The sequence below is a fragment of the Nocardioides sp. Root240 genome (assembly GCF_001428825.1).
In the GTDB taxonomy this organism is placed as follows: Bacteria; Actinomycetota; Actinomycetes; order Propionibacteriales; family Nocardioidaceae; genus Nocardioides.
In genome coordinates this window covers 253,181-310,851 of sequence record NZ_LMIT01000002.1, presented here as the reverse complement: position 1 = coordinate 310,851, position 57,671 = coordinate 253,181, and the positions used below count along the sequence as shown (strand labels likewise).

General features: G+C 69.7%; 49 protein-coding genes and 1 pseudogene (2 of these 50 running past the window's edge). 19 read left to right on the top strand and 31 right to left on the bottom strand.

What is annotated here, in order from left to right:
* The 3 genes from rimO to ASE20_RS04455 all read right to left on the bottom strand — a co-directional run.
* Window positions 1-1,169, bottom strand: the 5' portion of a protein-coding gene (rimO, locus tag ASE20_RS04465; protein ID WP_056893329.1) for a 30S ribosomal protein S12 methylthiotransferase RimO. 280 nt of this gene lie to the left of the window's left edge; 1,169 of the gene's 1,449 nt are visible here — the first part of the coding sequence; its start codon is at window positions 1,167-1,169; its stop codon lies beyond the left edge, outside the window.
* A gap of 85 nt (window positions 1,170-1,254) precedes the next feature.
* The gene (locus ASE20_RS04460; protein ID WP_225869225.1) at window positions 1,255-3,090 is read right to left on the bottom strand and encodes a helix-turn-helix domain-containing protein; all 1,836 of its coding nucleotides are present in this window, start codon (window positions 3,088-3,090) and stop codon (window positions 1,255-1,257) included.
* Between the two features lie 5 nt (window positions 3,091-3,095).
* Window positions 3,096-5,732 (bottom strand): DNA translocase FtsK, encoded by a 2,637-nt coding sequence (locus ASE20_RS04455; protein ID WP_082612149.1) that lies wholly within the window; start codon window positions 5,730-5,732, stop codon window positions 3,096-3,098.
* 220 nt (window positions 5,733-5,952) lie between these two features.
* On the opposite strand from ASE20_RS04455, the gene ASE20_RS04450 reads away from it, so the two are divergent.
* Complete coding sequence (locus ASE20_RS04450) at window positions 5,953-9,126, top strand: M4 family metallopeptidase (RefSeq protein ID WP_162261042.1); 3,174 nt, start codon at window positions 5,953-5,955, stop codon at window positions 9,124-9,126.
* Window positions 9,127-9,288: 162 nt separating this feature from the next.
* On the opposite strand, the gene ASE20_RS04445 is transcribed toward ASE20_RS04450, so the two are convergent.
* From ASE20_RS04445 to gcvT, 8 genes are all read right to left on the bottom strand, one after another.
* Window positions 9,289-10,974, bottom strand: coding sequence for a ribonuclease J (locus ASE20_RS04445; RefSeq protein ID WP_056893326.1), 1,686 nt, complete (start codon window positions 10,972-10,974; stop codon window positions 9,289-9,291).
* Complete coding sequence (gene dapA / locus ASE20_RS04440; protein ID WP_056893325.1) at window positions 10,974-11,861, bottom strand: 4-hydroxy-tetrahydrodipicolinate synthase; 888 nt, start codon at window positions 11,859-11,861, stop codon at window positions 10,974-10,976. Before dapA ends, ASE20_RS04445 begins: the two co-directional genes overlap by 1 nt.
* Before the next feature lie 16 nt (window positions 11,862-11,877).
* Entirely contained in the window at window positions 11,878-12,816 is a 939-nt protein-coding gene (locus tag ASE20_RS04435) for an LLM class F420-dependent oxidoreductase (protein WP_056893324.1), read from the bottom strand.
* A gap of 12 nt (window positions 12,817-12,828) precedes the next feature.
* Window positions 12,829-13,356 (bottom strand): dihydrofolate reductase, encoded by a 528-nt coding sequence (locus tag ASE20_RS04430; RefSeq protein WP_056893846.1) that lies wholly within the window; start codon window positions 13,354-13,356, stop codon window positions 12,829-12,831.
* Window positions 13,357-13,426: 70 nt separating this feature from the next.
* Entirely contained in the window at window positions 13,427-14,221 is a 795-nt protein-coding gene (locus ASE20_RS04425; protein WP_056893323.1) for a thymidylate synthase, read from the bottom strand.
* 27 nt (window positions 14,222-14,248) lie between these two features.
* Window positions 14,249-15,076: a PhzF family phenazine biosynthesis protein gene (locus ASE20_RS04420; protein WP_056893322.1), complete on the bottom strand. Its 828-nt coding sequence runs from the start codon at window positions 15,074-15,076 to the stop codon at window positions 14,249-14,251.
* A gap of 19 nt (window positions 15,077-15,095) precedes the next feature.
* Window positions 15,096-15,359: a hypothetical protein gene (locus ASE20_RS04415; RefSeq protein WP_200952716.1), complete on the bottom strand. Its 264-nt coding sequence runs from the start codon at window positions 15,357-15,359 to the stop codon at window positions 15,096-15,098.
* 72 nt (window positions 15,360-15,431) lie between these two features.
* Entirely contained in the window at window positions 15,432-16,565 is a 1,134-nt protein-coding gene (gene gcvT / locus ASE20_RS04410) for a glycine cleavage system aminomethyltransferase GcvT (protein ID WP_056893321.1), read from the bottom strand.
* A gap of 55 nt (window positions 16,566-16,620) precedes the next feature.
* Between gcvT and ASE20_RS04405 the strand changes: the two genes are divergently transcribed.
* The gene (locus tag ASE20_RS04405) at window positions 16,621-18,138 is read left to right on the top strand and encodes a leucyl aminopeptidase (RefSeq protein ID WP_056893320.1); all 1,518 of its coding nucleotides are present in this window, start codon (window positions 16,621-16,623) and stop codon (window positions 18,136-18,138) included.
* Here the strand turns inward: ASE20_RS04405 and ASE20_RS04400 are convergent.
* Window positions 18,095-18,442: a hypothetical protein gene (locus tag ASE20_RS04400; protein WP_056893319.1), complete on the bottom strand. Its 348-nt coding sequence runs from the start codon at window positions 18,440-18,442 to the stop codon at window positions 18,095-18,097. The two genes, ASE20_RS04405 and ASE20_RS04400, sit on opposite strands and share 44 nt — an antisense overlap.
* A gap of 111 nt (window positions 18,443-18,553) precedes the next feature.
* Between ASE20_RS04400 and sucB the strand changes: the two genes are divergently transcribed.
* Complete coding sequence (gene sucB, locus ASE20_RS04395) at window positions 18,554-20,335, top strand: 2-oxoglutarate dehydrogenase, E2 component, dihydrolipoamide succinyltransferase (protein ID WP_056893318.1); 1,782 nt, start codon at window positions 18,554-18,556, stop codon at window positions 20,333-20,335.
* Between the two features lie 79 nt (window positions 20,336-20,414).
* On the opposite strand, the gene ASE20_RS04390 is transcribed toward sucB, so the two are convergent.
* Window positions 20,415-21,389 (bottom strand): hypothetical protein, encoded by a 975-nt coding sequence (locus ASE20_RS04390; RefSeq protein ID WP_157538652.1) that lies wholly within the window; start codon window positions 21,387-21,389, stop codon window positions 20,415-20,417.
* Window positions 21,390-21,493: 104 nt separating this feature from the next.
* Here ASE20_RS04390 and ASE20_RS04385 point away from each other — a divergent pair, with 104 nt between their 5' ends.
* Window positions 21,494-22,393: a TIGR01777 family oxidoreductase gene (locus ASE20_RS04385; protein WP_056893316.1), complete on the top strand. Its 900-nt coding sequence runs from the start codon at window positions 21,494-21,496 to the stop codon at window positions 22,391-22,393.
* Here ASE20_RS04385 and ASE20_RS04380 read toward each other — a convergent pair.
* A complete protein-coding gene (locus ASE20_RS04380; protein ID WP_157538651.1) occupies window positions 22,368-22,952 on the bottom strand; it encodes a hypothetical protein in 585 nt (194 codons plus the stop codon). The two genes, ASE20_RS04385 and ASE20_RS04380, sit on opposite strands and share 26 nt — an antisense overlap.
* A 41-nt stretch (window positions 22,953-22,993) precedes the next feature.
* Here ASE20_RS04380 and lipB point away from each other — a divergent pair, with 41 nt between their 5' ends.
* The 7 genes from lipB to ASE20_RS24965 all read left to right on the top strand — a co-directional run bounded on the left by lipB (window position 22,994) and on the right by ASE20_RS24965 (window position 28,940).
* Window positions 22,994-23,773 carry a lipoyl(octanoyl) transferase LipB gene (lipB, locus tag ASE20_RS04375; protein WP_263969888.1) on the top strand — a complete coding sequence of 260 codons (780 nt, stop codon included), beginning with the start codon at window positions 22,994-22,996 and terminating at the stop codon, window positions 23,771-23,773.
* Window positions 23,774-23,829: 56 nt separating this feature from the next.
* On the top strand, window positions 23,830-24,756 hold the full coding sequence (locus ASE20_RS04370; RefSeq protein ID WP_056893314.1) for an ABC transporter ATP-binding protein: 927 nt from the start codon (window positions 23,830-23,832) through the stop codon (window positions 24,754-24,756).
* Window positions 24,753-25,763, top strand: a complete 1,011-nt coding sequence (locus tag ASE20_RS04365) for an ABC transporter permease (protein WP_056893313.1) — start codon at window positions 24,753-24,755, stop codon at window positions 25,761-25,763. Before ASE20_RS04370 ends, ASE20_RS04365 begins: the two co-directional genes overlap by 4 nt.
* A gap of 62 nt (window positions 25,764-25,825) precedes the next feature.
* Window positions 25,826-26,770 (top strand): lipoyl synthase, encoded by a 945-nt coding sequence (gene lipA / locus ASE20_RS04360; RefSeq protein ID WP_056893312.1) that lies wholly within the window; start codon window positions 25,826-25,828, stop codon window positions 26,768-26,770.
* A gap of 38 nt (window positions 26,771-26,808) precedes the next feature.
* On the top strand, window positions 26,809-27,522 hold the full coding sequence (locus tag ASE20_RS04355; protein WP_056893311.1) for a DUF4191 domain-containing protein: 714 nt from the start codon (window positions 26,809-26,811) through the stop codon (window positions 27,520-27,522).
* Window positions 27,523-27,639: 117 nt separating this feature from the next.
* Window positions 27,640-28,221, top strand: coding sequence for a DUF6318 family protein (locus tag ASE20_RS04350; protein WP_056893310.1), 582 nt, complete (start codon window positions 27,640-27,642; stop codon window positions 28,219-28,221).
* Window positions 28,222-28,454: 233 nt separating this feature from the next.
* A complete protein-coding gene (locus ASE20_RS24965; protein WP_162261041.1) occupies window positions 28,455-28,940 on the top strand; it encodes a PKD domain-containing protein in 486 nt (161 codons plus the stop codon).
* Window positions 28,941-28,946: 6 nt separating this feature from the next.
* Here the strand turns inward: ASE20_RS24965 and ASE20_RS04340 are convergent, their stop codons facing one another.
* On the bottom strand, window positions 28,947-29,378 hold the full coding sequence (locus ASE20_RS04340; RefSeq protein ID WP_056893308.1) for an RDD family protein: 432 nt from the start codon (window positions 29,376-29,378) through the stop codon (window positions 28,947-28,949).
* A 162-nt stretch (window positions 29,379-29,540) separates the two neighbouring features.
* Here ASE20_RS04340 and ASE20_RS04335 point away from each other — a divergent pair, with 162 nt between their 5' ends.
* Window positions 29,541-31,718 carry a glutamine synthetase III gene (locus tag ASE20_RS04335; protein WP_056893307.1) on the top strand — a complete coding sequence of 726 codons (2,178 nt, stop codon included), beginning with the start codon at window positions 29,541-29,543 and terminating at the stop codon, window positions 31,716-31,718.
* A gap of 214 nt (window positions 31,719-31,932) precedes the next feature.
* Window positions 31,933-33,354 carry a type I glutamate--ammonia ligase gene (gene glnA, locus ASE20_RS04330; protein WP_056893306.1) on the top strand — a complete coding sequence of 474 codons (1,422 nt, stop codon included), beginning with the start codon at window positions 31,933-31,935 and terminating at the stop codon, window positions 33,352-33,354.
* Window positions 33,355-33,575: 221 nt separating this feature from the next.
* Here glnA and ASE20_RS04325 read toward each other — a convergent pair whose 3' ends face one another.
* The 3 genes from ASE20_RS04325 to ASE20_RS04315 form a co-directional block, all read right to left on the bottom strand.
* Complete coding sequence (locus tag ASE20_RS04325; protein WP_056893305.1) at window positions 33,576-34,961, bottom strand: amidohydrolase family protein; 1,386 nt, start codon at window positions 34,959-34,961, stop codon at window positions 33,576-33,578.
* Between the two features lie 93 nt (window positions 34,962-35,054).
* Window positions 35,055-36,509, bottom strand: coding sequence for an NAD-dependent succinate-semialdehyde dehydrogenase (locus ASE20_RS04320; protein WP_056893843.1), 1,455 nt, complete (start codon window positions 36,507-36,509; stop codon window positions 35,055-35,057).
* A 71-nt stretch (window positions 36,510-36,580) separates the two neighbouring features.
* Window positions 36,581-38,029, bottom strand: a complete 1,449-nt coding sequence (locus ASE20_RS04315) for an amidase (protein WP_162261040.1) — start codon at window positions 38,027-38,029, stop codon at window positions 36,581-36,583.
* 191 nt (window positions 38,030-38,220) lie between these two features.
* Here ASE20_RS04315 and ASE20_RS04310 point away from each other — a divergent pair, with 191 nt between their 5' ends.
* The gene (locus ASE20_RS04310; RefSeq protein ID WP_056893303.1) at window positions 38,221-39,435 is read left to right on the top strand and encodes a PucR family transcriptional regulator; all 1,215 of its coding nucleotides are present in this window, start codon (window positions 38,221-38,223) and stop codon (window positions 39,433-39,435) included.
* A 10-nt stretch (window positions 39,436-39,445) separates the two neighbouring features.
* Here the strand turns inward: ASE20_RS04310 and ASE20_RS04305 are convergent, their stop codons facing one another.
* The 5 genes from ASE20_RS04305 to ASE20_RS04285 form a co-directional block, all read right to left on the bottom strand.
* A complete protein-coding gene (locus tag ASE20_RS04305; protein ID WP_056893302.1) occupies window positions 39,446-40,645 on the bottom strand; it encodes an aspartate aminotransferase family protein in 1,200 nt (399 codons plus the stop codon).
* A 56-nt stretch (window positions 40,646-40,701) separates the two neighbouring features.
* Window positions 40,702-41,703 carry an ABC transporter permease gene (locus ASE20_RS04300; protein WP_056893301.1) on the bottom strand — a complete coding sequence of 334 codons (1,002 nt, stop codon included), beginning with the start codon at window positions 41,701-41,703 and terminating at the stop codon, window positions 40,702-40,704.
* Window positions 41,700-43,277 (bottom strand): sugar ABC transporter ATP-binding protein, encoded by a 1,578-nt coding sequence (locus tag ASE20_RS04295; protein ID WP_082612141.1) that lies wholly within the window; start codon window positions 43,275-43,277, stop codon window positions 41,700-41,702. The genes ASE20_RS04300 and ASE20_RS04295 overlap by 4 nt, the downstream gene beginning before the upstream one ends.
* Window positions 43,278-43,289: 12 nt before the next feature.
* Window positions 43,290-44,255 carry a sugar ABC transporter substrate-binding protein gene (locus ASE20_RS04290; RefSeq protein WP_056893299.1) on the bottom strand — a complete coding sequence of 322 codons (966 nt, stop codon included), beginning with the start codon at window positions 44,253-44,255 and terminating at the stop codon, window positions 43,290-43,292.
* A 92-nt stretch (window positions 44,256-44,347) separates the two neighbouring features.
* The gene (locus ASE20_RS04285) at window positions 44,348-45,793 is read right to left on the bottom strand and encodes an amidase (protein WP_056893298.1); all 1,446 of its coding nucleotides are present in this window, start codon (window positions 45,791-45,793) and stop codon (window positions 44,348-44,350) included.
* A 230-nt stretch (window positions 45,794-46,023) separates the two neighbouring features.
* On the opposite strand from ASE20_RS04285, the gene ASE20_RS04280 reads away from it, so the two are divergent.
* Entirely contained in the window at window positions 46,024-46,653 is a 630-nt protein-coding gene (locus tag ASE20_RS04280) for a TetR/AcrR family transcriptional regulator (RefSeq protein WP_162261038.1), read from the top strand.
* Window positions 46,654-46,782: 129 nt separating this feature from the next.
* Here the strand turns inward: ASE20_RS04280 and ASE20_RS04275 are convergent, their stop codons facing one another.
* Window positions 46,783-47,751: an LLM class flavin-dependent oxidoreductase gene (locus ASE20_RS04275; RefSeq protein ID WP_200952715.1), complete on the bottom strand. Its 969-nt coding sequence runs from the start codon at window positions 47,749-47,751 to the stop codon at window positions 46,783-46,785.
* Between the two features lie 23 nt (window positions 47,752-47,774).
* Window positions 47,775-48,749, bottom strand: a complete 975-nt coding sequence (locus ASE20_RS04270) for a quinone oxidoreductase family protein (RefSeq protein WP_200952714.1) — start codon at window positions 48,747-48,749, stop codon at window positions 47,775-47,777.
* Between the two features lie 88 nt (window positions 48,750-48,837).
* On the opposite strand from ASE20_RS04270, the gene ASE20_RS04265 reads away from it, so the two are divergent.
* On the top strand, window positions 48,838-49,443 hold the full coding sequence (locus ASE20_RS04265) for a TetR/AcrR family transcriptional regulator (protein WP_056893296.1): 606 nt from the start codon (window positions 48,838-48,840) through the stop codon (window positions 49,441-49,443).
* A gap of 173 nt (window positions 49,444-49,616) precedes the next feature.
* Here the strand turns inward: ASE20_RS04265 and ASE20_RS04260 are convergent.
* Both ASE20_RS04260 and ASE20_RS04255 read right to left on the bottom strand, forming a co-directional pair.
* Window positions 49,617-49,892 (bottom strand): annotated as a pseudogene (locus ASE20_RS04260) (alpha/beta hydrolase fold domain-containing protein); the annotation flags it as partial.
* A 671-nt stretch (window positions 49,893-50,563) separates the two neighbouring features.
* Window positions 50,564-51,445, bottom strand: coding sequence for an SDR family oxidoreductase (locus tag ASE20_RS04255; RefSeq protein ID WP_056893294.1), 882 nt, complete (start codon window positions 51,443-51,445; stop codon window positions 50,564-50,566).
* An 87-nt stretch (window positions 51,446-51,532) separates the two neighbouring features.
* Here ASE20_RS04255 and ASE20_RS04250 point away from each other — a divergent pair, with 87 nt between their 5' ends.
* Window positions 51,533-52,102: a TetR/AcrR family transcriptional regulator gene (locus ASE20_RS04250; RefSeq protein WP_056893293.1), complete on the top strand. Its 570-nt coding sequence runs from the start codon at window positions 51,533-51,535 to the stop codon at window positions 52,100-52,102.
* 104 nt (window positions 52,103-52,206) lie between these two features.
* Here ASE20_RS04250 and ASE20_RS04245 read toward each other — a convergent pair whose 3' ends face one another.
* A complete protein-coding gene (locus tag ASE20_RS04245; protein WP_056893292.1) occupies window positions 52,207-52,869 on the bottom strand; it encodes a hypothetical protein in 663 nt (220 codons plus the stop codon).
* A 356-nt stretch (window positions 52,870-53,225) separates the two neighbouring features.
* Here ASE20_RS04245 and ASE20_RS04240 point away from each other — a divergent pair, with 356 nt between their 5' ends.
* Window positions 53,226-53,975: a ZIP family metal transporter gene (locus ASE20_RS04240; RefSeq protein ID WP_056893840.1), complete on the top strand. Its 750-nt coding sequence runs from the start codon at window positions 53,226-53,228 to the stop codon at window positions 53,973-53,975.
* Here ASE20_RS04240 and ASE20_RS04235 read toward each other — a convergent pair.
* Genes ASE20_RS04235 through ASE20_RS04225 form a run of 3 tightly spaced genes read right to left on the bottom strand, consistent with a single transcriptional unit; the run spans window position 53,915 to window position 57,291 of the window.
* On the bottom strand, window positions 53,915-55,411 hold the full coding sequence (locus ASE20_RS04235; protein WP_056893291.1) for a class I adenylate-forming enzyme family protein: 1,497 nt from the start codon (window positions 55,409-55,411) through the stop codon (window positions 53,915-53,917). The two genes, ASE20_RS04240 and ASE20_RS04235, sit on opposite strands and share 61 nt — an antisense overlap.
* 3 nt (window positions 55,412-55,414) lie before the next feature.
* On the bottom strand, window positions 55,415-56,323 hold the full coding sequence (locus ASE20_RS04230; RefSeq protein WP_056893290.1) for an alpha/beta hydrolase: 909 nt from the start codon (window positions 56,321-56,323) through the stop codon (window positions 55,415-55,417).
* The gene (locus ASE20_RS04225; protein WP_056893289.1) at window positions 56,320-57,291 is read right to left on the bottom strand and encodes an enoyl-CoA hydratase/isomerase family protein; all 972 of its coding nucleotides are present in this window, start codon (window positions 57,289-57,291) and stop codon (window positions 56,320-56,322) included. Before ASE20_RS04225 ends, ASE20_RS04230 begins: the two co-directional genes overlap by 4 nt.
* 102 nt (window positions 57,292-57,393) lie before the next feature.
* Between ASE20_RS04225 and ASE20_RS04220 the strand changes: the two genes are divergently transcribed.
* On the top strand, window positions 57,394-57,671 hold the beginning of the coding sequence (locus ASE20_RS04220) for a GMC oxidoreductase (RefSeq protein ID WP_056893288.1). Its footprint extends 1,324 nt past the window's final position; the window shows 278 of its 1,602 coding nt (coding positions 1-278); its start codon is at window positions 57,394-57,396; its stop codon lies beyond the right edge, outside the window.

The window sequence follows — 57,671 nt, the reverse complement described above, 5'->3', positions numbered from 1 at the left end:
GCGTTGATCTCGTCGTCGTCGAGCTTTCCGGGCAGCTTCTCGGCCTCGGTGCCGTCCTCGTCGGAGTAGCCGAACACGCCGGTCACGTCCATCCGGGCGGCCTCGAGGAAGTCGCACAGCGTCTGGAACTCCTCCTCGGTCTCGCCGGGGAAGCCGACGATCACGTTGGAGCGGACGCCTGCGTCGGGCGCGAGCGCGCGCACCTGGTCGAGCAGCCCGAGGAAGCTGTCCGGGTCGCCGAAGCGGCGCATCCGGCGCAGCACGGTGGCGCTGGCGTGCTGGAACGACAGGTCGAAGTACGGCGCCACGCCGGGCGTCGTCGCGATGGCACGCACCAGGCCCGGACGGGTCTCCGCGGGCTGCAGGTAGGAGACCCGCACCCGCTCGATGCCGTCGATCGCGGTCAGCTCGGGCAGCAGCGTCTCGAGCAGGCCGAGGTCACCGAGGTCCTTGCCGTAGGACGTGGAGTTCTCCGAGACGAGGAAGAGCTCGCGCACGCCCTGCTCGGCCAGCCAGGCCGCCTCCTGCAGCACGTCGGAGGGCCGGCGGCTGACGAACGAGCCGCGGAACATCGGGATCGCACAGAAGGTGCAGCGCCGGTCGCAGCCGCTGGCGAGCTTGAGCGGGGCCATCGGGCCGCCGTCGAGGCGCTTGCGGATCGCGGGCCGGCCGGGGATGGCGACGTCGCCCGCATGACCGGGCACGGAGACCTGCGACGCCGCGGCGGGTCGCTCCGTAGGAGTGATCGGCAGCAGCAGGCGCCGGTCGCGCGGCGTGTGCGCGTGCGGCTTCTCCCCCGCCAGGATCGAGCGCAGCCGCCCGGAGATGTCCTGGTAGTCGTCGAACCCGAGCACCGCGTCGGCCTCGGGCAACGACGCGGCCAGCTCCTCGCCGTACCGCTCCGCGAGGCAGCCGACCGCGACGACGGCCTGCGGACGGCCGGTCTCCTTGAGGTCGGAGGCCGCGAGCAGGGTGTCGATCGAGTCCTTCTTGGCGGCGTCGACGAAGCCGCAGGTGTTGACCACGACCGTGTCGGCGTCCTCCGGGTCGTCGACGAGCGTGAAGCCGTCGGCCGCCAGGCGCCCGGCGAGCTCCTCGGAGTCGACGTCGTTGCGGGCGCACCCGAGGGTGAGCAGGGCAACCGAGACGGGGGCGGGAGAACTGGTCATGTCCGGTCGAGGATACCGGTCAGCGCGTGCCGGACCCGAAAGCCGGCGCGCGGATGCAGTCCCGACCGGAACCTCGTGAACGTGCTCAGCGCGGGGCGATCACGGTCTTGCTGGCCTCGGCGCCGGTCTCGCCCAGCGCCTTCGCCTTGGCGCCACCGACGGCGTAGGTGACCGAACCGTCGGTGCTGTAGATCCGGATCGGGGGGACCACGCGCAGCTCGCTCGTCTGGCCGAAGGCCAGGTTGCCCTCGAAGACGATCCTGCCGCCGCCGTCACGGACGTTGAGGGTCGCTCCCCCACCGGCGGCGGTGAGCGTGAGCTTCACCGGGTCGCCCTTGACCTGCGCGGTGCCGGTGACGCCGCCGCTCTGGTTCAGGACGGGTGCGTCGGCCACGGGGGCCGGGCCGTCCATGACCAGCCGCGCGACGGACCACACGAGGACCGCGCCCATCACGGCCGCGATCATGACCGACCAGTTCCGGCCGCCACGGGTGCTGCGGATCGCGCCGCCGGTGCCGGTGGCCAGCTCGGACTGGAACACGCGGCGCGGGTCGACCGGCTCGTGCGCGTAGCGCTCGTCGTACGACGCCACGAGGGGGGCCGCGTCGATGCCGAGGATGCGCGCGAGGGTGCGCAGGTGGCCGCGGGCGTAGAAGTCGCCGCCGCAGGGGCCGAAGTCGTCGACCTCGATCGCCTCGACCACGTGCGGGCGGATCCGGGTCCGGTCGGACACCTGGTCGATGGTGAGCCGCAGCCGCTCACGGGCGGCGGCGATCTCCGGGCCGATGACCGGGTCGACGGCCGGACGCACCGCCAGGTCGTCGAGGACGACGGTCACGTTGTCCTCGACAGCGGCCGGCTCGGTCTCCACCACGGCCTGCGCGCGGATCGTGGCCGGGCGTTCGACGCGGGCCGAGAGGACCGTCGGGCGTCCGGGCGCGGGCGGCTCGTCGTCCTGGTCGTGGATGTCCGCGTCGACGACGGCGATCTCGTCGGTCGAGGCCTCGCCCAGCTCGTCGAGCACGATCTCGTCGGTCGACTCGGTGTCGGTGTGGGTGTCGGTGTGGGTGTCGGTGACCGCGGGGATCGTGCCGGTGTCACCGGACGACTCACGGATCCGGGCCAGCCGCGAGCGGAGCTCGTCGACGTCGGCCGCGGCCGGCGTCAGGTCCTCCGCGGGGACGACCAGGGTGTCCTCGACCCGGTCGATCCCGTCGACCTCGGTCTCGTCCGACTCGTCGGTCTCCGCCGACCGTCCTCCCGGTACGACGCCCGACAGGCCGGCCGCGACGCGGGCCGCGATGCCACGGCGCTCGGGGGCCGGTTCGGTGCCGTCCTCGTCGCCGTAGAGGTCGCTGAGGCTGGGCACGGAGGCACGCCGCGACGGCTCCTCGTCGACGCCGGAGACGACCTCGACGACGTCCGCCCGGTCGTCGGCCAGGTCGGCCAGCACGTCGCTCAGCGAGACGGCGGACGCGCCGACCAGCCGGGTGGCGAGGGTCAGCGGGACCACGAGCTGGCGGTCGTCGTACCCGTCGACGAGGAGGTGGCCGTCGCGGAACAGGCCGTGCCGCGGCAGGTGCTCGAGGCAGTCGATGTCCTGCCACGCGATGCCGCGCCAGATCGCGCCCTCGCGGACGCGCACACCGTGCTCGTCGGCGACCAGGAGCGGGGCCCGGCTGTCGGAGAGTGACGCCAGGTGGATGCCGGTGACGAGGGCGAGGATCCCGAAGGCCAGCCAGTCGAGGGCGGTGCCGCCGGTGAACGCCCGCGCCGCGAAGGCGACGGTCATCAGGCCGGCGAAGCCGCCGATCCCCACGGAGAGGGCGGCATTGCGTCGTACCTCCACCTGGTGGCCGGCGGCGGGAAGCGGCCGCTCGGCGGTCTCGGTCATGTCGGTCATGTCGGTCCGGTCGGTCATCTGGCTCACGCCTCCCCCTGGATGGTCATGATCACTGCATCGAGCTCGTCGGGCTTGACCAGGACGTCACGTGCCTTGGAGCCCTCGCTGGGTCCCACGACGCCCCGGCTCTCGAGGATGTCCATCAGGCGGCCGGCCTTGGCGAAGCCGACGCGCAGCTTGCGCTGCAGCATCGAGGTCGACCCGAACTGGGTGGAGACGACGAGCTCGATGGCCTGGACGACCAGGTCCATGTCGTCGCCGATGTCGTCGTCGAGCACCTTGCTCGACGCGGCGGGCGCGGTGACGTCCTCGCGGTACGTGGGCTCGAGCTGGCTCTTGCAGTGCTTGACGACCTGCTGGATCTCCGCCTCGCCGACCCACGACCCCTGGACTCGTATCGGCTTCGAAGCCCCCATGGGCAGGAAGAGGCCGTCACCCTGGCCGACGAGCTTCTCGGCACCCGGGGTGTCGAGGATGACGCGGCTGTCGGCGAGGCTGGAGGTCGCGAAGGCCAGGCGGGACGGGACGTTCGCCTTGATCAGGCCGGTCACGACGTCGACCGACGGGCGCTGCGTCGCCAGCACCAGGTGGATGCCGGCGGCGCGGGCGAGCTGGGTGATCCGGACGATGGAGCTCTCGACGTCGCGCGGGGCGACCATCATCAGGTCGGCGAGCTCGTCGACGATCACCAGCAGGTACGGGTACGGCGTCAGGACGCGCTCGCTGCCCGGCGGGACCTCGACCTTGCCGTCACGGACGGCCTTGTTGAAGTCGTTGATGTGGCGGAAGCCGAAGTTGGCCAGGTCGTCGTACCGCATGTCCATCTCGCGGCACACCCACTCGAGGGCCTCGGCGGCCTTCTTGGGGTTGGTGATGATGGGCGTGATCAGGTGCGGGACGCCCTCGTAGGCGTTCAGCTCGACCCGCTTCGGGTCGACCATGATCATCCGGACCTCGTCGGGCGTGGAGCGCATCAGCACCGAGGTGATCATCGAGTTGATGAAGCTCGACTTTCCGGAGCCGGTGGCGCCGGCGACCAGCAGGTGCGGCATCTTCGCGAGGTTCGCGACCACGAAGCCACCCTCGACGTCCTTGCCGAGGCCGGCGACGAGCGGGCTGTGGTCGTTGCGCGCGACGTTGGAGCGGAGCACGTCACCGAGGGAGACGATCTCCTTGTCGGTGTTGGGGATCTCCACACCGACCGCGGACTTGCCGGGGATCGGGCTGAGGATCCGGACGTCCTCGGAGCCCACGGCGTAGGAGATGTTGCGCTGGACGCCGAGGATCTTCTCGACCTTGACGCCGGTGCCGAGCTCGATCTCGTAGCGGGTGACCGTCGGGCCGCGCGTGTAGCCGGTGACCTGGGCGTCGACGTTGAACTCGTCGAGCACCGTCTGCAGCCGCTCGACCACGTCGTCGCTGGCCTTGGAGCGCGCCCGGTGCGGGTCGCCGGCCTTGAGGGCCGCGGCGTCGGGCAGCGTGTAGACGATGTCACCGGACAGCGCGAGCTGCTCGACCCGTTGCGGCAGGTCGGCGTGCGGGGGCGGCTCCAGCTCGCCGGTCTCGTCGGCGGGCGCGGTGGCGGCACGCGCCGCGGCACGGCGCTCGAGGGCGCTCATGCCGGCCTCGCTCAGGCCCGGCGCGGCAGGCTCGTCGTCCACGAGCGGGAGGTCGATGGGCTCCTCGAGCGCCATCGACTCCTCGAGGGCCGGGTCCGGCTCCTCCTTCTTGCGGCGGCGCTTCTTCGGCTCGGTGATCACCGGGGTGTCGTACGCCGGGTCGCCCATCCGCTCGAAGGTGTCGTCGAGGCGCAGCGGCTGGGTCTCGTCGCCGACGTAGTCGTGGTGGCGCCCGAGCAGCAGGTCGCCGATCTCGCGCATCCGGTCGGGCACGCGGTAGAGCGGCGTCGCGGTGATCACCAGGACGCCGAAGAAGGACAGCAGGGCCAGCAGGCCGACGACGACCGCGGGCGAGCGGAGCAGGTCGAGCAGCAGGGCCGAGACGACGTAGCCGACGGCGCCGCCGCCGTCACGCAGCGCGGAGGTGTCGCCCTGGACCGGCTCGGGGCTGCCGTTGGCGATGTGCACGATGCCGAGCAGCCCGAAGGCGAGCGCCGACCAGCCGATGACCTGGCGCCCGGCGGGACCGTTGCCGACGGGGTCGCGCATCACGCGGCCACCGGCCAGCAGCACCAGCAGCGGGACCAGCCAGCCCACGATGCCGACCGTGCCGGAGACCGCGGCGCGGGCGAAGTCCATGACACCGCCTGGGACCTCGAACCAGATCGCGGCGGCGATGATCAGCGCGACGCCGCACAGCAGCAGGCCGAAGCCGTCGCGGCGCTGCTCGGGCTCGATCTCGCGGGCGCCGTGGCCGATGCCACGGGTGACCGCGCCGATCGTGTGCGCGAAGGCGAGCCACACGGCGACCACGCCGCGGCCGAGCGCCGTGAAGGCGCGCAGGACCGGCCCCGGGCCGCTGCGGACGGCGCGCGGAGCCGGCCGCCGGGCCGCTGCGGACTTCTTGGCCGGTGGCCGCTTCTTGGGGTTCTTGGTGGTCGTACTACGGGATCGCGAGCTGGTCGTCTTCTTCGCGCCCGAGCGTGAGGAAGGGGTTGTCCTGCTGCGCGACGCCGCCGGGGAAGACGTACGGGTCGCCATGCTCACAACCTACCCACAAGTCCCATCCGTCACAGGGACAACACCACGGTGTGTCGGCAGGGGCCGGGATGATCTCTCGCCGGTCCCCCGGCGCGCCGAAGGACTTGCACGGAATTGCTGGACCCGCCGCACCTGCCGTCCTAAGGTGCGGTCCACGTGCCTGGAGCGGGTGGCCCTCGGACCCCGCCGACGACGCGTACACATCTCGAGGAGAACATTCGTGGGACTCAGATTGTCCGGGCTCGTGGGGAAGGGCATCGGCCTCTCCCTCGTGGGCGCAGCAGTGGCCGTGGTGCCGACCGCACCCGTGGTGGCCAAGCCCGATCCGACCGTGGTGCAGGAGATGCGCGCGGCAGCCGACGGTGACGTGACGGTGACGACCTCGCCGGCCACCGGCCGGGTCAGCTTCGTCGGGGCCACCGGCGACCTCTTCCCGTCCGAGCGCAGCGGCAGGACCGCCAGCGGCGCGACGGCCAAGGCCAACGGGTACGTCGAGAAGTACGCCCGCGCATTCGGCACCACCGCCGGGCAGCTGGGCCAGGGCAGGGCGACGAAGACCCCGGCCGGCTACACCGTCGACTTCACCCAGACCTACCAGGGCGTGCCGGTCTTCGCCTCCAAGCTGCGGGCCCACGTCGACGCGCAGGGCGACCTGACGTCGGTCTCCGGCTACGTCGCTCCGTCGATCACGCTCGACGTGACGCCGCGTCTCGACAAGGACGCCGCCGTCGCCAAGGCGATCAAGCTGGCCAGCCGGGCGCCTGCCGGTGCCGGCGAGGCCGCGACCGACAAGCCGCGGGCGAGCAGCCTGACCGCCACGAAGGCCGAGCTGGTCGTCTACCGGATGGGCGCCATCCAGGGCGTCGCCGGCCGCAACCTGCTCGCGTGGGTCGTCGAGGTCACCGACGGCAAGCTGGTCCGCGAGACCAGCGTGCTCGACGCGAAGACCGGCAAGCCGGTCAACCGCTACTCGATGATCGCCCACGACCTCGACCGCGAGCTGCACGAGGAGTCGATCGACACCGACCCGGTGTGGTCCGAGGGCGACGCCTTCCCGTCGACCCTCGACGCGGACCAGGCCAGCGAGGTGCAGGGCACCGGCGAGGCGTACTGGCTCTTCAAGAACACCTTCAACCGCGACTCCTACGACGGCGCGGGCGCCAAGATGGTCACGGTCAACAACGACCCGACCATCGACTGCCCCAACGCCAACTGGAACGGCAAGTCGACCAACTACTGCTCGGGCGTCTCGTCCGACGACACCGTCGCCCACGAGTGGGGCCACGCCTACACCGAGTACACCTCCGGCCTGCTCTACCAGTGGCAGCCGGGCGCGATGAACGAGGCGTACTCCGACATCTGGGGCGAGACGGTCGACATGCTCAACGACCGCTTCAACACCCCCGACGAGGAGACCAAGCGCACCGACGGCAAGTGCTCCGAGGGCACGCGCGGTGACATCTCCGTCGTCGTCTCCCCCGACGAGCAGGTCGGCACCTGCACCGCGGCCGCGGCCGCGTTCGGCCCGATCATCGACGACGTGACCGACGACCTGGTCGTGGGCACCGACGCGATCGAGGAGGACGAGGGCGAGGTCGTCGGCACCGACACCGACGGCTGCTCGCCGTTCGGCAACCCGGGCGAGATCGCCGGCAAGTTCGTCTACGTCGACCGTGGGCTGTGCGCCTTTGCCGACAAGATCGCGAACGCCGAGGACGCCGGTGCCACCGGCATCGTCTTCGGCAACAACCGCGCCGGCGTCTCGTCGGTCGCCGGCTTCTCCGAGCTCTACGGCGCCATGGTCAGCCAGGAGGACGGCACGAAGATCAAGGCTGCCGCCGGACCGCTGAGCATCAACCTCAAGGACGCCGAGGCGCCGGGCTCGCGCGACGCCAGCTACCGCTGGCTCTCGGGCGAGGACGACCCCGCCTTCGGCGGCGCGATCCGCGACATGTGGAACCCGAACTGCTACGGCGACCCGGCCAAGGTGTCCGACGAGGAGTACTTCTGCGACACCGACGACAGCGGCGGTGTCCACACCAACTCCGGTGTGGTCAACCACGGCTACGCGCTCCTGGTCGACGGCGGCACCTTCAACGGCATCACGGTGCCGGGCATCGGCCTCGACAAGGCCGCGAACATCTACTGGCACACGCAGACGTCGTACCTCACCTCGACGTCCGGCTTCGGCGAGCTGGCCGACGGTCTCGAGGCGTCCTGCGCCGCGCTGACCGGCAACACCGGCCTGAAGAAGCTCGCGCTCGGCAGCAGCGCCACGGGCGGCGGCCCGGCCGACGGCGGTGCGCTCGCGCCCATCTCGGCCTCCGACTGCGCCGCGGTGACGAAGATGATCGACGCCACCGAGCTCCGCGTGGAGCCGACGCAGTGCAACTTCCGCCTGATGTTCCGGCGCGGGACGGTCGGCTGCGGCAACGGCCTGGTCACGAAGAACCTCTACTCGCAGGGTTTCGAGTCAGGTCTCCCCGCCTCGTGGACCACCGACGTCGAGGCCGACAACGCGCACTTCGACCCGACCGTGACGACGGCGCTCCCGCTCGTCACCGAGGGCGGCGTGGCGCACAAGGGCGGCTCGTCGGTGCTCTACTTCAACGACAAGGGCGACGACGGCAACTACGGCAGCTGCAACGGCGACGCCGAGGACTACTCCTCACGCGTCGGCGTGGCCACGCCGCAGCTGACCGTGCCCGCCGGTGAGCTGCCCCGCCTCTCGTTCGACCACTACGTGGCCTCGGAGGTCGAGTTCGACGGTGGCAACGTGAAGTACAGCGTCAACGGCGGCGCCTACGAGCAGGTCCCCGACTCGGCGTGGCTCTACAACGCGCCGGGCGGTCACCTCGAGACCGCGGCGGGTGGCAACACCAACCCGATGGCCGGCGAGACCGCCTTCACCGGCACCGACGGCGGCCAGCCGACCGGTTCCTGGGGCAACTCGGTGATCGACCTCGCCGACCTGGCCGCCACCGGCGACAAGATCAGCTTCCGGTTCGACTTCGGCATGGACGGCTGCAACGGCATCGACGGCTGGTACATCGACAACGTCACGCTGAGCATCTGCGCCAAGCCCGTCGTCCCGCCGAAGCCGAGCCCGGCCACTGTCGCCAAGACCGGTACGTCGGTCAAGGGCATCGTGAAGATCCGGGTCAAGGTCGCCAGCGGTGCGACGCCGAGCGGACTCGTGCTCGTCCGGATCCGTGGCCGCGGCTACACCACGAAGCTGGTGCACGGCGTGCTCACGGTGCGGGCGAAGTCGCAGATGGCTCGTCTGTGGAGGAACGGCTTCCGCAAGGCGCCGGCGTACGTCTACTACGGCGGGGACAAGAAGGTCGCCCGCTTCGCCGGCCACGTGACGATCAAGCTCATCGGCCGGCAGTAAGCCGCACCCAGCACGAACGCCCCGTCCCTCCTCGGAGGGGCGGGGCGTTCGTACTTGGACGACAGAACTCACGCTGGGACGACGAAGTTTCCTCGTCCAAGCGTGAGTTTCGTCGTCCAAGTACGGGAGTTTCACCGGCCGGCCGGTGAAACTCCCACAGCCCTACGCCTCGACGACGACCGGGATGATCATCGGCCGGCGCTTGTGGGTGTTGCTCACCCAGCGACCGATGGTGCGACGCACGACCTGCTGCAGCTGGTAGGTGTCGGTGCTGCCCTCCTCGAGGGCGCGGTTGACCGCGTCGACGATGGGCAGCTTGATCGGCTCGAAGTCGGAGTCGGCCCACGCGTGGCCGCGGGCGTGGATCTCGGGGCCGGCGGAGAGCTTCCCGGAGACCGAGTCGACGACCAGGATCACCGAGATGAAGCCCTCCTCGCCGAGGATCCGGCGGTCCTTCAGCTCGGACTCGGTGACGTCGCCGACCGACTGGCCGTCGACGAAGACGTAGCCGCACTCGACCTTGCCGACCACCTTGGCGACGCCGTCGACCAGGTCGACCACGACGCCGTCCTCGGCGTACACGACGTTCTCGACGCCGGTCTGCTTCGCCAGGTCGCCGTTGGCCAGCATGTGCCGGATCTCGCCGTGGACGGGCAGCACGTTGCGCGGCTTGACGATGTTGTAGCAGTAGAGCAGCTCGCCGGCGCTGGCGTGGCCGGAGACGTGGACCAGCGCGTTGCCCTTGTGGACGACGCGGGCGCCGAGTCGGGACAGGCCGTTGATCACGCGGTAGACGGAGTTCTCGTTGCCGGGGATCAGGCTCGAGGCGAGGATGACGGTGTCGCCCTCCTCGAGGTGCACGAAGTTGTGGCTGCGGTGCGCGATCCGGGCCAGCGCGCTCATCGGCTCGCCCTGCGAGCCGGTCGAGATCAGGACCTGGCGCTCCGGCGCGAGGTCGGCCAGCTCCTTGGCCTCGACCATCACGCCCGGCGGGACGTGGAGGTAGCCGAGGTCGCGGGCGACGGCCATGTTGCGGACCATCGAGCGGCCGACGTAGGCGACCTTGCGGTTGTGCTTCACCGCGGTGTCCAGGATCTGCTGGACGCGGTGCACGTGCGAGGCGAAGCAGGCCACGATGATCCGCTGCGACGACTCGGAGAAGGCCTGCTCGAGCACCGGGGTGATCCGGCGCTCGGCCGTCGTGAAGCCCGGGACGTCGGCGTTCGTCGAGTCGGTGAGGAACAGGTCGACGCCCTCCTCCCCCAGCCGCGCGAAGGCCCGCAGGTCGGTGATCCGGCCGTCGAGCGGGAGCTGGTCCATCTTGAAGTCGCCGGTGTGCAGCACCAGGCCGGCCCCGGTGCGGATCGCCACGGCGAGCGCGTCCGGGATGGAGTGGTTGACCGCGACGAACTCCAGGTCGAAGGGACCGAACGAGATCCGGTCGCCCTCCTTGACCGTGTGGAACGGCGTCTGGCGCAGGCGGTGCTCACGGAGCTTGGAGTTGACCAGGGCGAGGGTCAGCTGGGAGCCCACCAGCGGGATGTCCTGCCGCTCGCGCAGGAGGTACGGCGTGGCACCGATGTGGTCCTCGTGGCCGTGGGTCAGGACCAGCGCCTCGACGGCGTCGAGGCGGTCCCGGATCGCCGCGAAGTCCGGCAGGATCAGGTCGACGCCCGGGTGGTGCTCGTCGGGGAAGAGCACGCCGCAGTCGACGATGAGCAGGCGGCCGTCGTACTCGAAGACGGTCATGTTGCGACCGACCTCGCCCAGGCCGCCCAGCGGGATGACCCGCAGGCCGCCCTTCGGCAGCTCCGGCGGGGCGGACAGCTCGGGGTGCGGGTGCGACATCAGAGGAGACCCGCCGCGGCGAGGCCTGCACGGAGATCGGCGACTTCCGTGTCGTCGAGCTGCAGCAGGGGCGAGCGGACGATCCGGTTCGGCAGTACGCCGAGCAGCTCGAGCGCCGCCTTCGCCGTCGTGGCGCCGTAGTTGGGCACGCCCATGATCGCCTCGAATGCAGGGACCAGCGAGGTGTGGATCCGCAGCGCCTCGGCGTGGTCGCCGGCGAGGAAGGCATCGATCATCGCGTGCAGCTGGACGCCCGCGACGTGGCCGACGACGGACACGACGCCGGTGGCGCCGTAGGCGAGGTAGCCGAGGGTGTTGACGTCGTCGCCGGAGTAGACGGTGTAGCCGAGGTCGACGAGCTGGGCGGTGCGCGCCAGGTCGCCGGTCGCCTCCTTGACCGTGGTCACGGTCTCCCAGTCGGTCATGGCCCGGTAGGTCTCGAGGGCGATCTTGGTGCCGGTGCGGCCCGGGACGTCGTAGAGCATGACCGGGACCGACGTGGCCTCGACGACCTGGCGGAAGTGCTGGAGCACGCCCGGCTGGCTCGGCTTGTTGTAGTACGGCGTCACGAGCAGCAGCCCGTCGGCGCCGACCTTCTCGGCCTGGCGGGCCAGCTCGACCGAGTGGCGGGTGTCGTTGGTGCCGACGCCCGCGACGATCTTTGCCCGGTCGCCCACGGCGTCCTTGACGGCGGCGAGGGTCTCGCCGTCCTCCGCGCCGGTGGTGGTCGGGGACTCACCAGTGGTGCCCGAGACGACGATGCCGTCGTTGCCGTTGTCGACGAGGTGCTTGGCGACCTTCTGCACCCCGTCCAGGTCAACGGAGCCGTCCTCGTGGAACGGCGTGACCATGGCGGTCAGCACGGTGCCGAAGGGTGCAGAAGTCATGACGACAAGCCTATCGTCACAGGTGCGGCATGACCTCAGCGGCGACGAGGCGCAGGTGGTCGAGGTCCCCCAGGTCGAGGGTCTGGAGGTAGATCCGCTGGCTGCCGAGCGCCTCGAAGCGCTTGATCTTCTCCACGACCTCCTCCGGCGTGCCGGCCAGCCCGTTGACCCGCAGCTCGTCCACCTCGCGCCCGATCGCGGCCGCCCGGCGGGCGATCTCGGCCTCGTCCTCGCCGACGCACAGCACCAGCGCGTTCGACCAGGTCAGCTCGTCGGGGTCGCGGCCGATCTCCTCGGCCGCCCGCCGGACCCGCCCGAACTGGAGCTCGGTGAACTCCTCGTCCACGAACGGCAGGTTGAACTCGTCGGCGTACCGGGCGGCGAGGGCGGGCGTCTTGCGGGCCCCCTTGCCACCGATCAGCACGGGTACGCCGCCACGATGCCCACTGCTCTGGACCGGCTTCGGCAGTGCCGGGCTGTCGGTGAGCTGGTAGTGCTCGCCCGTGAACTCGTAGCGCCCGCCGACCGGCGTGGCCCACAGGCCGGTGATCAGCTCGAGCTGCTCGGCGTACCGCTCGAAGCGCTCGGCGGTGTCGGGGAACTCGATGCCGTAGGCGGCGTGCTCCTGGGTGAACCACCCCGCGCCGATCCCGAGCTCCACCCGGCCGCCGCTCATCTGGTCGACCTGTGCGACCTGGATCGCCAGCACGCCGGGGTACCGGAAGGTCGCGCTGGTCATCATCGTGCCGAGCCGGATCGTCGTGGTGTCGCGCGCGAGACCTGCGAGCGTCGTCCACGCGTCGGTCGAGCCGGGCAGCCCGTCACCGCTCATGTGGAGGTAGTGGTCGCTGCGGAAGAAGGCGCCGAAGCCGAGGCGCTCGGCCTCGAGCGCGACGGACAGCAGGTCGTCGTAGGTCGCCCCCTGCTGGGGTTCGGTGAAGACGCGGAGCTCCATGGCTCCACCCTCTCAGGCGTCTGGTGAGCCCCCGCAGGCGAAGACCCGCTCCCACCACACGATCGTGAACCCCTCGCGCGGCTCGCGCCGGACCTCGGTCCAGCGCTTGCGGCTGAACTCCGGGTAGTGGGTGTCGCCCTCGGGTGCCATCGGGATCTCGGAGATGACCTGCTCGTCGGCGTACGGCAGGGCGGCGGCGTAGACCGCGGCTCCCCCGCCGATCATCACCTGCCGGTCGTCCGGCTGGTCGCGCAGGATCGTGTCGGCCAGCTCGAGGGCGTGGGTCACGGAGTGCGCGACCTGGACGCCCTCGGCGGCGTACGACGGGTCGCGGGTCAGCACGACGGTGGTCCGGCCGGGGAGCGGTCGGCCGATGCCCTCGTGGGTGGTCCGGCCCAGGACCAGCACGTGGCCCATCGTGGTCGCCTTGAAGTGGGCGAAGTCCTCGGAGATCTTCCACGGGATGTCGGCGTCGGCACCGATGACACCGTTCTCGGCGACGGCGGCCACCATCGTGACCCGCCGACCGTTTGGGGTCACCACCGGGGTCCCCGCGAAGTTGTGCGCTGGAGGAGCGAAGCGGGGGAAGCGTAGAACTTCGCGGGGTGGTTCATACGGCGATCGGGGCCTTGATGCCGGGGTGCGGGTCGTAGCCCTCGACCGTGATGTCCTCGAGCTCGAAGGCGTCGATCTCGGTCACCGCGGGGTTGAGCACCAGCTTCGGCAGCGGCCGCGGCTCACGGGTGAGCTGGAGGCGGGCCTGCTCGAGGTGGTTGGAGTAGAGGTGCGCGTCGCCGAGCGTGTGCACGAAGTCGCCGACGCCGAGACCGGCGACCTGGGCGACCATGTGGGTCAGCAGGGCGTACGACGCGATGTTGAATGGCACGCCCAGGAAGACGTCGGCCGAGCGCTGGTAGAGCTGGCAGCTGAGCCGCCCGTCGGCGACGTAGAACTGGAACAGGCTGTGGCACGGCGGCAGTGCCATGTCGTCGACCTGGCTGGGGTTCCACGCGGAGACGATGTGACGGCGGCTGTCGGGGTTCGCGCGGACCTGGCGGATCACCTGCGCGAGCTGGTCGATGTGGCCGCCGTCGGGCGTCGGCCACGAGCGCCACTGCGCGCCGTAGACCGGGCCGAGGTCGCCGTTCTCGTCGGCCCACTCGTCCCAGATCGTGATGCCACGCTCCTGCAGCCAGCGCACGTTGGTGTCGCCGCGCAGGAACCACAGCAGCTCGCCGAACACCGACCGGGTGTGGATCTTCTTGGTCGTGACCAGCGGGAAGCCCTCGGTCAGGTCGAAGCGCATCTGGTGGCCGAACACGCTCAGCGTGCCGGTGCCGGTGCGGTCCTCCTTGGCGACGCCCTCGTCGAGGATCCGCTGGACGAGGTCGAGGTACGCGCGCACGTGTTCAGCCTAGATCGCGGCCGGTGGTCACAGCGTGACCGTCCCGTGAATGGTCGTCAGGGTGTCGCCACCCACCCAGATCGTGCCGTCGGCGGCGGTGTCGACATGGATCCTGCCGCGGCGACCGAGCACGGTGCCCTGGGAGGCGACGTACGACGGCGGGAGGACGGTGCCCGCCAGCCACTGCGCGAGGGAGGCGTTGAGCGAGCCGGTCACCGGGTCCTCGGTGACCCCGGCGGCGTGGGGCGCGAACGCCCGCACCTCGACCTCGCACTCCGACCCCTCGGGCCACGGGCCGATGACGCCGACGGACAGGCCCGCGAAGTCCGGGGTGAGGGCCAGCACCTGCTCGGCGGAGGCCAGCCGGACGCCGACCCAGCCCGGGCCGTTGTCGGCCCATGCGGCGTCGAGGACGTCGGCGCGCTCGATGCCGAGGGCGGCGACGATCTCGACGACCAGGTCCTCGGCCACCGGACCGGAGCGGAGCAGCGCCGGCGCCGCGAACGCGAGGCGCCCCTCGGCCTGCCGGAGCTCGACCAGGCCGACACCGCACTCCTGCACCAGCCGCTCCCCCGCCGGTACGCCGCCCGCCTCGAGCCACGCGTGCGCCGAGCCGAGCGTCGGGTGCCCCGCGAACGGCAGCTCCATCGACGGGGTGAAGATCCGCAGCCGGTAGTCGGCGGCGGGATCCGTCGGCCGCAGCAGGAAGGTCGTCTCGCTGAGGTTCGTCCAGCGGGCGAACGCCTGCATCTGCCGGTCGTCGAGCTCGTCGGCGCCGTGCACCACGGCCACCGGGTTGCCGAGCAGCGGCTCGGACGTGAAGACGTCGACCTGACGGAAGTCGTGTGGCTGCATCGGCTCGCTCAGGCCTCGCTCAGGCGGAGAGCGACATCGGGCCGTACACCTCGCGGTCGGCCTCGAAGAGGGTCACCTGCGCGACGCCCTGGTCGGCGAGCTCGTGCCAGATCTCCCCCACCCACGACTCGGCGTCGCCCTGGCTCGGGAAGGTCTGGTCGGCGAGGTCACCGGTCACGGCGACCTCGGCGCCGTCCGCGTCCTCGAGCCGCCAGCGCCAGGGCTGGTCGGCCGGGGGGCGGAAGGCGGAGCCGGAGGTGGCGGGCTGCTCGGGCAGGTTCATGTGTCGGGGTCCCTACGTCGTTGTTGTTCGGAGGAGCGCAGCGGGGGAGGACGAGAACGTCGTGGGGTGGCGTCAGGACTCCCGGACGGACGGCTGGACGAACGGCGGCTTGGTGACCTGGAAGACCTCGGCGCGACCGCGCACGTCGACCGTCACCTCGGCGTCGTCGGCGACGACGGTCGACACGAGGGCGAGCGCGATCCCCTTCTTCAGGGTCGGCGAGAAGGTTCCGGACGTGACCTCGCCGAGCGGGACGTCCTTGAGCAGGCGCACGCTCATGTGCGGGCGCGGGATCGCGCGGCCGGTGGAGACCAGGCCGACCAGCTTGCGGCGCGGACCGGCCTCCTTCTCGGCGAGGAGCTTGTCGCGGCCCCAGAAGGCGTCCTTCTTCCAGCCGACGGCCCAGCCGAGGCGGGCCTCGACCGGCGTGATGTCGGGGCCGATGTCCTGGCCGTGCAGCGGGTAGCCCATCTCGGTGCGCAGCGTGTCGCGGGCGCCCAGGCCGGCGGGGACCAGGCCGTGCTCGGCACCCTTCTCCATCAGCGCGTCCCACAGGGCCGGGGCGACGGCGCTCGGCGCGATCAGCTCGTAGCCGCGCTCGCCGGTGTAGCCGGTGCGGCACACGATGATCCGCGCGTCCGGGTCGGCGTCGGCGTCGGCGGCCTCCCAGGGGGTCTCGACGAAGGTGAGGTACTCGTGGCCGACCGGCAGGCCGACGGCCGCGACGACCTCGTCGGACTTCGCGCCCTGGACCGCCAGCACGACGTAGTCGCGGTGGTGGTCGAGGATCTCGATGCCCTCGGGCGCGGCCTCGACGAGGCGGCGTCGTACCTCCTCGTTGTTGGAGGCGTTCGGGACGACGAGGACGTGCTCGTCGTCGCGGTAGTAGGTGAAGACGTCGTCGACGATCCCGCCGGTCGCGTCGTCGACGACGAGGCTGTACTGCGCCTTGCCCGGGCCGATCCGGTGCAGGTCGTTGGTCAGCGTGGCGTTGAGGAAGTCGACCGCGCCCGGGCCGCGGACGACGAGCTTGCCGAGGTGGCTGACGTCGAAGATGCCCACGCCGTCACGGACCGCGGCGTGCTCCTTGACGACACCGGTCGGGTACTCCAGCGGCATCAGCCAGCCGCCGAACTCGGAGAACTTGGCGCCCAGCGCCTCGTGCCGGTCGTGGAGGGGGGACTGCAAGGGGGTCGCGTCGGCCATGGTCGGAATCTATGGCATGCGCGCTCAGGACGGGCGCGCGGATATCCTGCGCCGGGTGACGACCTTTGCGCTCCGCACCGCCAGCCCCGCCAAGACCAAGGCCGAGGCGGTCGTGGTCGGAGTGCTGGCCGACGGCACGCTCGCGCCCGGTGCCGAGGACGTCGCGTCGGCGTACGGCCGCAAGCTGTCGGGCCTGCTCACCACGCTCGGCATGAAGGGCCGGCCCGGCGAGGTCGCCAAGGTGCCCACAGCCGGCACCATCGCCTCTCCCCTGCTGGTGCTGGTCGGCATCGGCGAGGTGGCCGACGCCGACTCCGTACGACGGGCGGCCGGCAACGCCGCCCGCGCGGTCACCAACGCGGCGTCCGTCGCACTCGCGCTGCCCGCCGACTCGCCCGAGCTGGTCCGCGCCGTCATCGAGGGCTACCGACTCGGCGGCTACACGTTCACGGCGTACAAGAGCAAGCCGGGTGCGTCGACCACGCCCGCCGAGATCGTCGTGCTCACCCCGGCCGCCCGTCGGTCCGAGGTCGCCGCAGCCGTCGAGCCCGCCCAGGTCCTCGTCGACGCCGTCGCGGCAACGCGCGACTGGGTGAACACCCCGCCGGCCGACCTCACGCCGCCCTCGTTCGCCGACGCGATCGCCGCCGCCGTCAAGGCCGGCAACAAGCAGCTCCCGAGCGGTGGCACCAAGGTCACCGCGACCGTCCTCGACGAGGTGCGCCTCGCCGAGCTCGGCTGCGGAGGCATCCTCGCCGTCGGCGCCGGCTCGGCCGCCCCGCCGCGCCTGGTCGAGCTGTCGTACGCCCCGAAGGACGCCGTCGCGCACGTCGCGCTCGTCGGGAAGGGCATCACCTTCGACTCGGGCGGCCTCTGGATCAAGCCCGCCGGCAGCATGACCACGATGAAGGAGGACATGGCCGGCGCCGCGGCCGTCGTCCAGGCCACCATCGCGGTCGCCCGCCTCGGCCTGCCCGTCCGCATCTCCGCCTTCGCCGCGCTCGCGGAGAACATGGTGGGTGCCTCCTCGATGCGCCCCGGCGACGTGCTGACGACCTACGACGGCACGACCGTCGAGGTCAGCAACACCGACGCCGAGGGCCGCCTGGTCCTCGCCGACGCCCTGGGCCGCGCGGTCGAGCAGGAGCCCGACGTCCTCATCGACATCGCCACCCTCACCGGCCACATGGCGCTCGCCCTCGGCGACCGGATCGCCGGCGTGCTCGGCGACGACGCGATCGTCGGCGAGGTGCTCGCCGCGGCCGCGGCGGCCGGCGAGGACGCCTGGCCGATGCCGCTCCCGGAGTTCATGGACTCCCGGATCCGCAGCAGCACGGTCGCCGACCTCGCGCAGTACGACGGCATCCGCTGGGGCGGCGGCATCTACGCCGCGGCCTTCCTGCGGGAGTTCACCGGCGGGCTGCCATGGGCGCACCTCGACATCGCCGGCCCGACCTTCAACAAGGGCGGCGCGAACGGGCACCTGGTGCCCGGGGCGACCGGCTACGGCGTGACGACGCTCGTGGAGATCATCCGAGGTCGCGCCGCAGCTGCTCCTTCTGAGCCTTCCTGACGCGGGAGTTGTAGTCGCGCATCCGCTGCGGGACACCGACCACGGCGGCGTCGTACGACGGGACGAGGTGGCGGTTGCAGAAGTCGTGCGCCCACTTCGCCGACGGGACGCGGCGGCGGGTCCACTCGCCGTCGTGGGCGACCAGCAGCAGCGTGATCTCGCTGACCGCGGTGCGCGGCTCGACGAACCCCTCGACGCCACGACGCTCCTGCACCCACGTGCGCAGGTGCTCCTCGTCGCCCCGGTCGGACGCTCGCACCCGGGTGGATCCGGTGCGTGCGGCGTCCCTCGCGGGGTTACTCATCCGTATCTTCGATCCCCCGCGGAACCGGTCGAACAAACCCATGGGTCAAGTGTGCCCGAACCGTGGGTGGCCCGTTGCCAGTTGCTTCGTTCGAAGTGCAAGGATGAGCCCATGGCGACCGAAGTCACTCTCCCCGCGCTCGGTGAGTCCGTCACCGAAGGCACCGTCACCCGCTGGCTCAAGCAAGTCGGCGACCAGATCGCGATCGACGAGCCCCTGCTCGAGGTCAGCACCGACAAGGTGGACACCGAGATCCCGTCCCCCGTTGCCGGCACGCTGGTCGAGATCCGCGCGAACGAGGACGACACGGTCGAGGTCGGCGCCGTGCTGGCCGTCATCGGCGACGCCGGCGAGTCCGCCGGCAGCGCCCCCGCCCCCGCCGCGGAGGAGGCGCCCGCCGAGGCCGCCCCGGCTCCGGCCGAGGAGGCACCCGCAGCTCCGGCCGCCCCCGCTCCCGAGGCCCCGGCCGCCGAAGCGCCTGCCACTGCCCCCACCGAGGCTCCGGCTGCCTCCAGTGGCCCCAGCACCGCCGTGACCCTGCCCGCGCTCGGCGAGTCGGTCACCGAGGGCACGGTCACCCGCTGGCTCAAGCAGGTCGGCGACGCGGTCGCCGTCGACGAGCCGCTGCTCGAGGTGAGCACCGACAAGGTCGACACCGAGATCCCGTCCCCCGTCGCCGGAACCCTGCTCGAGATCAAGGCCGCCGAGGACGAGACCGTCGAGGTCGGCGCCGAGCTCGCCATCATCGGGTCCGGTACGCCGGCCGCCGCGCCCGCCGCGGCCCCTGCTCCCGCCGCCCCCGCTCCCGAGCCGACGCCGGTCGACAACGCGCCGGCACCCGTCGCCGCTCCCCCGGCTCCGGCTGCTGCGCCCGCTCCGGCCGCAGCTGCTCCGGCTCCCGCTGCTCCTGCCGCCCCGGCTCCGTCGCCCGCCGTCGCGCAGGCCGCTGCCGCCAGCGTCGGCGACGAGGGCCCCGGCTACGTCACCCCGCTGGTCCGCAAGCTCGCCGCCCAGCACGGTGTCGACCTCGGCTCGGTCCAGGGCTCCGGCGTCGGTGGCCGGATCCGCAAGCAGGACGTCCTCGACGCCGCTGCCGCGTCGAAGGCCGCCGCACCTGCCGCACCGGCCGCTCCGGCCGCTGCCGCCCCGGCTGCCGCCGCCCCGGCTGCCGCGCCGTCGCCGCTGCGTGGCCAGACGGTCAAGGTCTCCCGCCTGCGCAAGATCATCGCCGAGCGGATGACCGAGTCGCTGCACATCTCGGCCCAGCTCACCCAGGTGGTCGAGGTCGACGTCACGAACATCGCCCGCCTGCGCGAGAGCGTGAAGGAGGAGTTCCTGGCACGCGAGGGCGTGAAGCTGTCGTACCTGCCGTTCTTCACCAAGGCGGCCATCGACACCCTCAAGCAGCACCCGGTGCTCAACGCCACCCTCGACCTCGAGGCCGGCGAGATCACCTACAACGACCGCGAGAACGTCGCCTTCGCCGTCGACACCGAGAAGGGCCTGCTCACGCCGGTCGTCAAGGACGCCGGCGACCTGTCGATCTCCGGCCTCGCCAAGAAGATCGCCGACGTCGCCGAGCGGACCCGCACCAACAAGATCGGGCCGGACGAGCTCTCCGGCGGCACCTTCACCATCACCAACCTGGGCAGCTTCGGCGCCCTGTGGGACACGCCGATCATCAACCAGCCGCAGGTCGCCATCCTCGGCCCCGGTGCCGTGGTCAAGCGTCCCGTGGTCATCGACGACGAGCACCTCGGCGAGACCATCGCCGTGCGCCACATGGTCTACCTCGCGCTGACCTACGACCACCGCGTGGTCGACGGTGCCGACGCCGGTCGCTTCCTCCGCGACCTGAAGAAGCGCCTCGAGGCGGGCCAGTTCGAGGTCTGACCCAGAACTCGCACCAGCGACACACGAAGGCCCCCCGCCGATCGGCAGGGGGCCTTCGCGCTGCTCGCACCGCCGGGCGTCAGCGGGTGGACACGTCCATCGTCATGTCGAAGGTCGTGCGCACCCGCTGGCCCCCGACCTCCATCGTCACCGTGCCGTGACCGGTGCCGATCGCGTGGAAGGGACCCACCATGCCGTGTCGTACCTCGGTCGTGCCGGTGACATCGGTCCCGCCGCCGATGATCTCCCCGCCGGTCGCGACGGGTCCCCGACGCGGCGTCTGGCGGCTCGTGAGACGGACGGTGTAACCGTCGTCCGCGAGTCCGGTCAGCTCGTAGGTGGCGACCACGTCGGAGGTGATGCCTCCGACGGTGATGCTGGAGGTCGCCTGCCAACGAGCGCCGACCCCCACGGCCTGCTCGGGCATCAACACACTCAGGTTGCTGCTCTGCGCCGCGAAGTCGTCGAGCATCCGCTCGAGCACCTCCGAGCCACCCTTGTCGCCGTACTCCACCTCGCTCGACAGGGTGCGCGCGGACCGGTCGTAGACCACGCGGATCGTCGTGCCGTCGAGGAGCTGCATCGACTCCAGGAGCTGCTGGCGGCTGGCCTCGTCGAGCCCGCTGCTCCGCGGCACGCTCACCTCGCCGTACTGCGACTCGACCGTCGCCCGGTCACCTGTCACGTCGGTGACGGTCGTCCGGACCGGCATCACCATCGGTACCTTGACCGGCGGCGTCGACATGACGTCGGCCGAGGTCGTGACCGTCATCCGCATCGTGCCGTCCTCGACGTGGCCCTCCACGAGGTCGAGCTCGAGCACGCGACGCGGCTGCGCCCCGGTGCCGAGCACCTCGATCTCGGGAGTCTGCCCGTCAGGCGTCGCGCCCTCGTCGGCTCCGGTGCTCGCGCTCGCCGACGCGCTCCCGCCGACCGGACGCGAGCCCTGCCGGGGCTCGGCCTTGTCGTCGCCGCAGCCCGCGAGGGCGAGCACGGCGACGACGCCGAGCGCCATCGCCGTCGTACGACGCGGACCGACACCTGACCTGGACATGCTGCTCCCCTGCTCCCTGGCCCTCATGCTGGCGTTGCCTCTGCGGCCGCCAGCTCGCGGGCACAGGGTGTCACGCCGACCACGGCAGTGGCAGGCTTTCGGCCATGGGCCTCTCCGTCGTCATCGCCGGTTCGTCCGGGTTTCTCGGGCAGCACCTCGTCACCGAGCTCCGTCAGCGAGGGCACGTCGTCACGGCCCTGGTCAGGCGCGGAGCACGCGGCGGCGAGTCCCAGTGGGATCCGCAGGAGGGACTGGTCGACGCCGCGCTGGTCGGCGCCGCCGACGTGGTGGTCAACCTCGCCGGTGCTCCCCTCATCGGCAACCCGCACTCGAAGAAGTGGGCACGCGACGTCCTGAGCAGCCGGGTCGCCACCACCCGCCTGCTCGCGGCCACCATCGCCGCTGCACCTCGTCCCCCGTCACTCGTCAACGCATCCGGCATCAGCTGGTACGGCGACCACGGCTCCGCCCCGCTCACCGAGGCCTCCGACACCCGGGGCCACGCCCTCCTCACCCGGGTCTGCCGGGAGTGGGAGGCTGCGGCCCGCCCCGCGTCCGAGGCCGGGGCCCGCGTCGCCCTGCTCCGGACCGCCCCGGTGCAGGACCGGCGCAACGCCCCACTCAAGATGCAGCGGCTGCAGTTCCTCGCCGGCGCCGGCGGACGGATCGGCCCGGGCACGCAGTACTACCCGTTGATCTCCCTGCGTGACTGGGTGGGCGCTGCCTCCTTCCTCGTCGAGCACCCGACCGCGTCGGGTCCGTTCAACCTGTGCGCACCGCGGACCCCCACCAACGCGGAGTTCACGGCCGCCCTCGCCGGCCAGGTGCACCGGCCGGCGCTCTTCCCGGTGCCGTCGCCGGTGATCCGCGCCGCGGCCGGGCCGATGGCCGACGAGCTGCTCGGCTCGCTCAACCTCGAGCCGCGCGCACTGCTCGACCTCGGCCACACCTTCGCGGACCCCGACGTCGACGCCGTGCTCACGGCGGGCCTCGCTCGCTCGTGACCTCACGGGCGGTGACGAGCACCCATCGCCCCGACACCCGACGCAGCTCGAGGCGCCGCGTCGTCGGCTCGTCACGCGGCAGCGCGGTCCGCCGCCCCCGCCCGACGGCCGTCGCACCGACCAGCCGGTCCTGGACCACCAGCACCAGGTGTCCGGACGAGCGTGCCCGCACGTCGACCGCGAGGACCTGCATGGCCATGCCCTCGACCCGCAGCCCGCGCGCCCGCCAGCGTCGGAGCATCGCGACGTCCTCGCGGCCAGCCTCCGCCCCCGCCGCGTAGAGCCCCCGCAGCGCCTCCACGTCGCCCGCGGCCCAGGCCGAGGCCCGGTCGCGGTCCCACGCGCGCAGGACGGCCAGTACCTCGACCTCGGGACGCGCGCCAGCGCCGCCTGCACCCGGTGCGACCGCTGCGGCGGGAGCCGTGGCCGGCGTACGCCCGTCGGCGCCGGAGCGGTCGTGCAGCGCCGCCCACGTGACCAGCACGCACGCGAGCACCACGACGACCGTCGTCGCGACGACGATGCGGAGCGAGCCCACGGGAGTCACTGAGACAGCCATGGACCGATCCTCCGCCAGGGTCCGACAGATCGCATCCGGTCATCCACAGGCACCGGAGTAGGCTCGCGTCCGTGACGCTGGAGTTCCGTGAGGCCGGCCTGGGCGACCAGGCGATCGACTACATGGCCGCGTGGGAGCTGCAGCGCGAGGTGCACGAGCAGGTCGTCGCCGGCACGCTGTCGCCCACCGTCCTGCTGCTCGAGCACCCGCCCGTGTTCACCGCCGGCAAGCGCACCCGCCCCGAGGACCGCCCGGCCGATCCCGGCGGCGCGCCAGTCATCGACGTCGACCGCGGCGGCCAGATCACCTTCCACGGTCCCGGCCAGCTCGTCGGCTACCCGATCGTGCGGCTCCCCGACCACGTCAAGGTCGTCGACTACGTCCGTCGCGTCGAGGAGGCCCTGATCGCGGTCTGCGCCGAGTTCGGCATCGCGACCGCGCGCGTTCCCGGCCGCAGCGGCGTCTGGCTGAAGGCCGACGAGCGCGGACCCGAGCGCAAGATCGCCGCGATCGGGATCCGGGTCAGCAAGGGCGTGACCATGCACGGCTTCTCGCTCAACTGCGACGTCGACATGGGCTGGTACGACCGCTTCGTGCCCTGCGGGATCTCCGACGCCGGCGTCACCTCGCTCAGCGCCGAGCTCGGACGCGACGTACCGGTGACCGCCGTGCTCGACGCCGTACGCCGGCACTTCGCCCACTACCTCGCCTGGGGTTCGTACGAGGCGACGCCCGACTACGAGCCGCGCCCCGACCCGGCCAAGGCGGCCGGTTCCGCCACGCCCGGCGGCGTGGCGGTCCTCACCTACCCTGCTCGCTGACCCCATACTCGGTATTCATCGGCTGTGGGGCCGGTGAGTGCCAGTGGGAGGGCAGGATGAGCGATCTCGTGATCGAGACCAGAGGGCTGCGCAAGGAGTTCCGCTCCGTGCGGGGCGGCCTGCGGGTCGCCGTGCAGAACCTCGACCTCGCGGTACCCGGAGGTGGTGGGGTCCACGGGTTCCTCGGGCCCAACGGGTCCGGCAAGACCACGACGATCCGGATGCTGCTCGGGCTCGCGCGCCCGACCCGCGGCACCATGCGCCTGTTCGGCGAGCCGGTCCCGGCACGGCTGCCCCAGGTCATCGGTCGCGTCGGGGCGGTCGTCGAGTCACCGAAGTTCTCCCCCAACTTCACCGGCCGGCTGAACCTCGAGCTGCTCGCCGCCTCGATCGGCGCACCCAGGTCGCGCGTCGACCAGGCGATCGCCACCGTCCAGCTGGACGGCCGGGACAAGGACAAGTACAAGTCCTACTCGCTGGGCATGAAGCAGCGGGTCGCCATCGCCGCCACGCTGCTGAAGGACCCCGCGCTCCTGATCCTCGACGAGCCCACCAACGGACTCGACCCCGCCGGCATCCGCGAGATCCGCGAGACCATCCGCGGACTGGGCGAGGCAGGGGTGACCGTGCTGCTCAGCTCGCACATCCTCGCCGAGGTCCAGCACGTGTGCACCTCGGCCACGATCATCGGCAACGGCCGGCTGCTCGCGTCCGGGCGGGTCGAGGACTTGCTGGGCACCAGCACCGCGCACCGCGCCGTCGTACCCGACCCTGTTCGCGCCGCGGAGGCCCTCGGCCGGGCCGCCCTGCCAGCCACTGTCGACGGTGACGCGGTACGAGTGGAGACCGACGACCCCGCACGGATCACCCAGGTGCTCGGCGAGGCCGGCATCTGGCTGCGGGAGCTGACCTCGCTACGGCCCGACCTGGAGACGGTGTTCCTCGACCTCACCCGGTCCGAGCAGCTGGGAGACCACCAGTGAAAGCGTTCCTCCAGCTCCTCCGCGTCGAGCTGCGACGCTACCTCCGCCGCCGTGCCGTCCAGCTGCTGATGGCCGCGTGCGTCGCCGTACCTCTCGTCATCGGCGTGGTGACGATCCTCGACACCGAGCCGCCGTCCGACACCGAGATCGCGCTGATCGAGGACGAGGCGAAGGCGAACCGTCAAGCCGAGCTCGACTACTGCACCGAGAATCCCGCCGACTACGGCATCGGCTCGACCGAGGACGACGTCGCGGCCGCGTGCGAGCGGCTGATCTCCGACAATTTCGACGACTACACGGAGTACGGCTACTACGACACACTCCGGCTCGACGACCAGCAGAACGACTCCGGCGTCGCGGTCGCCTCCTTCCTGGCGATCCTGCTGCTCCTGGCGGGCACCACGTTCACCGGGCACGACTGGAACAGCGGCTCGGTCAGCAACCAGTTGCTGTTCGAGCCACGGCGGGCGCGCGTATGGGCGGCGAAGGCACTGGTGGTCACCGGCGGCGCGCTGGTGGCGGCCGCCGTCATCATGTCGGCGTACTGGGCCGTGCTCGGGCTCGTCGCACACTCCCGCGACACCCTCGCGACCGGCGACCTGCTCGACGCCCTCCAGATGGGCTGGCGCTCCGCCGGCGTCGCCGCGGCCGCGGCCCTCCTCGGGTTCGTGCTGACCATGCTGTTCCGCAGCACCGTTGCCACCATCGGCGTCCTCCTCGGCGCCTCCGTCGCCGGGAGCCTGCTGCTGGCGGCCATCGGCGTCAGCGAGCGCTGGAACCCCGCCGTGAACCTGCTCGCGCTGATCGACAACGGGACGACCTACTACTCCGAGGACGCCTGCCCGACCGGGCCGGAAGTGATCGAGGGCGACCCCGACGAGACGTACTCCTACGACTCGTGCGAACTGGAGGTCACCTTCAGCGACGCGTCGCTCTACCTCGGCTCCTTCCTGCTCGTGGGCGGGGTCGCATCGTTCGTGTCCTTCCGGCGACGCGACGTGCCGTGACGGCTACCGGCCGGTCCGGTCTCGATGCCGGGGGCCCATCGCCCCGGGAGTAGGCTGGACCGGTGACTGCAGCACCCGAGGGACGCAAGCTCCTCCGCCTCGAAGTCCGCAACGCCGAGACCCCCATCGAGCGCAAGCCGTCGTGGATCAAGACCCGCGCGAAGATGGGCCCGGAGTACACCGCTCTCCAGAAGCTGGTGAAGTCCGAGGGCCTGCACACGGTGTGCCAGGAAGCGGGCTGTCCCAACATCTTCGAGTGCTGGGAGGACCGCGAGGCGACCTTCCTCATCGGCGGTGACCAGTGCACCCGGCGCTGCGACTTCTGCCAGATCGACACCGGCAAGCCGCAGCCGCTGGACCGCGACGAGCCGCGGCGGGTGGCGGAGTCGGTGCAGCAGATGGAGCTGAAGTACGCCACCATCACCGGCGTCGCCCGCGACGACCTCGCCGACGGCGGGGCATGGCTCTACGCCGAGACCGTGCGCGCGATCCACGAGCTCAACCCCGACACCGGCGTCGAGAACCTGATCCCCGACTTCAACGGGCGCCCCGAGCTGCTGGCCGAGGTGTTCGAGTCGCGGCCCGAGGTGCTGGCCCACAACGTCGAGACCGTGCCGCGCATCTTCAAGCGGATCCGCCCGGCGTTCCGCTACGAGCGCTCGCTCGACGTGCTGACCCAGGCGCGGGCGTTCGGGCTGGTCACCAAGTCGAACCTCATCCTCGGGATGGGCGAGACGCGTGAGGAGGTCTCGCAGGCGCTGCGCGACCTGCACGAGGCGGGTTGCGAGCTGGTGACGATCACCCAGTACCTGCGTCCCTCGCCGCGCCACCACCCCGTCGAGCGGTGGGTCAAGCCGGAGGAGTTCGTGGAGCTGGCGGCCGAGGCGGAGGAGATCGGGTTCGCGGGAGTGCTCTCGGGGCCGCTGGTCCGTTCGTCGTACCGGGCCGGTCGTCTGTATCGTCAGGCGATGGCCGCGCGCGACGCGCGTGCCGAAGCAACTGCCTGAAGTTCTTACAAGTTCGTCCGAGGAGATCGCAGCACCCCATGTCGAACACGCCCCTCGACCCGTCCACGATGAGCCGTCGCCGGCAGATCCTCGAGACCTACAAGATGGCTCGCGAGGTCGACCCCGCGATCCGCTGGTGGATGCTCGGTTCGTTCCTGATCTTCGGCGGCCTCGGCTTCGCCGTCTTCCACTTCGTGCTCCCCGGCAGCGGCGCCTTCAAGATGGTGCTGACCGTCATCGGCACGCTCCTCATCGGCCTCCTCGCGCTGATGATCGTCTTCGGCCGCCGCGCCCAGAAAGCCGCCTTCGCGCGCCTCGAGGGCCAGCTCGGCGCCGCCGCCCGCGCGCTGACCATGCTGCGCCGCGGCTGGGTCGTCGAGGAGGTCGTCGGCTTCACGAAGCAGCAGGACATGGTCCACCGCGTCGTCGGTCCCCCGGGGATCGTCCTGGTCGCCGAGGGCAACATCGCCCGCGTGAAGCCGGTGCTCATCAGCGAGCACAAGAAGCACGAGCGGGTCGTCGGTGACTACCCGGTCCACGACGTCATCGTCGGCAACGAGGAGGGCCAGGTCCCGCTCAAGAAGCTGACCCGGCACATCCAGAAGCTCGGCCGCCAGGTCAAGCCGGCCGAGATCACCGAGCTGCGCCAGCGGCTGCGTGCGCTCGACGCCCAGCGCCCGAAGGCTCCCATCCCGAGGGGCCCGGTGCCGACGTCGATGAAGGGCATGCGCGGCAACCTCCGCGGTCGCTGAGCCTCCTCTCCCCCGGCTGTCCACAGCTGGCCACCAGTTGGTGGCATCTGCGCCCGGATCGGGTTAGCGTCGTCGCGCGCCCCGGTCCGGGCGCAGTCATTTCTCGGGAGGACCTTGATGCGCTCGCTCCGCGCTGCCGTCGGTGCGTCGGCCGCTGCCCTGCTGTTGCTCGCCGGCTGCGGGGGCGACCCGGACCCCGGCGATCCGTCGTCGACCTGGACGCCGACTGGTACGCCGGAGTCCCCCACCTCGGCCGCCACGCAGGCTCCCGTGGAACCGGAGCTGCCGCAGGCGGCGACGAAGGCGACGGAGGACGGGGCGCGGGCGTTCATCGGCTATTACTGGGAGCTGATCAACTACGTCCAGGTGACGGGTGACGTGAAGGAGCTCAAGCGGCTCTCGAGCACCACCTGCGGCGGCTGCCAGCGTGCTATAAGCGCCGTCGAGACTCTTTACCGGGACGGCGGTCACGCCGAGGGCGGCCAATATCAACTCAAGATTGATCAGATAGGCGAGGTCAAGACAGCGAGCAACTCGCTCTATGGAGTGCAGGCCCAGATCGAGGTTCGCAATGACGAACAGCTCATCACTCGCCCGGACGGCGCTACCGAGACGTCTGCACCGAAGTCGAGCCGCTTTAACATCTATGCCACTTGGACCGGCCGAGTATGGCGGATAGACATCTTGGAGCCGAGGTGAAGTCCGTGGCCGCCGCAATCGCGGCGGCACTCCTTGTTTCCGGGACCGCCTTCGCGGATGACACGGTCAACGGCGGTACAACCGAAGGCGGGCTGATCGCCGACGCCGTCAACGAGACTCAAGGCCACGTCAATCCCGGCGCTCACACCCAGCCGGGCGGCACGACCTCAGCGGTCCACCTTGACGCAGATCCTTGCGACGGCAACGTGGAGATGATCGAAGGCGACAACCCCGTGTCTGTCTACTTCTGTGCTGAGGCTGATCCAGAAACGCCCGTAGTCACGATCGGCCTCATCCGACGAGCCTTCGCCGAGCTCCAGCTCCCCGCCAGCACCCTGGTCATCCAGCCACCCGACGGGCTCACCCTGGTCAACTTCGACACGAACTTCTACACGACCAGCACCCGTCCCATCTCGCGAACGGTGACCCTCCTCGGCCAGCGGGTCACCCTCGAAGCGACGCCCAGCACCTTCCACTGGACCTTCGGCGACGGCGAGCGGCTCAGCACCAGCAAGCCGGGCGCGCCGTACCCGGACCTCACCGTGACCCACAACTACCTGCGCAAGGGGACCTACCGACCATCCCTCGCGACGACCTACACCGGTCGCTACCGGGTCGGCGGCGGGCCGTGGCGCACGATCCCGGGCACGGTCACGATCGACGGCACGGGGCAGCCGCTGCGGGCGATCGAGGCGCAGCCCAAGCTGGTCAGCTACTGAGCCGACTCACTTCGTCAGCGAGCGCAGGGTCGCGAAGGTGACGGTCGACGTACCGGCGAAGAGGTCGTGCAGGCCGCGGCCGTCGGCACGGAACACCAGCGGCGGGATGACCAGGGCGATGAGGAGCTGGCGGCCGAACACCTTGACCGGGTTGAGCCGGTGCAGCCGCCCGTGCGCCGGTACGACGCACAACCCGGTCAGCAGCTGACCGATCGATCCCCCACCGAGCCACGTCAGCAGGGTCGACTCGACGATGAACAGCGGCAGCACCATCAGCGAGGCGACGGACCCGGTGGCGGTGTACTCGTCGAGGCCGTAGACCGCGATGACGGCGACCGTGCAGAGCATCCAGTCGATGAGCAGCGCGATGATCCGCCGACCCCACGATGCGGTCTCGAAGGACGGGGCGGCGGGGCGGTTCGCGGTCGGGCTCGGCACGGCCGCAAGCGTAAACGAGGCCCTGGAGTGACCGGCGCCACACTCCTCGGCGAACCTGTTACATCCCCGAAACAATTGGGCAATCGGGCGAAATCTGGGCCACCTACCGTTCAGGCGTGGGTCGCTTGCCGACCACCTCTGCCACGAACACCAGGAGTTTCCATGACTGCGAACCCGACCCGCCTCGGCGCGATCCGCGAGATCGAGGCCACTGTGGCCCCGGCTGCGTTCTTCGACGCCGCCGAGAAGACCGGCGCCATCTACGGCGAGAACGTCTTCTCCCTCGCGGTGATGCAGAAGCGCCTGCCCAAGTCGGTGTTCAAGTCGGTCGCCGCGACCATCCAGAAGGGCGAGAAGCTCGACCCCGCCGTCGCCGACATCGTCGCCTCGGCGATGAAGGACTGGGCGATGGAGAAGGGCGTGACGCACTACGCCCACGTCTTCTACCCGCTGACCGGCCTCACCGCCGAGAAGCACGACTCGTTCATGGAGCCCGTCGGCGACGGTACGGCGGTCTGGGAGTTCTCCGGCAAGACCCTCGTCCAGGGCGAGCCCGACGCGAGCTCGTTCCCCAACGGCGGCATCCGGGCCACCTTCGAGGCGCGCGGCTACACCGGCTGGGACGTCCAGTCGCCGGCGTACATCCTCGAGAACCCCAACGGCAACACCCTGTGCATCCCGACCATCTTCGTCTCGATGACCGGTGAGGCCCTCGACCACAAGACCCCGCTGCTGCGCTCGCAGAACGCCATGTCCGAGCAGGCCCAGCGCGTGCTCGCCCTCTTCGGCCACGAGGACATCGACAAGGTCGTGTCCTACTGCGGTCCGGAGCAGGAGTACTTCCTGGTCGACACCTCGTTCGTGAACTCCCGCCCCGACCTGCTCAACGCCGGTCGCACGCTCTTCGGCGCCAAGCCGCCGAAGGGCCAGGAGTTCGACGACCACTACTTCGGTGCCATCCCGGAGCGCGTCCTCGGCTTCATGCACGACACCGAGCGAGCCCTGTTCAAGCTCGGCGTCCCGGCCAAGACCCGCCACAACGAGGTCGCGCCCGGCCAGTTCGAGATCGCCCCGGTCTTCGAGCGCGCGAACCTCGCCTCGGACCACCAGCAGCTGCTGATGTCGACCTTCCGGTCGATCGCCAAGCAGCACGGCATGGAGTGCCTGTTCCACGAGAAGCCGTTCGCCGGCGTCAACGGGTCCGGCAAGCACGTGAACTTCTCGTTCGGCAACGGCAACCAGGGCAACTTCCTCAGCCCCGGCGACAACCCGCACGACAACGCGCAGTTCCTCGTGTTCTGCGCGGCCGTGATCCGCGCCGTCCACCTGTACGGCGGCCTGCTCCGCCTCTCGATCGCCTCGGCCGGCAACGACCACCGCCTCGGCGCCAACGAGGCCCCGCCGGCCATCATCTCGATCTTCCTCGGCGACCAGCTGCAGGACGTCTTCGAGCAGATCGCCAAGGGCGGCGCCACGTCGTCGAAGCAGAAGGGCGTCCTGTCGGTCGGCGTCGACACGCTGCCCGACCTCACCAAGGACGCCGGCGACCGCAACCGCACCTCGCCGATGGCCTTCACCGGCAACCGCTTCGAGTTTCGCGCCGCCGGCTCGAACCAGACCGTCGCCGCCCCGATGGTCATCATCAACACGATCATGGCCGAGGCGCTGGACTACCTCGCCACCGAGATCGAGGCCGCGGTCAGCGCCGGCGCGGACTTCAACGACGCCGTCCAGTCGGTCCTGGCCAAGGTCATGGAGCAGCACGGCGCGGTCGTCTTCAACGGCAACGGCTACTCCGAGGAGTGGCACGCCGAGGCCGAGAAGCGGGGCCTGAAGAACCTCCGTACGACGGTCGACGCGCTCCCCGAGTACCAGACCCCCGAGGCCAAGAAGCTCTTCTCGACGTACGGCGTCTTCAGCGAGGCCGAGCTCGAGTCGCGCTTCGAGGTCGGTGTCGAGCAGTACGTCATGACGGTCAACGTCGAGGCGAACCTGACCGGCGAGATCGCCAAGACGACGATCCTCCCGGCCGCGGTGCGCTACCAGACCGAGCTCGCCACGAACGCCGCCGCCCTCAAGGCTGCCGGCATCGAGCCCGACACCACCGACCTGGTGACCGTCACCGAGATGATCGCCGCGCTGCGTGCCGGCGTCGCCGCACTCGACGCTGCCAAGGCGGGCGACCACGACCACGAGGGCCTGGCCGAGGCGACGTACTACCGCGACGCGGTGCTGCCGGCCATGCTCCAGATCCGCGAGGCCGCCGACGCGATCGAGACCTTCATCGCCGACGACCTGTGGCCGCTCCCGACGTACCAGGAGATGCTCTTCATCCGCTGATCGTGATCGATCCGGCCAGCCGGGTGCCCGCATGGCGGGCGCCCGGCTGCTCGGCGTTGGGCATCTTGTTACATGGCGGAAACAATCCAGTGACGGCCGGGAAACGGCCTGTTCGGTAGGTTGCTGGCAGGAGAAGCGACGCGACGGAGCGCCGCCGGCCCCGACCGTCACCCGCTGACATGGCCCGCACCGGAAGCGCGCCAAGGAGGAACGAATGTTCAACAACAGCGAAGAGCTGCTCAAGTTCATCAAGGACGAGGGCGTCGAGATGATCGATGTCCGTTTCTGTGACCTGCCCGGCATCATGCAGCACTTCACGGTGCCGACCTCGTCCTTCGACCAGTCCGTCTTCGACGACGGCCTGGGCTTCGACGGCTCCTCGATCCGAGGCTTCCAGGCCATCAACGAGTCGGACATGCAGCTCTACCCCGACCCGACGACGGCCTACCTCGACCCGTTCCGCAAGGCCAAGACGCTCAACGTCAACTTCTTCATCCACGACCCGATCACGGGCGAGGCCTACTCCCGCGACCCGCGCAACATCGCGAAGAAGGCGCTGGCGTACCTCTCCTCCACGGGCATCGCGGACACCGCCTTCTTCGCCCCCGAGGCCGAGTTCTACATCTTCGACAACGTCCGGTATTCCACTGGCGTCAACGAGGGCTACTACCACATCGACTCCGTCGAGGGCTGGTGGAACTCGGGCAAGGAGGAGGAGAACAACAAGGGCTACAAGACCCGCCTCAAGGGTGGCTACTTCCCCGTCGAGCCCTACGACCACTACAGCGACCTGCGCGCCGACATGGTCAAGAACCTCGAGCTCTGCGGTCTCCAGGTGGAGCGCGCCCACCACGAGGTCGGCACCGCTGGCCAGGCGGAGATCAACTACCGCTTCGACACGCTGCTCAAGGCCGCGGACGACGTGATGAAGTTCAAGTACCTCATCAAGAACACCGCCTGGGAGCAGGGCAAGTCGGTCACCTTCATGCCGAAGCCGATCTTCGGTGACAACGGCTCCGGCATGCACGTCCACCAGTCCCTCTGGAAGGACGGCTCACCGCTCTTCTACGACGAGACCGGCTACGGCGGCCTCTCCGACATGGCCCGCTGGTACATCGGCGGCATCCTCCAGCACGCCCCGGCCCTGCTGGCCTTCACCAACCCGACGGTGAACTCCTACCACCGCCTGGTCCCCGGCTACGAGGCCCCGATCTCGCTGGTCTACTCCTCGCGCAACCGCTCCGCCTCGGTCCGCATCCCGATCACGGGCACGAACCCCAAGGCCAAGCGCATCGAGACCCGCTTCCCCGACCCGTCGGCGAACCCGTACCTCGCCTTCTCGGCCCTGATGCTCGCCGGCCTCGACGGCATCCAGAACAAGACCGAGCCCGCCGCCCCGATCGACAAGGACATCTACGAGCTCCCGCCGGACGAGATGGCCGAGATCGCCCAGGTGCCGACCTCGCTCGGCGCCGTGCTCGACGCGCTCGAGGAGGACCACGACTTCCTCACCGTCGGCAACGTGTTCACCCCCGACCTCATCGAGACCTGGGTGGACTTCAAGCGCGCCAACGAGATCGCGCCGGTGCAGCTGCGGCCGCACCCGCACGAGTTCGAGCTGTATTACGACATTTAGTTCGCTAGTTGATCGGATTACTCATATTCGGTCGATCGATGGCCCCGGGACTCCCCGGGGCCATCGCCCATTCGCAGCAAGATGTGCCGCGAGCCGCCATGCGTCACTCCGCCGCTCAACGCCACGCAGAACCGAGTCGCATGTCACCTGCACGCGCAGCAGCCCAGACTCGGATCACCCACGCAGCGGTCGGCGCGATCGCGAACCCGCCCTGATGGGCTTCAGCCGATGGCGCGGGGATGCGCCGTCACCAGGGCCTGAGTCGGGAGACTCTCGCGGTCGACCGCCCGACCGCCCTGGAAGACGGTGTTGATGGCTCGGAGATTGCGGATGTCATCGACGGGGCTGGCGTCGAGGAGAACGAGGTCAGCGATCTTGCCGACCTCCACCGAGCCGATCAGCTCGTCCTTCCGGTAGGCCTTGGCCACGTTCAGCGTCGCAGCCGAGATGGCTTCGAGAGTCGACATGCCCTTCTCCACCATCGACTGGGTCCAGTGGAAGTGGTCACCTCCGATCGTCCACGGACGGTCGTCCCGCTCAGCCGGGGTGAGGTCCGCGAGGTGGTCGACACTGGGACAGCCGGCGTCGGTACCCATGATGATCTTGGCGTTGGCGCCGATGAGGACCCGCTCGTTCTCCGCGTACGCTCCCCCGCCGAGCTGCGCGGCCCAGTTCCCTGCCGCCTCGAGCCCCTTCGTGTGGTCGGCGTGGATCGTCTGCAGCTCTGCCCACGAGTCGCTCGCCGCGATCCGGTCCACGAGCTCGTGCGGGTAGGGCTGACCCATCGTGTAATTGGCGTGGATCAGAACGTCTGCCCCCAGCTGGACCGAGGTGTCGAGCGACTCGACTGACAGGCTGTGGGTGAGGACCGGCACCTCGGCATAGCGGGCCTCTTCGACGATCACGTCGAGCACCTCGCGGCTGAATGTCTGGTAGGACCGGTCGAAGCCCACGTTCATGAAGATGTGGTCGCTCACCGCGATCTTGAGCAGGTCCACGCCACGGGCGAGGTAGTCCCGCACCCGCGCGCGGACCTCGGCACGGGGAAGGGTGCTGAGCTGGTGGCCCACTCCCGCCTCGAAAGCCTCGTCGATGCGGTTGACGAACGACTGCGAGGCGGCTCGGCGGCCCGCGAAGTGGAAGTCGGCACTGAAGGGCCCACCCATGCCGACAATGGCACCCGCCGCGAAGATCCGAGCTCCTTGCGACGTCCCGGCGTTGATGCGGTCGCGGGCGGCGAGAACGTGGTCCACAGCGTTGTAGGTGTCGAACACGGTCGTCACTCCGTTGCGCAGCACGAGCTGGGCGGCTTCCTCGATCACCTCGACGAAGCGGCCTTCCCACCGTGCCAGGTACTCGATGGTCCCCGGCCCGATCATGAACATCCAGGCGTCGAGGAGGTGCACGTTGCCGTTCACGAAGCCCGGGATCAGCCACTTGCCGACGCCGTCGACCAGTGTCGCTTCCGGGGGGAGAACCACGTCGGCTTCGCGGCCGGCCGCGATGATGCGATCACCCTCGAAGACGACCGTCGCCGGGGTGATGGGCTGGCGTCCGGTCCCATCGATCAGGGTCACGCCGGTGATGGCTGTTGCTCGGTTCGTCATGTCGTCTCCTAGGTCAGGGTGTCACGCAAAAGTATCCGAATCGATCGTTTCGGTAAATAGGGATGGCGACTCCTTCGACGCCACCGTGGATGCTCAGGGAGCAGGCAGTCGGGCGCCCTCCCGGACCGGCATGGAGATGTACTTGGTGTCGAGGAACTCGTCGATGCCCACGCGCCCGCCTTCACGCCCGAGACCGGACTGCTTGATCCCACCGAAGGGGGCCGAAGGGTCAGAGACGACACCGGCGTTGAGCCCGACCATCCCGACCTCGAGCTTCTCGCTGATCTCGAACGCGAGATCGACGTCCTGGGTCATCACGTAGCCGGCCAGTCCCCACTCCGTGCCATTGGCCGCGCGCATCACCTCCTCGACGGTCTCGAACGTCTGGATCGCCGCCACCGGCCCGAAGATCTCCGTGGCGAGCAGCTCCGAGTCCGCCGGAACGTCGACCAGGACGGTCGGCTCGACGAAGAACCCGGGCCCCTCAGGAGCACTGCCTCCCGCGACGATCCGGGCCCCCCGTCCAACCGCGTCCGCCATCAACCCGAGCACCTTGTCGCGCCCGGCCGCATCGATCATCGGCCCGACCTGCACGCCATCGACGAGCCCGTCGCCGACCTGCATCGCCGAGAGCCGATCAGCCAGCCTCGTCGAGAACTCCTCGCTGATCGCGGCGTGGGCGTAGAAGCGGTTGGCGGCCGTGCACGCCTCCCCCATGTTGCGCATCTTCGCCTGGACGGCGGCCTCGACCGCCACATCGAGATCTGCGTCGGCCATGACCAGGAAGGGAGCGTTCCCACCCAGCTCCAGCGAGCTGCGCACGACCTTCTCCGCAGCCTGCCCCAGGAGGATCTTTCCGACCTGCGTCGAGCCGGTGAACGACAGCTTGCGGATCTCCCCACCCGTCAGGATCGGCCCGACCACCTCACTCGCCCTGGAGGTCGTGACGACGTTCAGCACGCCGTCGGGCAAACCAGCTTCCTGCAGGATCGAGGCGAGAAGGAGACTGGAGAGCGGCGTCTGCGGCGCGGGCTTGAGGACCATCGTGCATCCGGCGGCGACGGCAGGCCCGATCTTCCTGGCGCCCATGGCGAGCGGGAAGTTCCAGGGCGTGATCAGCAGGCACGGTCCGACGGGCTGCCGCAGCACGATGGTCTTGGCCAGGCCGTCGGGACGTCGGGCGTACCCGCCGTCGATCCTCACCGCTTCCTCAGCGAACCAGCGGAAGAACTCTGCCGCGTACGCCACCTCGCCACGCGCCTCGGCCAGCGGCTTGCCCATCTCGAGCGTGATGACCAGAGCGAGCTCTTCTTGCCGCTCCATCATCGCCACGAAAGAGCGGTGCAGGATGTCCGAGCGGTCACGAGGGGCCGTCGACGACCATCCCTCCTGCGCCCGCGCGGCGGCGCGCGCCGCCGCGACCCCGTCCCGTGCGGTGCCGTCGGCCACCCTCGCGATGACGGACTCGGCGGCCGGATTGACCACAGCCAACGTGGCACCGTCGCTCGCTGCTCTCCAGCCCCCGCCGATCAGAAGACCGCTGGGCACAGCGACGCCGTGGACAGCGACCGTTTCCGCCGACAGGTCGCCCCCGCGATCCTCCACCGGCGCTCCTCTGCTCACGACCGCGAACCGACGGGAAGGACGGGGTCGACGGGTTCACCGAACGACGTGGTGGCCTCGATCTGCTCGGCCACCCGCAGGATCGTCTCCTCGTCGAAGGCGCGACCGATGAGGTGGACACCCAGGGGCGCCCGGCCGGCCCGAGGCTGGGTGGCCAGACCGACACCGGGGAGCGCCATGAAGGGGACGGACAGGCTCGGCCACTGGCTGCGCAGGAGCTCCCTCACCCTGTCGAGGCTGGTCACGTCACCGCCCAGCCCGAACGGCTCCTCCCCCGAGTTGGGAAGCAGCAGGACGGGATAGTCGACCATCAACTCCGAGATCGTCCGGCGCAGCAACGAGCGTCGCTGGACCGCGGCGAGGTACCCCTCGAGGCTGCGGTCACCGAACTCCTCCCGTACGAGACGTGTGACCGCGTTCCACTTGAAGCGCATGCCGTCGTCGCCGAACGCGTCGAGCTCGGACGCGAATGAGGCCACGCCGTAGTCCTCGAAGGTCATCTGCAACCAGAGCCCGGCGGCCTCGCCCAGCGCGGGGACGGAGATCTCATCGACCTCGTAACCACAGGAGCGCAGGGTCGCGGCGGCGGCGCGGAGCGACGCATCGACCTCGGGCGAGCTCGCTCCCGCGAAGGGCATGTCCCCGGGATCGACCACCACACCGATACGAGGCGAGTCGGTGGCGGGGAGCGCGTGTCCGGGGGTCGCCTCGGGGTCCCGCGCGTCAGGACGGGCGATGACCGACAACGCAAGTCGCAGGTCTGCGACATTGCGAGCGAGCGGGCCATCGACCAGGAACTCACGCGAGGCGAGTCGGATGCCCTCGTTCTCGCCGGAGGTCCACCACGGCACCTTCCTCACCGTGGGGCGAAGGGCCGTCACGCCGCAGACCGAAGCCGGGTAGCGCAGGGACCCACCCATGTCGTTGCCTTGAGCGATGGAGACCACACCAGCCGCAACGGCCGCGGCGCCGCCGCCCGTGGAACCGCCGGCGGTCACGGACGGGTCGTACGGGTTGCGCGTAGGACCGTAGAAGTCACTCTGCGTGGTCCAACGCTGGCCGAACGGTGGCATGCGGGTACGGCCGATGATGACGGCGCCGGCCTCCACGTACCGCTCCACAGGTGGTCCGTTGCGTCGAGCGGGCACCGCGTCCCTCAGCGCCGGCACCCCGTGCGTCGTGGGGAACCCGACGAGATCGTGGTTCTCCTTGACTGCGATCGGCACGCCGTGCAACGCCCCCAGCGACTCACCGCGGGCGCGGCGGACATCGGCCTCGTCTGCGTGTCTCACGGCGTCAGCGACGTGATCGCTGAATGCGTTGAGGTGCGGCTCGACCTGGGCCAGTCGCTCCAGCGAAGCCTCGACGGCCTCGCGGGAACTGATATCTCCTTCGGCGATGGCATGGGCCACCTGCGTCGCCGACAGCTTCCAGATTTCGCTCACCACTGCTCCCAAGGTCCCTAGACGTCGGACCTGAGCGTCGACGTCGCTCGTGGATCCGACTCAGCGGCCACGGTGCGTCCGACGTTAGGAACGCAGCGGGCCCGCCACAATGTGCCCGTAGCACACTCCTGAGCGCGATAGTGGGCAGAAAACACACCATCCCGACCGCTGACGGACGTACCCTTCGGCCTATGGAGTACCTCGACCTCTCACCCGACGAACGCGCCGCCCTGGCGGGCGCCGGCCGAGCGCTCCTCAAGCGGAAGTCAGACATGCTCGAAGGCCTCCACAGCGCCCTGGAACGCGCTGTACCGGGCTACCTGCTCGTCCCCGAGCGCGCGGAAATGGAGAGCATGGAGGCCAACCTGGCGTTGCTCTTCACCATGCTCGAGCACGGAGCGTGGAAGGCGGGCACACCCGCCGACGCCTTGGAGGCTGCTCGACTCGCGGCCCGACTCGGTCTGACGCAGGTCGACCTCGCCCGCATCTATCACTACGGCCAGGACGTGCTTTGGAACGACTTCCTGGCGCCGGCCCTGGCGGTGGAGTGCTCCGACGCAGACATGTTGTCGCGCAGCTCGCGTGTCGCGTTCCGCGTGCTGTCGGAATTTCTCACGCGCGTCGAACGCGACGTCTCCGAACAGATGCGTCGGGAGCTGGTCACGGTCGGGTCCCCGGCCGAGCGCATCGACGCAGTCAAAAGCGTATTGACCGGCAGCGACCCTGGGGCCGACCTGCTCGGCTATCCACTGCTGGGCCGGCACCTGGCCTTCATCTGCTGGGCGACTCCTGGCGACGGCGCCGACCACGCGACCGTTCTGGACGCCGCGACGGCCGTGGCACGGGTGCTGCCGGCACGGGCACGGCTCGTCGTGCAGGCCAGCGCGCGCACGGCCTACGGATGGGCGAACGTGCGGCCGTCGGAGAAGGTCAACACGGCGCACGTGGAGTCGCTCCTCCGCGAGCGCGCCATGGGCGTCCACGTTGCGATCGGGACCGGCACGACGGGCGTGAACGGATTCCGCGCCGGGCACGAAGAGGCACGGATCGTGTTCGAGCATGTATCCCGTGGTCTGCGTCCGGCGCCTTCTGTCACCGACTACGACCGCATCGCACTGCTCTCACTGCTGCTGGCAGACCGTGACCAGGCGGTCACGTTCGCGCGTCGACAACTCGGTGACCTCGCCGGCGAAGGCATCGAGCTGCGGCAGCTGCGGGACACCGTGCGGATTTACCTGGGCGCTCACCTGAGTCCGTTGCGCACCGCCCAGGCACTGCACCTCCACCGCAACACGGTCAACAACCGCATCAAGCGCGCCGAGGCCATGTTGGGGTACCCGCTCGCGGACTCCCGTTTCGAACTTCAGGCCGCGCTCACCGTGCTCCACTCCCTCGAGAAGGTGTGAGCCTCGACCGTCACCGACGGAGAGAGCCGATCGTCGTGTCGAGCACCGCACCGAGGGCGAATATCTCCTCGACCGGGGTGGTGAACGGCGGCGAGACCTGAAGAGTGCCACCGGTGATGACCCGGACGATGAATCCCTCCCCCAGGCACACCTCGGAGACCTGCTGCGCTGCTTCCGCATCGACCATCTCGATGCCGACCATCAACCCCAGCCCGCCACGTACCTCACGCACGGTGTCATGACACTCCAGCCTCGCCAGCTCGTTGAAGAGCGGCGCCTCGAGGTCACGCACCCGCTCGACCAGCCGCTCGCTCTCGAGGATGTCGAGGTTGGCGAGGCCCGCCGCTGCCGAGACGGAATGCCCGGCATAGGTCATGCCGTGGCGAAAGGTCAGCGCCTGGGGACCGAAGAACGGATCTGCGACGCGCGAGCCCACGAGCACGGCGCCCAGCGGCGCGTACCCGGAGCTGATGCCCTTGGCTGTCACGATGATGTCCGGCTCAAGACCCACTCGCGAGCTGCCGAACCACTGACCGAGTCGCCCGAACCCCGTGATGACCTCGTCGGCGACGAGAAGGACGTCGTGCCGACGGCACAGCTCGTTGACGCGCCGCATGTAGTCCGCCTCAGGGAGGTGGACCCCACCGGTGCCGAGGACCGGCTCGGTGAAGAACGCTGCGATCCGACCCGCTTCCCTGACGAACAGTGCTTCGAGAGCGTCGATGTCGTGCAGCGGCACCCTGGCCACGTCGGGAACGAGCCGACCGATGCCCTCCTGGTTGGCAGCGATGCCGGTCATGCTGGTGCCGAAGGCGTGGAGACCGTGGTAGGCGAGATCACGGGTCACGACGACCGTCTTCTCGCCCCTGCCGACGGCGTCCCAGTAACGTCGTGCCAGCTTCGCGGCGAGATCGATGCCGTCGCTCCCACCCGAGGTGAAGAGGACCTTGGTGCTGCCCAGCGGACTGAGCCTTGCGACCCTTTCCGCCAGCGCGAGGGTCACATCGGTAGTGAACCTGCCGAACGACGAGTAGTACTCGAGGCGTCCGGCCTGTTCCCGCATCGCTTCGGCGATCTCGACCCGGCCGTGACCCACGTTGGTCAGCCACAAGGAGGCCGGTGCGTCGAAGTACTCCTTGCCGCTCTCGTCGTACACCATGGTCCCGCGGCCTCGCACGAACACGATGCGGTGTCCCTCCACCCCGTTCATGGCGGCCTGACCGTGCCACAGCGACGAGGGGCTCCTCCCAAGGGAGCTCATCGTGCTCAGGCCGCGGCGCGCAGCCGGGCGAGAGAGCCCACCCCCACGCCCACGATAAGGAGGATCCCCTGGAACAGGTACTGGGAGTAGGTCGCGAGTCCTATCAATGCGATCGCGTTGAAGCCGACGGACACCGTGATGACACCGACGAGCGTGCCTACGATGTGGAACTGGCCGTCGCGGAGGACCGCCGAGCCGAAGAAGGCCGCAGCGAACGAGCTGAGCAGGTAGGGATCCCCTGCTGCGAGCGTCGCACTACCCGTGCGGGAAGCAAGGAGGAAGCCGGTCAGCCCGGCGCACATCGAGCAGACGGCGAACGCGATGATGCGCACGCGGTCCACGCGGATGCCCGACAGCTCTGCGGCCACGCGGTTCCCGCCGACCGCCTGCATGGCCTGGCCTAGGACGGTCCGGTTGAGCAGCCACCACAGGACGGCCGCCACCAGCACCATCACGTACACCGGGTACGGAACACCGAAAAGCCGACCGAAGGTGATGTCCAGGAAGGTGTCAGGGTCCTGCAGGGCGACCGGTGTGCCGTCCGAGATGACGTAGTTCACGCCGATGACGACCGTCCCCGTGCCCAGGGTCGCGACCAGCGCCGACACGTTCATGAAGGTGACGATGAAGCCGTTGACGATGCCGATGGCGGCGCCGAGGACCAGCACGGACAGGAGTGCGGCGACGATCCCGAACCCGGCATCGACCATGAGGGCGCAGGCCGCGACGCCGGCGAGACTGGCTGCGTTGCCGATGCCGAGATCGAACTCACCGGTGACCAGGACGAAGGTCAGGCCCATCGCGATGATGGCTGCCAACGCACTCTGGTTGAGCACGTTGATGGCGTTGTCGAGGGTCGGAAAAGTTTCGGGTGCGGCGGCCGAGGCGACGGTGACGAGCAGCGCCAGCACTACGAGTGCGCCGTATCTTCCGAACCAATCGAAGTAGTCGAATCCAGGGCTGTCGTTGTCGGGGACGTCGCTGGTGACGGTGGTCGTGGCGCTCATGCTTCCTCCGCATCGGGGGCCCCGAAGCTCAGGGCGGTGAGATGGTCTTTGTCGAACTGCGAGGCGGGCACCTCGGCGATGATCCGGCCGGCACGCATGACCAGCACCCGGTGACAGATGGCGAGTTCCTCGAAGTCGCTGGAGATGACGAGGACCGAGGTCCCGTCTGAGGCGAGCTCGCCGATGATCCGATAGATCTCCGCACGAGCTCCGACGTCGACGCCGACGGTCGGCTCGTCCATGACGAGCAGGCCCGGACCGGTGCGGACGTACTTGCCGACGACTGCCTTCTGCTGGTTGCCGCCGCTCAGGAGGTGAACAGCGGTGCGTGAGGATCGCGTCTTGATGGCGAACCGTTCGATCAGCGCCTCTGCCGTGCGACGCGAGCGACGCGGGCTGAAGGGACGCAGGGTACGCCGGGCGGCTCCGTGCTCGGCCATGGCCAGGTTGTCCTCGACCGAGCCCGTCAGTACCAGGCCCTGGCTGCGTCGCTCCTCAGGCACCAGCGCGACGCCGGACCGGATCGCCTGATGAGGCGAGCGAGGCGCGTACCCGGCCCCGTCGAGCTCCATGCGCCCCGCAGTCGCCCGGTCGGCGCCGACGAGCAGACGGGCCAGCTCGGTGCGTCCGGCGCCGACGAGTCCCGCGATGCCGACGATCTCTCCGACTTTGACGTCGAACGAGGCGTTGAGAACGTGCGGGCTTCGGCTCAGGCCCAGCGCTCGCAGACGCACCGCTCGCTCGGTTCCGCCAGGATCGCCCTGTTCACTGGCGACGACTCGTTCGACCTCGCGGCCCACGATGTGGGTGGTCAGCGCAGCCCGGTCCGTCTCCCGCGCCGCGAGGGTCGTCACCAGCCGCCCGTTGCGGAACACGGTGATCTCGTCGGAGATCGACAGCACCTCGTCGAGGCGGTGGGAGACGTAGAGGATCCCGACGCCGGTGGAGGTCAGCTCATCGATGACCTTGATGAGGCGGTGCGCCTCATCGTCGGTGAAGGACGCGGTCGGCTCGTCCATCGCGATGAAGCGGGCCGGACGCATGAGTGAGCGGGCCAGCGAGACCATCCACCGGTCCGCCACCGACAGTTTGTCCACCTGGGCACTCAGTGAGATGTCGGCTTGAAGCCGTTCGAGGACCACGACAGCGTCGCGGGAGAGGCGCCGCAGGTCGAGCTGCCCCCAACGGCCTGTCCGCCCCGAACCCATGGCCAGGTTCCGGAGGACCGAGAACGTGGGAACCAGGTTCAGCTCCTGGTGGATGAAACCGAGACCGAGGTCAGCCGCATGGCGGGGATTCGCGACACGCACGGGTTCCCCGTCGAGCTCGATGACCCCGGTATCGGCGTGTTCGAGACCCGCAATCACCTTGATGAGAGTGGACTTGCCGGCGCCGTTTGCGCCACACAGCGCGTGCACGGATCCTGGTCGGACGGTGAGGGAGACGTCGTCCAGAGCCCGGCTTCCGCCGAAGCTCTTGGAGATTCCCTCGACGCGGAGCGACCCTCTGAGGACCTCCTCGCCGGCCCCGATCGGGAGATGTGGAGCGTCGCCGGGCTCTGGACGGTGATTCATCGCAACCGGTCCTCAGGATCCATCCGCACCGGGGTGCGCGACGAGGTACTCGTCGATGGTGTCGCTGGTGACGAGGTTGTAGGGCGTCTCCACGTCCTGAGGTTCGGCGTCAGCACCCCCTTCGACGAGCGAGGGAGTGGCATCGAAGAGGAGCTTCGCTGCCGCGGCGAGGTCGGGAGCCGACGTCGCTCGGATCTTTCCTTCCTTGAGAGCGCGAAGTCCTGCCGGTGTGCCGTTGTACCCGTAGATCTTCACGTCGGTCCGCTTCGCCTGCTCGATGGCGACATAGGCGCCGAGAGCGGGGTCGTCCCAGCAGGCCCAGACCGACAGCGGCTCGCCGTCGGCGGGGTTCTTCGCGAGCCATGCAGTCGTGAGCCGCTGGCTGGACTCGAGCTGCCCCGGGATGGTCACCTCCTGGCGATCGGCCGTGATGCCGGTGTCCTCGAGGGCCTCGTCGAGCGCCTTCTCACGGATCTGGCACGGCGGTCCCGGGGTGTAGCTGAGAACGAGGCTGCGGCCCTCGCCACCCATGTCCTCGATCATCTGGTCGGGGATCTCGATCCCGTTGGCGACGCCGAGGTTGTAGGTCACGCCGTCGGCGATGCCCCCGGCGATCGAAGCGACCGGGATGCCCGCCTCGGTCGCCGAGCGGAGTCCAGAGGTCAGCGTGGTGGAGTCGAAGGAGCCCACGACGATCAGGTCGACCTTCTTCTGCACGAAGTCCTGCATGGCGCCGATCGCCTTGTCGACGGCCGCGTCGGGGTTGGCGGTCGTGACTTCCCACCCGGCGGCCTCGGCGAGCTTGACGTACTCCTTGATGGCGCCCTCCGTCGTCACCTCACTGGGCGCGAACCGGACGATGCCGACCGAGAACGTGTCGTCGCCTCCGTCATCGGTCGACGAGCCGCCCGAGCATGCCGCTGTCGACAGCAGTGCAACCGCGGCGGCGGCACTGCACAGGGTGTTCCGGTAATTCATGTGAGCCTCCTAGCTCGCGCCCGACCCGGTCGGGCGGGGCGGTTTCTTGTCCGGTGCTGGTGCGTCCTCGACCGGCCCCGGCGGGACGACGGTCAGCGGGTTGCGTGCGGCGGGACGGGTTCGACGGGGCTGGGCACGGGCATGCGTTCCTGGAGCGCCGCCGCGATGTCCAGGAGCGTCGCCTCGTCGAAGGCACGACCGATCAACTGGACGCCCAGTGGCGACTGTCGGGGGCGGACATGGGTCGCGATCCCTACGCCGGGCAGTGCCATGAAGGGCACGGCAAGGTTCGGCCACTGGTGGCGGAGGAGATCGTGGACCCGGTCGCGACTGGTGACGTCGCTGCCGAGCGCGAAGGCTGGCTCCCCCGAGTTCGGCAGGAGCAGCACCGGGTACCTGGTCATGAGTTCGGACAACTCGCGGCGGATCAGGGAACGACGCTCCTGACCTTCGAGGTAGGCCCGTAGGTCGGTAGGGCCGTACGCCTCCTCGACCAGTGACACGACGGACCTGAACTTGAACTGCATGCCCTCGTCGGCGAACTCGTCGATCTGGTCGCCGAGTCCCGACAGGACGAAGTCCGCGAAGGCGAGGCGCAACCACAGGCTCGCCGCCTCACCTAGCTGGGGGACGACGATCTCGTCGACCTCGTACCCGTCAGACCGCAGGGTCGCAGCGACCTCCCGGACCGACTTCTCAATTTCAGGCGTGCCCGACCCCGCGAAAGGTGCGTCACCGGGGTCGAGCACGACTCCGATCCGCGGTCGGGTCACGCGAGCTGCGGCATAGCCGGGGGTTGCGTCGGGATCACGCGGGTCCGGCTTGGCAACGACCGACAGCGCGAGGCGCAGGTCCTCGACATGACGTGCGATCGGGCCGTCGACCTGGAACTCACGGCTGGAGACACGCATCCCGAGGCCCTGGGGCGAGGTCCACCACGGCACCATGCCAACTGTTGGGCGCAGGGCGACCACACCGCAGACCGTCGCCGGATATCGCAGAGAACCACCGATGTCGTTGCCCTGGGCGATCGGGACGACACCGGTTGCCACGGCAGCGGCACCACCACCTGTGGACGCGCCGGCGGTCACCGTCGGGTCGTGCGGGTTGCGGGTCGGCCCGAAGAAGTCGCTCTGCGTCGTCCATCGCATGCCGAACGGAGGCATCCGCGTGCGGCCGATGATGATCGCCCCGCTCTCGACGTACCGGTCGACCGGAGGGCAGGTCTCGGAAGCGGGCGGCAGCCCTGCGAGTGCAGGGACACCGTGGGTCGTCGGGAGGCCCTTCACGTCGTGGTTGTCCTTGACGGCGATCGGCACGCCGTGCAAGGGGCCGAGCTGCTCTCCACGACGGCGTCGGGCATCTGCCTCATCGGCACGCGCGAGCGCATCCTCGGCGCGGTCCTCGAAGGCATTCGTGATCGGCTCGACCTCGTCGAGACGCGCCAGCGAGGCCTCGACGGCCTCACGAGAGCTGATGTCCCCCGAGCGGACAGCCGACGCGACCCGCGTCGCGCTCCAGGTGTTGATCTCATTCATTTGTCGAACCTCACGTTCACGATCTCGACCTCGCCGCGGGTCCGACCTGGCTGTCGGATTACACGGTCTCGGTGTGGCCTGCGCCACGCTAAATCGCGGTCAGTGAGCGTGAGAATGGGCTGATTGCTCATACCTCAGGCGGCAACTGTGCTGCCGGCACAGCATCGACCTTCCCCTTCCGTGGGCGTCGGGGTCGCCGACGACTCGAAGGCTGCTTGTACGATCTGTGCGTGACGCCAAGGCCGGTGGACCCGGCGCCCACGGTGGACGGTCGTGCTCGACGCTGGCAGAACAGGCGCCCGGAGCTGCTCGCCGCCGCCACCGAGTACGCGCTCGAGGTCGGCGTGTCCCAGTTGACCCTGCGCCCGTTGGCCGAGGCCATCGGCACCTCCATCACGTCGCTGAACCGGCAACTCGGAAGCAAGGACGACTTGGTGCGCGAAGTGTGTCGCGGACTCCATGGCGCGATGGTGGACGCACTCAACAACGTGTGGGAGAGCAGCGCGGGACGTCCGGTCGATGTGCTACGCGGACTGTGGGCCTTGTGGCTCACCCCGGGCTATGACCGCCAGTTCGCCTTCTTGTTCGAGCTGTACGGCATGGCGCTGAGGGACCCGGAGCGGTACGAGTGGTTCGAGCAGTCCGTCGTCCGCGACTGGATGACGCCCCTCTCCGACGCACTGGTCAGCAGCGGACGGCCTGAGGCAGAAGCGCAGGTGGTCAGCACACTCGTCATGGCCGTCATCCGCGGGTTGCACCTCGACGTGGCTGCCACTCATGACGTGGCCCGCGTCAACGACGCCTACGAGCTAACGCTGCGGCTGTTGGAGCCGCACCTGGCATCACCTGCAGGCGGATGAGGCCAGCCTGCAACGGCATTTCGAGAAGACGATCGCCGCACGCAGGTCCGCCCCCACCTTCCGGAACCGTGCCGATCCCGGCAGGTGCAGGTTCCCGCCGAGAGTCGACACGCGACGACCTCAAGGCACTCAGGTCATGGCGCGGCCCGTCAGTACGAGCGAGCGGATCCGATGTTCCGGATCCGGCGACTGATGGACAAGGATGAGCTCATCGGCGCCCGTTCGCTGCGCCAGGGTCTCCAACGCCCGAACCACCTCCGACGGGTTGCCGGTCGCGGCGTGCCGGAACATCTGGGCTGCGGCCGCGCCCTGCGGCGAGTCGAGAAAGGTGTCCACCTGCGCGTCCGTTAAGGACTGATCACCCGGCCGCCTCGTCAGAACCTTGCGCGCCTCGAAACGAAGCATGCCGCGGAGGTTGGACGAGACGGATGCTGCATCGTCGGAGGCGATCACGTTGGCCGTGATCATCAGGTAGGGCTCGGAGTGCTCAGCAGACGGCTTGAACTGACGTCGATACGTCGCGACCGCCTGGTCGAGGTCACCCGGTGAGAAGTGCGCCGCGAAGGCAAAGGGCAGCCCCATCTTGGCAGCCAGGCGTGCTCCGAACAACGAGGACCCCAGGATGGTGATCGGCACGCGGGTACCCTGCCCCGGCACAGCGACGACGCCCGGGATCAGGCTGTCCTCGCCGAGAAAGGCGCGCAATTCGGCAACATCCTGTTCGAAGGTGTCACTCGCGCCATCACGACGCAGGGCGTACGCCATCCCCGCGTCGGCGCCCGTCGCACGCCCCACCCCCAGGTCGATCCGATTCGGATACATGGCGGCGAGCGTCCCGAACTGCTCCGCGATCGAGAGCGGAGAGTGGTTCGGAAGCATCACCCCGCCCGCGCCGACCCGAATCGTCTTCGTGCGGCTCGCCACGTGCGCCGCCAGCACGGCCGGTGCCGCCGAGGCAGTCGTCGTTCCGTGGTGCTCGGCGTACCAAACCCGGTCATACCCCGACCTCTCGGCGGCCCGAGCCAACTCGACGCTCATCGCGACGGCGTCGGTCGCGGTGCCGTCGGACGGGATCGGCGCCAGGTCCAGCAGAGTCAAGGGGATTCGTCGGCCTCCGGGCGTCACATCGTCACCACGATCTTGCCGACGACCTCCTGACGGGAGAAGCTGACTGCGGCCTCGACCCCGTCCGAGAGCCGGAGGGTGCGCCCGACGGTCGCGGTCAAAGCGCCAGCGGCTGCCGCCCGTGCCACGTCGGCCATGTCGCCAAGTCGGCACTCGAGGTCGCTGACGTACTGGAGGACCACATCGTCACGGCCGAGGTCGTCCGGGCTCGGGGCCGGAAAGATGATCGTGGTCAGGCGTCCGCCAGGGCGGATCGCTCTCGCGACTGGGGCCAGCCGGTCGCCGGGAAAAACGAGGTTGACCACCACGTCGACGTCGTCGGGGTACTCCGTGGCACTGAATCCGATGACCTCGTGCGCGCCGAGACCGCGCAGAACCTCACCGTCCGCAGGAGTGCCGGCAGTCGCCGTGATGTGCGCCCCAGCGGTGGCCAGGAGTGGCACAAGGGAGGTGCCCACGCCGCCAGTGGCGCCGATGACCAGGACGGACTCGCCTGGCTGGACCTGGGTGGTGGCCAATATCGCACGCGCCGTAAATCCTGCGATTCCGAGGGCGGCCGCCTGCTGCACCGAAACCGACGAGGGGCGATGCGCCACCAGCGGGGTGTCCGCCTCGATCACGACGTACTCCGCCATGGCCCCAGTGCTGATCGACGGTCGGTCGGCCGCCGCGACGACGCGCAGCGGGCGAGGCATCGCTTGACCGAACACCTCGTCACCGACCACGAACCCGGTCACGTCGCGACCGACCTCGGTGACGGTGCCGGCGAAGTCGTTGCCGAGGACGTAGGGAAACTCGAGTTCAAGCACATCGCGGTATACGCCGGTGATCACCTGGAGATCAGTGGCGTTGATCGTCGACGCCGCGACTCGTACCAGGAGTTGTCCAGGTCCAGGCCGCGGTATCGGCACGTCTTCGATCGACAGCAGTTCGGGACCGCCGTACTGCGTAGCAACGAGGGCTTTCATCATGTTCTCCAATCTAACCGGACCGATTGGTCACGTTATCGACGACGCTAGCCATAAACGGACCGTTCGGTCAACTTGGTAGTATGCACCCGTGTCCACGCCTTCACGCCCCCGGCGGGCCGACGCCGTCCGCAACCGCGACCTTCTGCTGGCCGCGGCGCAGGACGAGTTCGCCGAACGCGGCCTCGAGGCCTCCGTGGCGGATATCGCTCGAAGGGCCGGCGTGGGGAAGGGAACGGTGTTCCGCCACTTCCCCACCAAGGACGATCTGATCGCTGCCATCGTCCGCACCCACGTCGACGCGCTCGACGCGCTCGGACGGGACCTCCTGCGTGCCCGCGATGCCGGCCCAGCCCTGCTGGAGTTCCTCACCGAGGCCGCAGGAAAGCAGCAGCGGGACCTGTCCTTTCTGCTGCGTGCCAGCGAGAGGAACCCCGAAGTGCTCGAGCTGCGCGATCGCCTCTACGTCACGATCGGCGACCTGGTCGAACGCGCCAAGCTCGCCGGAGCGATCCGAGCCGATGTCACCGGGGTCGACGTGATTCTCCTGATGTGCGCCCCCGGCCACGTGGTGGACTACCTTTCAGATCCCATGCCCCACCTGTGGGAGCGATATCTAGGCATCGTCTTCGACGGTCTGCGCCCCGAGGGTGCGCACCCGTTGCGTCCCGACCCCCCGAGCCTTTCTGGCCTCTGAGGCGCAGCGGTCGGGCAGCACCTCAGACCACCCGAGGACCGGAACGAGCAGGCGATCGCGGCGCCGGACCGGCCGAGCTCACCGCAGTCAAGCCGCGCGCGGCCGGTGTGCACCAGGAGCCCCACGGCGCCAGCCGGAGCCGGCGGGCGTCTACAGCGCGTCCGGTCGCCCGCTCAGGTCTCGGCCGACGGCTCGGACGGCTCGGACGGCTCGTCGATCCTCTCGATCGCAGCCGCCCCGAAGTGGCGGCCGAGATAGCAGTACCAACTGCCGGTGAACGACTGCGGGACAGCGGAGGCCAGCGCGAAGAGGTCGAAAGCGTGGTACGCCCCGGCACAGAGATGCAATTCCACCAGGGATCCCGACGCTAGGAGCAGATGAGCGTAGGCCAGGTCCTCGTCACGGAAGAGGTCGTGGTCACCCACCGCAATGGACGCGGGTGCGACGCCAGTGAGGTCATGGAGCGCGCCGGAGCGGCGTAGGGCGTGAGGCCGTCAGCCTCCACGCGGACCACCCAGCACCGCATCCCAGGCGAGCAGACTGATGCGGCGGTCGACGATGCCGATGTCGACGACCTCGTGGCTGGACGGGTGGCGTTGTGGTCGTCGAGCATCGGGTAGTCGAGCACTCGGAAGAGCGGCCCGGGGAAATCCCGATCTCGGATCATCAATACGACTGCAGCCGCGATGCGTGTCGCAGGACGTGCAGAGGCACGCCGACCGCGTAGGCGGCGCGATCACCGTCCCATCCGCCGACTGATCCTCTACCTCGACGCTTGGGTCTCGGGGTACCGCGGCGGGGACCTGCTCGGCGAAGGCTCGCACCGCCACGCGGGCGGTAGCGATGTCAGAGAAGTCAAACACCCCATTGGGCCCTCTGGGAATCTGCGCCAAAGCAGCAGCGAGCTCGGGGTCCAGGCGGCGATCAGTGGTCATTGGCGTGCCTTTCTGTGATGTAGTCAAGATTTCGCACCGCCAAGAGCGCGGCAGTGCGTACCCCTGTCCGCGCCGACGTGGCACAGCTCGCAACTCGTGCGCTGATGGCCCCGTCTGCCGACTGGCACACCCGGTGACGACCGCGGCCGCCTCCGGCAGTGAGCGCAGTCGAGTCGCCGGGGGAGTCAGGGCCGAATGGATTCCAAGTCCTCGAGCAACGATGGGTGAGTCGGCTCCCAGCCCAGCTTCTCGCGCGTGTGCAGGCTGGAGGCGGGCTGGTCGAGCGCGAAGATCGCACCGATCGGCCCGTATGCCTCCACTGGAACCGGTTGAACCGGAACTCCGAGACGGCGGCCGATGACGTTCGCGATCTCTCCTACCTGATCGCCTTCGTCGGCGACCGCGTGCCACGACGATCCGGCGGGAGCCGCCTCCAGGGCAATCCTGAAGAGCGCGGCCGCGTCGGCGGAGTGGACCGCGGGCCACCGCTGGGTGCCGTCGCCCGGGTAGCCGGAGACCCCCGAACTGCGCGCGATCTGGGTGAGTAGACCAGCGAAGCCCCCCTCCCCGTTCTGGTGGACGGTGCGCGGCAGGCGAACGGCAGAGGTTCGGACGCCCCGGTTCCGCAGGGCGAGGGTACGCGTGACCGTCAGGGCACGACCTCCGACGGGCCCCTCAGTGAGCAGCGGGTCGGTCTCGACTGAGGCCCTGCCGGGGATTCCTGGCGTGCCGGAACAGACGACGAGTGGCTTGTCGCTGCCGACCATTGAAGCGCCGATCGCATCGATCGCCGCTGTTTCCTCCGCAATGCCCGCAGCCAGCGTTTGGGGACTGGAGAAGTCGTTGCTGAAGGCGAGGTGGATCACACCGTCCGCGTCGGCCGCAGCGGCACGTACGACATCGAGATCAGATAGCCCACCCCGGACCGAGGAGGCTCCGAAGGACGACAGTTTGGCGGCCGAGGCCGCCGACCGGGCAAGCCCAATGACTTGGTGCGAGTGAGCGGTGAGCTCAGTGACGACCGCCGAACCGATGTTGCCGGTTGCGCCGGTGACGAAGACCTTCATGGTGACTCCAGATGGGGTGATGGGACTTTTGTCCCATCACCCTACCAAAGTGATGGGACAAGGGTGCCATCGCCTAGGATCTGCCGCATGGCAAGGTGGCAACCCGGAGCACGGGAGCGATTGGTCGTATCAGCGGTCGAACTCTTCGCCGATCAGGGATACGACGCGACGACTGTCGCTGAGATCACCGAGCGTGCCGGCGTCACCAAGAGCACGTTCTTTCGGCACTTTCCGGACAAACGTGAGCTACTCTCCGCCGGTCAGGCCCTACTGAGCCAGCTGCTTGCCGAGGGCATTTCCGCGGCGACAGCTGAGGCGACGCCGCTAGGCGCAGTCGCTGTCGGACTCCAGCGAGCCAGCGAGGCGTTCGGCCCGATGAACCGCGAGATCGCCCCTCAGATGAAGGCTGCGATTGCGTCGAGCGCCGAGCTCCAGGAGCGCGAGGCGCTCAAGCGGATCGGTCTTTCAGTCGCCATGACTGAAGCGCTGGTCGCTAGGGGATTCGCCGAGCCCGTGGCCCACCTCGCCGCCGAGATGGGCGTACTCGCCTTCAAGCAAGGGTACGCCGCCTGGGTGGACGCACACGACGGCTCAGACTTCGGGCCGCACGCCTTGGCCGCGCTGGAGACCCTGCGAGAGGCGAGCTCTGCGCTCTGACGAGAGTCCACTTGTCATGGGACAACACAGCCTCGATCTCGGCGACGTTCGGCCAAGGTGCGCCCCAGCCACCGACGGGCGTGGCCACGTCGATGGTCGGCCGCTCAGGCACGGAACACGTCCAGAGCTCGGCCAAGAGCGTCGACTCCGGCGCGCCTCTCGCGGACATCGAGGGACTCGGCCAGATCGAGTGCAGCCAAGACATCGCTGGCGCTGACCAGCTCACGGAGCACATCGAGATCCATGGACGTCGCGCGCAGCGTCACGATCCCGGTGTCATCGCGAATCAGGCTGTGTCGCGACACAACCGCTTTCGCGGCAGTCGCGGCCAGGTAGCCATCGATCACGTTCGTCGCTGCCAATCCCAGTCGCTCAGCCGCCGACGCTGTGTCGACCAGCTCCGAACGAAGCCGCTCCCCTGCGCTGCGGTGTGCCACGTACCTGCTGACGCTGGCTCGCCCACGCGCGCGCTCGATGAGTTCCTCAGCACCGAGCCCGCGGAGGCGTCCTCTGAGCCGGGATCGCTGGCTCTCCCCCAGCCACCCCGCGTCCAGTCCAGACAGCAGGGCCACTGCGGCCCAGGCCGTCGACTCAGCCCACGCCCTCGTGTGGGAACCGCGGCGAACGGCCAGCAGTCGTTCGACTGAGGTCTCGTCGACCACTCCCCTGGCCAGTGAGCGCAGATCGCCCCGCGCGACCAGGTGCTGGACCTGTCGCGTCGAGATGCCGAGCCTCACAGCAGCATCGGAGACGGCGAGCAACGACATGACATATATGTTCGCTTAGACGTAGTTGTCCGTCAAACGCGGCCAGGACGACCGAGAACACGGGGTAGCCTGTTACAACTCCGGTACAAACAGCCGGCCTTCTTCGCCGTTTGCGCAGGTCAGCATGGGTCAGTCAGTCAGAACTACGACATCTGATTCGTGAGCTGATCGATCTGCTCATGCTCGACCAACCGATGGCCCCGGGTCTCCCCCGGGGCCATCGGCGTCTCGAGGTCGTGGCCCGCATGCTTGGCTGACTGCGTGGGCCCCGCCGCGGGTACCGTCTGCCTCGTGCCTGTCTCCCGGATCCACGTCCACAGGGCAGCGACCGATGCGCGCGGACTCTGGTGCCGCTGATGCCTGTCTGGCTCCAGGCCGGCGCCTGGGGACTCTTCGCGGGTGGGGCGCTGGTCGTCGGCGCGCTGGTCGCGTGGTTCGTCTCCGTCCCCCAGCGGGTGGTGGCGTCAGTCATGGCGTTCGGTGCCGGGGTGCTCATCTCGGCGCTGGCCTTCGACCTGGTGGACGAGGCTGAGCGCGGCGGAGGCCTCGTCGCGACGGCGGTCGGGTTCCTCGCCGGGGCCTCGATCTACGTCACGGCCAACGTGCTGCTGGCGCGGCGGGGGGCGGCGCACCGCAAGCGGTCCGGCGACCAGCAGCCCTCGGAGCAGGAGCACACGGGGTCGGGTGCCGCCATCGCGGTCGGTGCGCTCCTCGACGGCATCCCCGAGTCAGTGGTGCTGGGCCTGTCGCTCCTCAGCGGCAACGGCGTGGGAGTGCCGGTCCTGGCCGCCATCGTCATCTCCAACCTTCCCGAGGGGCTCTCGAGCGCTGCCGGCATGAAGCGCAACGGCCGTAGCGCGCGCTACGTGTTCGGGGTGTGGACCGCGATCGCCGTCGCGAGCGGTGTCGCCGGACTCCTCGGGGCGGCGCTGCTCGAGGGCGCGTCCCCCGAGCTCGTCGCCGTCATCACGGCGCTCGCCGCCGGGGCGATCCTCGCGATGGTCTCCGACACGATGATCCCGGAGGCCTTCGAGCGGACCCACCTCTACGCGGGCTTCATCGCGACCGCCGGGTTCATGCTCGCGTTTGCCATCGAGCGGTCCTGATCGCGCAGCGACCTCTTGTCGAGCTTGCCGACCGCATTCTTCGGCAAGGACTCCAGCACGTGGATCGCCGTGGGGCGCTTGTAGCCGCTGAGCTGGTCCCGGCAGCGCACCTTGAGCGCCTCGACGTCGATCGTGGCGCCGGGCCGGGGCTGGACGTAGGCGACGACGATCTCGCCCCACTTCTCGTCGGGTACGCCGATGACGGCGGCCTCGAGGACGGCGAGGTCGCCGGCGAGGACGTCCTCGATCTCCTTGGGGTAGACGTTCTCGCCGCCGCGGATGATCATCTCCTTGGAGCGGCCCACGATGGTCAGGTAGCCGTCGTCGTCGAGGTGGCCGACATCGCCGGTGCGGAGCCAGCCGTCGGTGAGGACGGCGGCTGTGTCCTCCGGGCGGCCAAGGTAGCCGCGCATCACGTTGGCGCCGCGCACCTCCACCTCGCCGTTCTCGCCGGGCGGGACGGGACGGCCCTCGGCGCCGAGGATGCGCAGGTCCTGACCGGGGAACGGCAGTCCCACGGTTCCGGGCTTGCGGAGCCCGTCGACGGGGTTGATCGTCGACCCGCACGTCGCCTCGGACAGTCCGTAGCCCTCGACCAGTGGGAACCCGAAGCGGGCCTCGAAGCGCGCGAGCAGGTCCGCCGAGGCCGGGGCGGCGCCGCAGACGGCGAACCTCACTGAGCTCGTGTCGGGGCGTACGTCGGTCGGCAGGGCAGCGAGCATGCTGTAGATCGTGGGGACGGCCGAGAAGTACGTCGGGCGGTGCCGCTCGATGCTGTCGAAGAAGGTGGTCGGGTTGAAGCGCTCGGCGATGACGACGCTGGCGCCGGCCCGCAGCGGGGTGAGGATGCTGACGACGATGCCGTTGACGTGGAAGAGCGGCAGGATCAGCAGGCAGCGGTCCTCAGGGCCGACCTCGAGCGCCGCTTGTCCCATGCGCGTCATCGCATCGAGATTGGCGTGATCGAGCATCACGCCCTTGGGCGTTCCGGTGGTGCCGGAGGTGTAGATGAGCAGTGCGAGGGCCGACGGGTCCTCGACCGGCGGAACATCGGTCGAGGTCTCGCGAGCCAGGTCGGCGACCGACAGGGTGGGTACGTCGCCCACTCCGGCCGAGTCCTCCTCGATGACGAGGAGGCGTGCGGCGGAGTCGTCGAGCTGGCGCTCCACCTCGACGTCGGTCAGGGCGGGGTTGACCGGCGTGACGGTCGCACCGAGGCGCCAGGCCGCGAAGAGCAGGACGACGAACTCGACGCGGTTGGTCAGGCGCAGGGCAACGACATCGCCCGAGCCGATGCCGAGGTCGGCGAGCTGTGCGGCAGCCGCTCCCACGCGGGCGAGCAGGTCGGCGTTGGTCAGCGACGTGGTGCCGTCGGCGACGGCGGGACCCGCTGGGTGCTCGGCCGCTCGCTTGTCGACGAGGGTGGGGAAGGTCACGGCTCAGGCCTCCAGGTGCCGGGTGAGGAACTCGGTCTGGTCCACGACGATCTCCTCGAAGGGCTGGCCGAGGTAGATGTCGAAGTGGCCGGCGTCGTAGCTCCTGATCTCGCCCTTCGGCGCCGTCCGGGCGTAGGCGAGGGTCTCCTCGGCCGGCGTCACGGAGTCGTGGTCGCAGACACAGAACAGGATCGGCACCTTGACCTTCCTCGCCGCCTTCCCCGGCCGGTGCCAGGTGATGGTCGGCGCGACGCGCGCCGCGACCTCGTTGACGAACGTGGTGCCCTCGGGGACGAGGGCCTGGTAGCCGGGCAGCGCGTCCGGCGCGGTCATGAGCGCCTTGTCTCCGGGCGCACCGGCCAACGTCAGCAGACGTGGCTCCTTGCCACGGATCGCCGACCAGACATCGGCCCCGACGGTCGGGAGCAGCCTCATCGTGCCGATCGGCCCCAGCGCGCGGGCCGAGGCGAGGCCGTCGGTGAACGGGCACTGCGAGACAGCGGCGCGCAGCTCGGGATGGCGGGAGGCGACGATGATGGCGTGTCCGCCCCCGAAGGAGCTGCCCCAGACCGCGATGCGGCTGCCGTCGACGTCACCGCGGGTCTTGGCATGCGCGATGGCGGCGTCCCAGTCGGCCAGCTGCCGCTTGATGGAGAGCAGCTGACGCGGCTGGCCAGTGGAGTCCCCGAAGTGGCGGTAGGTGAAGGCGATCGCGGCGATCCCCGCCTGCGCGAAGCGCTCGGCGAAGGCGTCCAGGCGCATCTCGCGGGTGGCGCCCAGGCCGTGGCCCAGGATCACCACTGGGGGGCGCTCGACACCGTCGGGCAGGAAGAGCCAGGCCGCGCAGGTGTCTCCGTCGGAGTCGAAGGTGATGTCGTGGCGAGTCACGTCGTGGCGGTTCCGTCCGGTCATGCGACCGCTCCCTTCGCTCCGGCACCGCGGGTGGTGCCCGTCTCGAGGACCTGCTCGTACACGCCGGGCTGGTACAGCGGCAGCTCCCCGGAGGCCTCGGTGTTGGTCATGTAGTCGAGCATCAGCTCCTGGCCGATGCCGGAGAGCGCAGTGGCGAGGAACTCGGAGCGCTCGATGTGCAGCCCCTCCTCCAGGCTCGCCGACCCCCCGAAGTAGACCGATCGCTTGATCGCCGCCCTCGACGACTTGGGTCGTGAGCCGAGGTGCCGGGCGACCTCGAGGGCCCGGTCGAGCACCTGGTCGGGCGCCACGACGTCGTCCACGGCGCCGACCTCCAGCGCCTGAGCCGGGGTGAACGGCTCACCGGACAGGATCGCCAGCAGCGCCTGGTGGTTGCCGACGAGGCGCGGCAAGCGCTGGCTGCCGCCACCGCCCGGCATGATCCCGAGCAGCACCTCGGGCTGGCCGATGACGAAGTCGCCGTCGGCCATGACACGCAGGTCGTTGGCCCAGCAGAACTCGGCGCCGAGACCGAGCGCGGACCCGTTGAGGGCGGCGATGAAGATGACCCCGCTGCGGTTCATCTTGAGGAAGGTCTGGTGCACCCGCTCGAGCTGGACGGCCGGCCACAGCGGCGTCCTGCCGAGCGCGGCCTTCAGGCCGCCGACCCGGTTGACCCCGCGCGCGGTGTGGGCCAGGGCCGAGGCACCACGCACACCGACGGACGGAACGGTCGCTCCGCCCTCCTGCAGCCAGCGCACCTCGGCGTGGGAGACGAACCGTTCCGGATGGGTCCCGGTGAAGACGACTGCCTGGACCGCCGGGTCGCGGTCGGCCCGGTCGACCAGCGCGTCGAGCTGCTCGGCGATGTCGTTGCCGAACAGGCCCAGCGGGCCGCCGTCGATGCGGGCGACCAGCACCGCGCCGCGGTCCTCGATCGCGAGGTTGCCTCGTACTTCTTCTGCCATGTCCGGATCTCCGTTGCGGTGCTGTGGCGGGCGTTTCTGCGCCGCTTGTCCCACTACGATAACGAGGTTATCCTCTTGCGACAAGCCCCTGGAGGATGCGCCGTGAGCAACACCACCCACCCGTCCGTCGACCATGACTGGGTCGTCATCGGCTCCGGCTTCGGCGGGAGCGTCGCCGCCCTGCGCCTGGCCGAGAAGGGCTACCGGGTCGCCGTGTTCGAGCGCGGGCGCTCGTACGCCGACGACGAGCTGCCCACGTCCGCATCGGACAGCCGCCGCTTCGTCTGGGCACCGGCGACGGGACTGCGCGGGATCATGCGCAACGTCCTGTTCCGCCACGTCTTCAGCTCGACCCAGACCGGGGTCGGCGGCGGCAGCCT

Bases quoted from the DNA above. Each gene is read 5' to 3' on its own strand.
- ASE20_RS04460 (WP_225869225.1), bottom strand. From the start codon at position 3,090: ATGACCGACCGGACCGACATGACCGACATGACCGAGACCGCCGAGCGG.
- ASE20_RS04455 (WP_082612149.1), bottom strand. From the start codon at position 5,732: ATGGCGACCCGTACGTCTTCCCCGGCGGCGTCGCGCAGCAGGACAACC.
- ASE20_RS04445 (WP_056893326.1), bottom strand. From the start codon at position 10,974: ATGTCGCACCCGCACCCCGAGCTGTCCGCCCCGCCGGAGCTGCCGAAG.
- dapA (WP_056893325.1), bottom strand. From the start codon at position 11,861: ATGACTTCTGCACCCTTCGGCACCGTGCTGACCGCCATGGTCACGCCG.
- ASE20_RS04435 (WP_056893324.1), bottom strand. From the start codon at position 12,816: ATGGAGCTCCGCGTCTTCACCGAACCCCAGCAGGGGGCGACCTACGAC.
- ASE20_RS04420 (WP_056893322.1), bottom strand. From the start codon at position 15,076: ATGCAGCCACACGACTTCCGTCAGGTCGACGTCTTCACGTCCGAGCCG.
- ASE20_RS04415 (WP_200952716.1), bottom strand. From the start codon at position 15,359: ATGAACCTGCCCGAGCAGCCCGCCACCTCCGGCTCCGCCTTCCGCCCC.
- gcvT (WP_056893321.1), bottom strand. From the start codon at position 16,565: ATGGCCGACGCGACCCCCTTGCAGTCCCCCCTCCACGACCGGCACGAG.
- ASE20_RS04400 (WP_056893319.1), bottom strand. From the start codon at position 18,442: ATGAGTAACCCCGCGAGGGACGCCGCACGCACCGGATCCACCCGGGTG.
- sucB (WP_056893318.1), top strand. From the start codon at position 18,554: ATGGCGACCGAAGTCACTCTCCCCGCGCTCGGTGAGTCCGTCACCGAA.
- ASE20_RS04390 (WP_157538652.1), bottom strand. From the start codon at position 21,389: ATGTCCAGGTCAGGTGTCGGTCCGCGTCGTACGACGGCGATGGCGCTC.
- ASE20_RS04385 (WP_056893316.1), top strand. From the start codon at position 21,494: ATGGGCCTCTCCGTCGTCATCGCCGGTTCGTCCGGGTTTCTCGGGCAG.
- ASE20_RS04380 (WP_157538651.1), bottom strand. From the start codon at position 22,952: ATGGCTGTCTCAGTGACTCCCGTGGGCTCGCTCCGCATCGTCGTCGCG.
- ASE20_RS04370 (WP_056893314.1), top strand. From the start codon at position 23,830: ATGAGCGATCTCGTGATCGAGACCAGAGGGCTGCGCAAGGAGTTCCGC.
- ASE20_RS04355 (WP_056893311.1), top strand. From the start codon at position 26,809: ATGTCGAACACGCCCCTCGACCCGTCCACGATGAGCCGTCGCCGGCAG.
- ASE20_RS04350 (WP_056893310.1), top strand. From the start codon at position 27,640: ATGCGCTCGCTCCGCGCTGCCGTCGGTGCGTCGGCCGCTGCCCTGCTG.
- ASE20_RS04335 (WP_056893307.1), top strand. From the start codon at position 29,541: ATGACTGCGAACCCGACCCGCCTCGGCGCGATCCGCGAGATCGAGGCC.
- glnA (WP_056893306.1), top strand. From the start codon at position 31,933: ATGTTCAACAACAGCGAAGAGCTGCTCAAGTTCATCAAGGACGAGGGC.
- ASE20_RS04325 (WP_056893305.1), bottom strand. From the start codon at position 34,961: ATGACGAACCGAGCAACAGCCATCACCGGCGTGACCCTGATCGATGGG.
- ASE20_RS04310 (WP_056893303.1), top strand. From the start codon at position 38,221: ATGGAGTACCTCGACCTCTCACCCGACGAACGCGCCGCCCTGGCGGGC.
- ASE20_RS04305 (WP_056893302.1), bottom strand. From the start codon at position 40,645: ATGAACGGGGTGGAGGGACACCGCATCGTGTTCGTGCGAGGCCGCGGG.
- ASE20_RS04300 (WP_056893301.1), bottom strand. From the start codon at position 41,703: ATGAGCGCCACGACCACCGTCACCAGCGACGTCCCCGACAACGACAGC.
- ASE20_RS04295 (WP_082612141.1), bottom strand. From the start codon at position 43,277: ATGAATCACCGTCCAGAGCCCGGCGACGCTCCACATCTCCCGATCGGG.
- ASE20_RS04290 (WP_056893299.1), bottom strand. From the start codon at position 44,255: ATGAATTACCGGAACACCCTGTGCAGTGCCGCCGCCGCGGTTGCACTG.
- ASE20_RS04285 (WP_056893298.1), bottom strand. From the start codon at position 45,793: ATGAATGAGATCAACACCTGGAGCGCGACGCGGGTCGCGTCGGCTGTC.
- ASE20_RS04270 (WP_200952714.1), bottom strand. From the start codon at position 48,749: ATGATGAAAGCCCTCGTTGCTACGCAGTACGGCGGTCCCGAACTGCTG.
- ASE20_RS04255 (WP_056893294.1), bottom strand. From the start codon at position 51,445: ATGAAGGTCTTCGTCACCGGCGCAACCGGCAACATCGGTTCGGCGGTC.
- ASE20_RS04250 (WP_056893293.1), top strand. From the start codon at position 51,533: ATGGCAAGGTGGCAACCCGGAGCACGGGAGCGATTGGTCGTATCAGCG.
- ASE20_RS04245 (WP_056893292.1), bottom strand. From the start codon at position 52,869: ATGTCGTTGCTCGCCGTCTCCGATGCTGCTGTGAGGCTCGGCATCTCG.
- ASE20_RS04240 (WP_056893840.1), top strand. From the start codon at position 53,226: ATGCCTGTCTGGCTCCAGGCCGGCGCCTGGGGACTCTTCGCGGGTGGG.
- ASE20_RS04230 (WP_056893290.1), bottom strand. From the start codon at position 56,323: ATGACCGGACGGAACCGCCACGACGTGACTCGCCACGACATCACCTTC.
- ASE20_RS04225 (WP_056893289.1), bottom strand. From the start codon at position 57,291: ATGGCAGAAGAAGTACGAGGCAACCTCGCGATCGAGGACCGCGGCGCG.